At 42.3% G+C, this 43192-nt stretch carries 33 protein-coding genes and 1 pseudogene; 18 read left to right on the top strand and 16 right to left on the bottom strand.

Annotation, left to right across the window (positions count from 1 at the left end; all coding sequences use genetic code 11):
• Positions 1 to 554: 554 nt before the first annotated feature.
• On the bottom strand, positions 555 to 1379 hold the full coding sequence (locus HWQ42_RS32845; protein ID WP_292819609.1) for an alpha/beta hydrolase: 825 nt from the start codon (positions 1377 to 1379) through the stop codon (positions 555 to 557).
• 203 nt (positions 1380 to 1582) lie between these two features.
• Between HWQ42_RS32845 and HWQ42_RS32840 the strand changes: the two genes are divergently transcribed.
• Complete coding sequence (locus HWQ42_RS32840) at positions 1583 to 1744, top strand: hypothetical protein (protein WP_292819606.1); 162 nt, start codon at positions 1583 to 1585, stop codon at positions 1742 to 1744.
• 154 nt (positions 1745 to 1898) lie between these two features.
• Here HWQ42_RS32840 and HWQ42_RS32835 read toward each other — a convergent pair whose 3' ends face one another.
• Positions 1899 to 2066: a hypothetical protein gene (locus tag HWQ42_RS32835; protein ID WP_292733204.1), complete on the bottom strand. Its 168-nt coding sequence runs from the start codon at positions 2064 to 2066 to the stop codon at positions 1899 to 1901.
• 468 nt (positions 2067 to 2534) lie between these two features.
• On the opposite strand from HWQ42_RS32835, the pseudogene HWQ42_RS32830 reads away from it, so the two are divergent.
• Positions 2535 to 2787: pseudogene (locus HWQ42_RS32830) on the top strand (IS4 family transposase); the annotation flags it as partial.
• A 260-nt stretch (positions 2788 to 3047) separates the two neighbouring features.
• Here the strand turns inward: HWQ42_RS32830 and HWQ42_RS32825 are convergent.
• The gene (locus HWQ42_RS32825) at positions 3048 to 3869 is read right to left on the bottom strand and encodes a carbonic anhydrase (protein ID WP_292819603.1); all 822 of its coding nucleotides are present in this window, start codon (positions 3867 to 3869) and stop codon (positions 3048 to 3050) included.
• A gap of 667 nt (positions 3870 to 4536) precedes the next feature.
• Between HWQ42_RS32825 and smc the strand changes: the two genes are divergently transcribed.
• Positions 4537 to 8205 carry a chromosome segregation protein SMC gene (smc, locus tag HWQ42_RS32820; RefSeq protein ID WP_292819600.1) on the top strand — a complete coding sequence of 1223 codons (3669 nt, stop codon included), beginning with the start codon at positions 4537 to 4539 and terminating at the stop codon, positions 8203 to 8205.
• A 199-nt stretch (positions 8206 to 8404) separates the two neighbouring features.
• On the top strand, positions 8405 to 9400 hold the full coding sequence (locus tag HWQ42_RS32815; RefSeq protein ID WP_292733213.1) for a PRC-barrel domain-containing protein: 996 nt from the start codon (positions 8405 to 8407) through the stop codon (positions 9398 to 9400).
• 130 nt (positions 9401 to 9530) lie between these two features.
• Here HWQ42_RS32815 and HWQ42_RS32810 read toward each other — a convergent pair whose 3' ends face one another.
• Genes HWQ42_RS32810 through HWQ42_RS32800 form a run of 3 tightly spaced genes read right to left on the bottom strand, consistent with a single transcriptional unit; the run spans position 9531 to position 10231 of the window.
• Positions 9531 to 9725, bottom strand: coding sequence for a hypothetical protein (locus tag HWQ42_RS32810; protein WP_292733215.1), 195 nt, complete (start codon positions 9723 to 9725; stop codon positions 9531 to 9533).
• 24 nt (positions 9726 to 9749) lie between these two features.
• Positions 9750 to 9896: a hypothetical protein gene (locus HWQ42_RS32805; protein WP_292819597.1), complete on the bottom strand. Its 147-nt coding sequence runs from the start codon at positions 9894 to 9896 to the stop codon at positions 9750 to 9752.
• Positions 9896 to 10231 (bottom strand): DUF433 domain-containing protein, encoded by a 336-nt coding sequence (locus tag HWQ42_RS32800; protein ID WP_292819595.1) that lies wholly within the window; start codon positions 10229 to 10231, stop codon positions 9896 to 9898. The genes HWQ42_RS32805 and HWQ42_RS32800 overlap by 1 nt, the downstream gene beginning before the upstream one ends.
• A 319-nt stretch (positions 10232 to 10550) precedes the next feature.
• Here HWQ42_RS32800 and HWQ42_RS32795 point away from each other — a divergent pair, with 319 nt between their 5' ends.
• A complete protein-coding gene (locus HWQ42_RS32795) occupies positions 10551 to 12275 on the top strand; it encodes an ABC transporter ATP-binding protein (protein ID WP_292819593.1) in 1725 nt (574 codons plus the stop codon).
• A 92-nt stretch (positions 12276 to 12367) separates the two neighbouring features.
• Here the strand turns inward: HWQ42_RS32795 and HWQ42_RS32790 are convergent, their stop codons facing one another.
• From HWQ42_RS32790 to HWQ42_RS32775, 4 genes are all read right to left on the bottom strand, one after another.
• Entirely contained in the window at positions 12368 to 12898 is a 531-nt protein-coding gene (locus HWQ42_RS32790; RefSeq protein WP_292819590.1) for a pentapeptide repeat-containing protein, read from the bottom strand.
• A gap of 454 nt (positions 12899 to 13352) precedes the next feature.
• The gene (locus HWQ42_RS32785; protein ID WP_292819588.1) at positions 13353 to 14810 is read right to left on the bottom strand and encodes a YdiU family protein; all 1458 of its coding nucleotides are present in this window, start codon (positions 14808 to 14810) and stop codon (positions 13353 to 13355) included.
• 471 nt (positions 14811 to 15281) lie between these two features.
• Positions 15282 to 15737, bottom strand: a complete 456-nt coding sequence (locus tag HWQ42_RS32780; protein WP_292819586.1) for a hypothetical protein — start codon at positions 15735 to 15737, stop codon at positions 15282 to 15284.
• 197 nt (positions 15738 to 15934) lie between these two features.
• Positions 15935 to 16507 carry a GNAT family N-acetyltransferase gene (locus tag HWQ42_RS32775; RefSeq protein ID WP_292819584.1) on the bottom strand — a complete coding sequence of 191 codons (573 nt, stop codon included), beginning with the start codon at positions 16505 to 16507 and terminating at the stop codon, positions 15935 to 15937.
• A 587-nt stretch (positions 16508 to 17094) separates the two neighbouring features.
• On the opposite strand from HWQ42_RS32775, the gene bioB reads away from it, so the two are divergent.
• A complete protein-coding gene (bioB, locus tag HWQ42_RS32770; RefSeq protein ID WP_292733636.1) occupies positions 17095 to 18102 on the top strand; it encodes a biotin synthase BioB in 1008 nt (335 codons plus the stop codon).
• Between the two features lie 73 nt (positions 18103 to 18175).
• Here bioB and HWQ42_RS32765 read toward each other — a convergent pair whose 3' ends face one another.
• Complete coding sequence (locus tag HWQ42_RS32765; RefSeq protein ID WP_292819581.1) at positions 18176 to 19357, bottom strand: class I SAM-dependent methyltransferase; 1182 nt, start codon at positions 19355 to 19357, stop codon at positions 18176 to 18178.
• 217 nt (positions 19358 to 19574) lie between these two features.
• Here HWQ42_RS32765 and HWQ42_RS32760 point away from each other — a divergent pair, with 217 nt between their 5' ends.
• The gene (locus HWQ42_RS32760; protein WP_292819578.1) at positions 19575 to 20234 is read left to right on the top strand and encodes a VWA domain-containing protein; all 660 of its coding nucleotides are present in this window, start codon (positions 19575 to 19577) and stop codon (positions 20232 to 20234) included.
• Positions 20235 to 20241: 7 nt separating this feature from the next.
• Positions 20242 to 21840 (top strand): hypothetical protein, encoded by a 1599-nt coding sequence (locus HWQ42_RS32755; RefSeq protein ID WP_292819614.1) that lies wholly within the window; start codon positions 20242 to 20244, stop codon positions 21838 to 21840.
• 287 nt (positions 21841 to 22127) lie between these two features.
• Here HWQ42_RS32755 and HWQ42_RS32750 read toward each other — a convergent pair whose 3' ends face one another.
• Positions 22128 to 22469 (bottom strand): hypothetical protein, encoded by a 342-nt coding sequence (locus HWQ42_RS32750; RefSeq protein WP_292819574.1) that lies wholly within the window; start codon positions 22467 to 22469, stop codon positions 22128 to 22130.
• A gap of 212 nt (positions 22470 to 22681) precedes the next feature.
• On the opposite strand from HWQ42_RS32750, the gene HWQ42_RS32745 reads away from it, so the two are divergent.
• The 5 genes from HWQ42_RS32745 to HWQ42_RS32725 all read left to right on the top strand — a co-directional run bounded on the left by HWQ42_RS32745 (position 22682) and on the right by HWQ42_RS32725 (position 29268).
• The gene (locus tag HWQ42_RS32745; RefSeq protein WP_292819571.1) at positions 22682 to 23470 is read left to right on the top strand and encodes a 2-phosphosulfolactate phosphatase; all 789 of its coding nucleotides are present in this window, start codon (positions 22682 to 22684) and stop codon (positions 23468 to 23470) included.
• A gap of 641 nt (positions 23471 to 24111) precedes the next feature.
• Complete coding sequence (locus HWQ42_RS32740; protein ID WP_292819568.1) at positions 24112 to 27417, top strand: phycobilisome rod-core linker polypeptide; 3306 nt, start codon at positions 24112 to 24114, stop codon at positions 27415 to 27417.
• A gap of 387 nt (positions 27418 to 27804) precedes the next feature.
• Positions 27805 to 28293 (top strand): allophycocyanin subunit alpha, encoded by a 489-nt coding sequence (apcA, locus tag HWQ42_RS32735; RefSeq protein ID WP_094349823.1) that lies wholly within the window; start codon positions 27805 to 27807, stop codon positions 28291 to 28293.
• Between the two features lie 57 nt (positions 28294 to 28350).
• Positions 28351 to 28839, top strand: a complete 489-nt coding sequence (gene apcB / locus HWQ42_RS32730) for an allophycocyanin subunit beta (RefSeq protein WP_069068902.1) — start codon at positions 28351 to 28353, stop codon at positions 28837 to 28839.
• 222 nt (positions 28840 to 29061) lie between these two features.
• Positions 29062 to 29268 carry a phycobilisome linker polypeptide gene (locus HWQ42_RS32725; RefSeq protein ID WP_094349821.1) on the top strand — a complete coding sequence of 69 codons (207 nt, stop codon included), beginning with the start codon at positions 29062 to 29064 and terminating at the stop codon, positions 29266 to 29268.
• A gap of 80 nt (positions 29269 to 29348) precedes the next feature.
• Here HWQ42_RS32725 and HWQ42_RS32720 read toward each other — a convergent pair whose 3' ends face one another.
• Positions 29349 to 30374 (bottom strand): hypothetical protein, encoded by a 1026-nt coding sequence (locus HWQ42_RS32720; protein WP_292819565.1) that lies wholly within the window; start codon positions 30372 to 30374, stop codon positions 29349 to 29351.
• Positions 30375 to 30865: 491 nt separating this feature from the next.
• Here HWQ42_RS32720 and HWQ42_RS32715 point away from each other — a divergent pair, with 491 nt between their 5' ends.
• The 5 genes from HWQ42_RS32715 to HWQ42_RS32695 all read left to right on the top strand — a co-directional run bounded on the left by HWQ42_RS32715 (position 30866) and on the right by HWQ42_RS32695 (position 36149).
• Positions 30866 to 31636, top strand: coding sequence for a class I SAM-dependent methyltransferase (locus tag HWQ42_RS32715; protein WP_292819562.1), 771 nt, complete (start codon positions 30866 to 30868; stop codon positions 31634 to 31636).
• A complete protein-coding gene (locus HWQ42_RS32710; RefSeq protein WP_292819560.1) occupies positions 31633 to 32367 on the top strand; it encodes an iron-containing redox enzyme family protein in 735 nt (244 codons plus the stop codon). The genes HWQ42_RS32715 and HWQ42_RS32710 overlap by 4 nt, the downstream gene beginning before the upstream one ends.
• Positions 32368 to 32692: 325 nt before the next feature.
• The gene (locus HWQ42_RS32705; protein ID WP_292819557.1) at positions 32693 to 33244 is read left to right on the top strand and encodes a heme NO-binding domain-containing protein; all 552 of its coding nucleotides are present in this window, start codon (positions 32693 to 32695) and stop codon (positions 33242 to 33244) included.
• Between the two features lie 10 nt (positions 33245 to 33254).
• Positions 33255 to 34703 carry an ATP-binding protein gene (locus HWQ42_RS32700; RefSeq protein WP_292819554.1) on the top strand — a complete coding sequence of 483 codons (1449 nt, stop codon included), beginning with the start codon at positions 33255 to 33257 and terminating at the stop codon, positions 34701 to 34703.
• Between the two features lie 243 nt (positions 34704 to 34946).
• Positions 34947 to 36149 (top strand): FtsW/RodA/SpoVE family cell cycle protein, encoded by a 1203-nt coding sequence (locus HWQ42_RS32695; protein WP_292819551.1) that lies wholly within the window; start codon positions 34947 to 34949, stop codon positions 36147 to 36149.
• Positions 36150 to 36169: 20 nt separating this feature from the next.
• Here the strand turns inward: HWQ42_RS32695 and HWQ42_RS32690 are convergent, their stop codons facing one another.
• The 3 genes from HWQ42_RS32690 to HWQ42_RS32680 form a co-directional block, all read right to left on the bottom strand.
• Positions 36170 to 38476: a hypothetical protein gene (locus tag HWQ42_RS32690; RefSeq protein WP_292819548.1), complete on the bottom strand. Its 2307-nt coding sequence runs from the start codon at positions 38474 to 38476 to the stop codon at positions 36170 to 36172.
• 13 nt (positions 38477 to 38489) lie between these two features.
• A complete protein-coding gene (locus HWQ42_RS32685; protein ID WP_292819545.1) occupies positions 38490 to 40724 on the bottom strand; it encodes a hypothetical protein in 2235 nt (744 codons plus the stop codon).
• Between the two features lie 291 nt (positions 40725 to 41015).
• On the bottom strand, positions 41016 to 43091 hold the full coding sequence (locus tag HWQ42_RS32680) for an outer membrane protein assembly factor (RefSeq protein ID WP_292819611.1): 2076 nt from the start codon (positions 43089 to 43091) through the stop codon (positions 41016 to 41018).
• Between the last annotated feature and the right edge of the window lie 101 nt (positions 43092 to 43192).

Here is a 43192-nt window from a genome sequence, read left to right as displayed (position 1 = left end):
CGAGCTTCATCTCCTCCAAACCGAATTTGCCTGACCGACTTTTGCAAGAGGTCTAGTGAATATCACATTCTAAGGCAAAGATTCTGCGTATTGATTTATAAAAGGCTCTAAAAGCATAGAAAACATTAGTTTTCAGCTAAACTTTTGGAAAAAATGCTGAATTAGAACAAGTTGACATTGACACCGTGCTAGCCAAACAAATTGAAAAGTCTCAACGCAACCAACGACTCATCAAGAATGATTAACCAAGCCTTAAAAACCTCACATTTTAAAGGTGTGAGGTTTTTTGTTTGATTTCATCCATATAAGTAAGTGTACAGAATTAATTACAGTCATTGCGTTCGCGGAGCGTCTCGTAGAGAAGCAATCCCGGCTAACGAGACACAAACAAGATCGGCAACTGCGCCCAAGAGCGCGCATGGCTGCAAGGTGGATGAACATCACTATACTAAAACCACGCATTGGAGCGAGCGGGGCGCGGTTCGCTGCATCGCCTGGTTAGACGCTTTAGGGCGGCAGTATGGAGACTTTTCTGAGAACCGAGTGGTTTGCGTTTACGACTGAATGAATTCGAGGAGATCGGCATTGATCTGGTCTGCATTTGTCGTCGGCATACCGTGCGGGAAACCCTTGTAGGTTTTCAATACCGCCCCCTTGACCAACTTAGCGCTCAGTGGGGCGGAGTCGGCATAGGGGACTATCTGGTCATCATCACCGTGCATTACCAAAGTAGGCACAGAGAACTTCTTAAGATCCTCGGTAAAGTCGGTCTGGGAGAAGGCCACGATGCCATCGTACTGCGCCTTGATACCGCCCATCATGCCCTGGCGCCACCAATTCTCAATCACGCCTTGCAACGCTTTCGCGCCTGGCCGGTTGTAACCGTAAAAGGGCCCGCTCGGCACATCCCAATAAAATTGCGCCCGGTTGGTGGCAACCTGCGCCTGAAAGTCGTCAAATACCTCTTTAGGTAGACCGCCGGGATTCGCTGAGGTCTTCACCATCAGTGGTGGCACGGCGCTAATGAGAACGGCCTTGGCGACGCGGCTTTCGCCGTGGCGCGCAATGTAGCGTGTCACCTCACCGCCGCCAGTCGAGTGTCCAACGTGGATGGCGTTCTTTAAGTCGAGATGCGCGGTAAGCGCAGCGAGGTCATCGGCGTAATGATCCATATTGTGTCCGTCGCCACCTTGGCTTGATCGTCCATGCCCTCGTCGATCGTGCGCGATGACGCGATAGCCGTGATTTAAGAAGAACATCATTTGGTTGTCCCAGTCGTCGGCCGATAGAGGCCAACCATGCGAGAAAACGATGGGCTGACCGCTGCCCCAATCCTTGTAGTAAATCTCTATACCGTCTTTCACTACGATCGTGTTCATGTGCTTTTCTCCAGTAGGCTGACTCACATTCCGCAGGTAAGTGAAGAGATTGATGGTATTTTTGATAAATGACATCATCAGCATCAGAAATAAGAGTACAAGATATTGACCACTACGGGATAGTGATAGGCATAATATTTCAGTGGAAAAAGATAGTAATGGGCGGACTGTTGCTGAGGTGATGACTACTGACAAAGATAGTATTGAGGTCAGTTATTCAAGAAGAGATGCTCAAAAGCGGCATGGCTTATTATCGTCAGTCTGCGGCGTGTCCAAATTATCTGTCTTTTGAAAATGCTGAGAAGTTGGCGATGGCGGAAGCGCCCACCGTAGGCGATCGCATCCAAGGCGGGAGTGTGGAGTAGTCAGCCAACATTAGAAAAGCCCGATCGGTGATTGATTTTCAGTTTTCCACATCATAAAGGAGTAAGAATTTTTAGAGTATGGATATGCAGTTTTTGCCGCTACACGAGGAAAATGAACACTTATACTTTATTCCTACTGGAGGATTTCATTGAATTAACTTGCGTGTTCCCAGTCACTAAGTAATTCGTGTTTTTGTACTATTTTATGGCATTTACGGAAGGGTACTTTAGGAGTACCAATACTCGTACCAGGAAAAGACTGTTTTTTCGTCTTACTAGATATATTTTCTAGGGTTGTTGAACTCAACTGTTGGGTTTTCATTGGTAAATAAATCTCTGATTAAAACCTGAGCACCAATTTATAACATCAATTTGCAAACGGCAAATTTCTGAAGAAAATTGAAGAAGTCAGAATTCAGGAGCGGAGCCGGAGACTCCGAAAGCTCCGGTCAAAATCAAGACGCTATACGCAGCTTGCTTCTGTGTTCGCGCCGTGTCCCGCACACAATTCAGAATGAATTCTGTTTCGATCAAAAATACATATTTAATTTGTCAAGGAAAGAAGAGAATAGAACTTACACATTGACAAAGACAGCCAACTGTGAATTCCTCTCGTTACAAGGCTCTGCCTTTGTAATGCTCTTATGGAAGGCTCTGCCTAGGCTGTTGACTCTGTGCCTTAGCCTATTGGTGACAACTTAAGAAAAAAGTAATGTCAACAGGTGCATCAAGGGAAAAAACGATGGCAAATCCAAGAGTCGCAAACCCAGATCACAAGCGGGATAGAAACATGCCAGCGCCAGAAAACGAAGTAATCGCCGCGTGGATGGAAGAGCTATTAACACCACTGGTATACAATCAACTGTCCTATTACCAGCAGTTGGGGCTACGCGACCGGATTCTGGGTTTACCTCTAATGGTGGCAGCACTATTAACACTACTGTGGCGACAAGTACCATCGGTGCGCGAGTTACATCGGTTATTAAATCGAGAAGACAAATTGATTGTGCAAAGCGGCTTGCGTATCGCAACAAGCATTGTCTAACGTTGTTAAATATCAACTCAAATCTCAACAGCGAGACACTTTGGACTTATCTCCACACCCCACTTGACATTTTGGCGATCGCTTTAAGTTGTCACCAATAGGCACAGCCTGGGAACGAGACAATATGTAAAAGCTGGTTCTAGGCTGGCTTTCACGTTAAGTTGACACCAATGAAGGCCTTGCGCCCCTAAAATAGGATATTTTTTTAACTGCAAGTCCCTTAGCTATGGCTTATTTATAATTCTATCTTCTCATCTTTCAACTTCCATTATTTGAACCTCGATAAATTCGCTCCATCTGCTCTGGAGAAAGGCGTTTCATTGGAAACCACTCAAATGCAGAAATAGACACTTTCTCATAAGATTGACCATCATCGTGCTGGGTTTGAGGGGAATTCACTGCTACATTGGTATTTGGAAGCTGAACCCTGAAGGACTCATCTATTTCTGATTCTGGAAGCTGAGTTTGAGGCAAAACATAAGCGTGTTTTTGGGGATCGTATGCGAAAACTTCTCCTGTCTCAATGTGATAAATCCAAGCATAAATGCTGAGTTCTCCCTGATAAAGCTTAGAATGAATCACTGGATATGTCCGCAAATTTTCAATTTGAGTAAGAACATTTTCGGCAATCATAATCTCTAGCAGTTCTTCGCCGTCGTAGTGACTGTAGTGGTCTAGAACTAGCCTTCGAGTTGCCTCTGTATATTTAAGCCAATCATGTACTAGCGGCATTTCATCGCTGAGATTGTGTAACTTCATTAATCCTTTCATTGCACCGCAATGAGAGTGACCGCAAATAATAATTTGGCGAATATCTAAAGCTTGAATAGCATATTCAATTGTCGCACCTTCACCGCCATTACTTGCCCCATACGGTGGAATGATGTTACCTGCATTGCGAATGACAAATAATTCACCAACTTGGGCTTGTGTAATTAGATTTGGATCGAGACGCGAATCAGAACAGGTAATAAATAATACTCTGGGCTTTTGACCCTGTGAAAGTTGCTCAAATAATTGTTGATGTGTCGAAAAATAACTAGATTTAAATTCGCGCAGACCTTTAATTAATCTCTTCATTACTAAGTTCTACAAATATTTGAGGGTTAATAACCAAATTACAGACAGCAGATTAAGGTAGTAAAGAGGGCTTTCTTTCTACGTTTTGACAATTGTAAAGATTACTATATTATAAATTCATTTAGTGCTTTTAATACCCTCTACCATTGGGGTGAGTTGCTTTTTTCACTTCCTCCCCCCTGTTACTTAGCAACTCACATTACTGTGTCAGAATGCCTTGATACTATTTCAAACTAGTTATATGCTGAGATAAAAATGCGACGCTTTGTTGTCACGCTCAACTGAGGACGACAGATACAGAACAGATGATTTAAACTATACCAACTGGTTTACCTTGAAACTTAAAATCTTCTTAGTTAGTGTCCGTTTAAATACTTGTAATTAGGGCTGACGCAAAGACACAAAGATATGCAAACGCAGAAATTTTTGAATTACAAGTAATTAGTCGGACATGATATTATCTGCTCTGGGAAAATTTGATGGTCAGTTTGCGGCATCAAAATTTTCGCTGTAGACTGAGCGATCGCCTGCGGTAAGCCTTTTGAGTGAAGCTTGCAGACTCACTGCAACGGGTCTACTTATAATTTCCAATTCTCCCCCTTACCCTCTTGCGAATTCTTAATTAGTTGATACACTTGTTCTTCATTAGCCCAGGGAACCAGCGCCTATGGTGCACATCAAGCGCGTGGAACTTACGAACTTCAAATCCTTCGGTGGCACTACTTCTGTCCCTTTGCTACCGGGGTGTACTGTCATATCTGGGCCAAATGGTTCGGGTAAGTCGAATATCTTAGATGCACTGCTCTTTTGCCTGGGACTCTCCAGTTCTAAGGGAATGCGAGCCGAACGCTTACCAGATTTGGTAAATAACACTCAAACGGCAAAAGGACGTGCTTCGATTGAGGCTAGCGTCACGGTGACATTTGATTTGTCGGATGAAATTTCACACAAAGACACAAAGGCACAAAGGCAGGAAGTAGAGGAGGCAGAGGAGGCAGGGGATGCAGAGGAGGCAGGGGAGGCAGAGGAAGTAGAGGAAGAAAATCCAAAATCCAAAATCCAAAATCCAAAATTGGATGAGTGGAGTGTTACTAGAAGGCTACGAGTCACTCACCAAGGGACTTACACATCGAATTACTATATTAATGGTGTACCTTGCACGTTAACAGAGTTGCATGGGGAACTAAGTAATCTACGGGTTTATCCTGAAGGCTACAATGTGGTGCTTCAAGGGGATGTCACCAGCATTATCTCGATGAATGCGCGGGAACGGCGGGAAATTATTGATGAATTAGCTGGGGTGGCGGCGTTCGATCGCAAAATTGTCCAAGCCAAATCAACTTTAGATGAGGTGAAGGAAAAGGAAGATAGCTGTCGGATTATTGAAACGGAATTAACTGCACAGCGCGATCGCCTTTCCCAAGATCGGGCGAAAGCTGAGAAATATCAAAAACTCCGCACGGAATTTCTGGCGAAACAATCCTGGGAAGCTGTTTTATCATGGCGATCGCTACAAACACAACAAGAAAAATTAGTTCACGAAATTCAAACGGGCGATCGCAATTTTACCGAACTCACTACCCAACTCACAAACCTCAATTCCCAAATTGTTGAAAAAACTGCGGAACTGGAACAACTCAATGCCCATGTGAAAGCCTTGGGAGAAGAGGAACTTTTGGCAGTACAATCTACCCTCGCTACCCAAGAAGCAGAACGTAAACAACTCCAGCGTCAGCTAACCGAATTACAAACAGCTTCCCAAGAAACTGCCAAACGTCTAGCTCAAACTCAGCAAGAGATTCAAAAACACCGTCATTCCCTAGAAGAAATTGCCGAAACACACATTGTAGAGACGCGATTCATCGCGTCTTCCCAGCAACAAAGGGATGAAGCACAGCAATCTCTAGAAACCTCCCGCGAAGCAGCAGCAGAAATCGCCTCGGCTTCGGAAGCCTGGGTGCAGCAACAAACAGCATTCAATCGTCAAATTGAAGCTTTGCTGCATACTCTAGAACCGCAACGCACCGAACAAGCACAACTCAGGGAACGCAATAATCAGTTACAACAGCTGATCCAAGAGCAAACCCAGTTAATTGAACGCGACGAACCGCTATTAGCAGAAAAACAAACTCAGTGTAGTGGAGTTGAAACGGAATTTAACACCTCTAGCGAACCCATCCAAAACTTAGCCCAAAATCTCTCAGCCACAGAACAAGAACTGCAAATCCAACAGGAAACTCAAAAACGGTTACTTTCTGAACAACGAGAAAAACAACGCCAGTTGGATAAAATCGAGGCGCAAGCGCAAGCACAGCAAGAAGTCCAAGGAACCCAAGCCAGTAAAGTCATTTTACAATCGGGAATGCCTGGACTTTGTGGTTTAGTTGTGCAGTTAGCAAAGGTGGAACCCCGCCATCAGTTAGCTTTAGAAATGGCTGCTGGTGGACGCTTGGGACATATTGTGGTGGAAGATGACAGCATCGCCGCAGCGGGTATTGAACTGCTCAAACAGAAACGTGCAGGGAGAGCAACTTTTTTACCGCTAAATAAAATTCACGCTCCCAAATTTACTCAAGATGCAACGCTGCGTTTTGCTAGCGGCTTCGTTAACTATGCTGTTAACTTAGTCGATTGCGATCGCCGTTACAAAGATGTTTTCAGCTATGTTTTCGGGAACACGGTGGTATTCGCCAACCTGGAAGCGGCGCGAAAAAATTTAGGGCTGTATCGCATCGTCACCTTAGACGGGGAACTTCTGGAAACTAGCGGTGCAATGACTGGTGGTAGTAACACCCAGCGTTCGTCCTTGCGGTTTGGCAATGCGGAAGCGGCAGAATCTGATGAAGCGATCGCTTTAAAAACTCGCTTAGTGGATATTGAACGAGTTTTAGAGCGTTGTACTGAAGCGATCGCAACTTTGTCAGCCAAAACCAAAAAACTCACCCAGGAACTCACCGAAGCGCGTCAGGCGCGGCGCGAACAGCAGTTGCAATTGGAGCAGTTGCAAAAAGACATTAAGAGTTTAACAGCGCAATTAGAGGGGACGCGATCGCAACTCGCCCAAAACAGCGAAAAGTTAGCCACTGCGCAATCCAGATTAGAAATTTTAGAGCGGGAATTACCTGGGCAAGAAAATGAATTGCAACAATTGCGACACGCCTTAGCAGAGTTAGAAGCATCCCAAACCCCTAGTGAATGGCAACAAATCCAGGCAACCATTAAAATTCAAGAGCAACAATTGCAACAACGCGAAACAGCATTACGGGAAGCTGAACAAAGATTAAAAAATTTAGAAAATCAGCAACAACGTTTGCAAGAAAAAATCCAAGAAGGTGAAACGCGAATCACCGAATACGAAACCCAACAAATATCTTGTAGAGATGCGATTCATCGCGTCTCCACACAAATCACAACGATAGACGACCAAATCACCCAAACCCGTTTATCGTTGAGTCAAATGGAGCAGAATTTGGGAGAAGAAAAACAAAAACGCGACGCTACAGAACTGGAAGTGCGATCGCATCTTTTACGCCAACAACAATTGGAATGGGAAATCCAAAAACTCCAAGAAACCCAAGAGAAGCGGCGCGAGGAACTAATTGCACTACAAACTCAATTGCGGGATGTGGGAGCAGAATTACCAAATCCGTTGCCGGAAGTTCCAGATCAGGTAGATTTGGAAGAATTGCAGAAAGAATTGCGATCGCTTACCAAACGCTTACAGGCAATGGAACCTGTAAATATGCTGGCGTTGGAAGAATACGAACGCACTCAAAACCGTCTCCAAGAACTCACGCAAAAATTAGAGACACTAGAAGGAGAACGCACCGAACTACTTTTACGGATTGAAAACTTTACCACATTGCGGCAACTTGCCTTTAAAGAAGCTTTCGATGCCGTTAATGAAAACTTTCAATCAATTTTTGCTATTCTTTCCGACGGCGACGGCTTCTTGCAACTTGAAAATCCCGAAGATCCCTTTAGCAGTGGACTGAATTTAGTCGCGCACCCCAAAGGTAAACCGGTACAGCGCCTAGCTTCCATGTCTGGGGGAGAAAAATCACTCACAGCCTTGAGCTTTATCTTTGCCCTGCAACGCTACCGTCCATCGCCATTTTACGCCTTTGACGAAGTAGATATGTTCCTAGATGGGGCAAACGTAGAACGATTAGCTAGAATGATTAAACAACAGTCACAACAAGCGCAATTTATAGTTGTGAGTTTGCGTCGTCCGATGATAGAATCAGCCGAACGCACAATTGGCGTTACTCAAGCACGAGGAGCTTACACTCAAGTTTTGGGGATTAAGTTACAATCATCCAATACATCTGCTTGAGTTTTTGTTAATAATAGTGTATAGATAAACCACGTAATGTCCGACTTTCTCTCAAACCTAACCCCCAACCCCTTCCCTACCAGCGAAAGAGAGCAAAAATCAAAGCCTCTCGTCCACTGTGAGAGAGGTTTGGAGAGGGGTTCCAAGAATAAGTCGCACATCGCGTTAAACCGGATTCGAGATCAGGACTCGGTATAGAATGACCTCCGAACAGATAATTAGGCGTTCCGACATATTAAATACCCAGGTGATTACCCGCGACAACGGCAAGCGGCTAGGCATCATCAGTCAAGTCTGGGTTGATATCGATCAAAGAGAGGTTGTGGCTCTTGGTTTGCGAGACAGCCTGATCTCCATTTCGGGCATACCACGCTATATGTACCTCAACAACATCAGCCAGATTGGTGATGTCATCCTGGTTGATAACGAAGATGTCATTGAAGATATCGAAGTTGAATCTCTCAGTAATTTGATTAACTGGGAAGTAATTACAGAAACAGGTGAAGTCTTAGGCAAAGTTCGGGGCTTCAAGTTCAACGGTGAAAATGGGAAGCTTGAATCTATAGTCATTGCTTCTTTAGGATTGCCCCAAATTCCCGATCAATTTCTGAGTACTTACGAGTTCTCAGTAGATGAAATTGTCAGCACTGGCCCCAATCGGTTGATTGTGTTTGAGGGAGCCGAAGAACGAGTAAACCAGTTGACAGTTGGTTTACTAGAGCGCCTGGGTATCGGCAAAGCACCGTGGGAGCGAGATATAGAAGAAGAATACGGCTATACTCCACCACGCCAAGTTGCACCAGGTAATCAACTGCCTAGCGGAGTGCCATTGCAGCCACCCAGGCAAAAAGTTCGCGCTCCCGAACCCGTAGCGCGGGAAGAAGAATGGAATGAAGACTATGTGGAAGAGGAAAGGCCACAGCGTCAGGTAATGAAGGCGCGGCAGTATGAATCTATTCAATACGAAGAAGATGAGGAAGAAGATAACTGGAGCGAAGCAACGGGCAACGACAGGTATCAACAACCGCAGCCGCTAAAGTATGAAGCCCAGCCCTATAGTAAGCCATACGTTGACGAATACGATGATTATGACGACGTAGACGGCGATGCTTGGGAAGATGCACCGAAGCCTGTGAACATTCCCAAGAAAGTCAAGGAAAGACAGCCAGAATACGAAGAAGAAGGCGGATATTAATTAATTCGTAATTCGTAATTCGTAATTTTCGGCTTAAATTACAAATATATTTCTCTGATAAATTCAGCCCTCTCTTTGCAGGTAAGGAGGGGGCTAATTTTTGAGGATAAGTGAGGGAGTGGAGAATGTGCTATCGGCTCAGGGGTAGATATTCAATTCGATCCTGGTATTCATCCTCAAACGAAGCTTCCGCAATGATGATTAATTCTTCAACAGTTTGTCCGATGCTTTGGTTTGCATCGATGGTAAATATTCCAGGGATATGGCGACCTGAAGCTAAATGGTCAGCTAAATGTCCGGGCATCGACTTACGGTTATTCGTCACCAAAATAAATCCATTGGTTTCGCACTAAATCAAAATCTCTGGGTCTGGAGTGCCCTTGGGTGGCACATCTAAATCCCCAATAATTCGCACGACCAATTCAGGGTTGCGCCGCACAAGTTGGGAGCGATATGTAGGATTCAGATGTTCATCCAACAGATACCGGATTGCCATTAGCTTTCCTGTAACTGCTTTGGAGCTTTTTCTTCCTGCATCCGCCGAAACCTCATCCTGGCAGGAGACGGATTTTGCTGTTGTTCTTCGCGCATGGTTCGGGAAATTTCCAACCAATCTAACAGATACGCATCAACCTCTGAACGATGATGCAAGTAATACAAAATCGTGGCGTAAACCTGTTCTAACGTCACTGTATGAAATTGTTCGGCAATTTCTTCTGGTGTTTTAGAGCGATAGATATACTCGTAAAGAATGCTCTCAATCCCAATACGGGTTCCTTTGAGTCGGATGTCATCTGGTGCAAGGGCGTTGAAATACTCTTCCAGTTTCATAAAGCAAGATTGCTCGAATGAACATTTCACTTCAATCATAGAAGAACACCGGGAAACTCTATGATGAATGCTAAAACAGTTTGTAACTAATTAGTGAACGTGAGTTCGACAAGTCTTATTTGACCTCTCCCCCAGCCCCTCTCCGACGCGGAGAGGGGAGCAAAAAGCGGAATTATTTCTTGCTCCTCCCTTTCCGTTTCGGAGAGAAAGGCTGGGAGGGAGAGGTTCATCGAACTCACGTTAATTAGTTAAGTGTTCAGAAACTCACTAAAAACTGCTAGCGTCAAACAAAGTAAAATATCGCTGTGGACTTTCGAGCTTGAAAACGCGTTCTAATTACTGGCAACTGCTGCCTTATATCCGACTCCAGTGGCAAACCATCGCCAGGGGACTGATTGGGATCTTGGGATACGTGCTGGCGACTTTAGTATTAATTAATCTCGCCGGGAAATTGGCAACTCCCTTTGCCCAAGGTAATGTAGTAGCGATCGCTCAAATAACTGGTAGTTGTGCTTTAGTATTTCTTGTCAGAGGCTTATTTCAGTCTATACAAGATATGTACATGGCGAAAGCTGCTTTGCGAGTTGCTTTTCATCTCCGCCAGCAAGTCTACGCACATCTTCAAAAGCTAAATCTCAGCTATTTTGAAACTGCAAAAGCTGGTGATTTATCTTACCGCCTCACGGAAGATGTTGACCGAGTTGGTGAAGTGGTAAATAAAGTATTTCACGACTTTATCCCCTGTATTTTGCAGTTGCTAGTAATTCCGATTTACATGATTTACCTAAATTGGCAACTGACATTCGCAACGGTGATTGTTGCGCCACTGATGGGTATTTTAGTTGGCTGGTTTGGCGAACGGTTGGGCAAGTATTCCTTAAAAAGTCAAAATCGGGTGTCAGGTTTATCAGCCATTCTTGCGGAAGTTTTCAACGGGATTCGTTTGGTACAAGCTTTTGCTGCCGAAAATTACGAAATCGCCCGCTTTGGCCATGAAGCAGAACGCAGTCTCAAAGCTAAATACTCAGCCGAACGCCTGAAAGCGATTCAGATTCCCATCATCGGATTTTTGGAAGCCTTAAGTGCCTTATCGTTACTGATTGTGGGAGCGTGGCAAATTTCCCAAAATAACTTGACAGTGGCGAATTTTTTCAGCTATCTGGCGGCGGCGGCGCTGTTAATTGATCCCATTGGTCACACTACTAACAACTACAACGAATTTAAGCAGGGTGAAGCATCTGTTGACCGGGTTTTTGAATTGATGGCAATTCAGCCGACGGTGATTGAAAAGAGCAATGCGATCGCTCTCCCCCCAGTCAACGGCAAAGTAGAATATCGTCATATTTCCTTCGCCTATAAACCAGGTGAACCTGTATTAAAAGATATCAGTCTATTGGTATCACCAGGTGAAGTGATCGCACTTGTGGGTGCTTCTAGTGCTGGTAAAACCACATTTGTCAATCTCCTCCCGCGTTTTTACGACCCCGAAGTTGGTCAAATATTCATTGACGATGTTGATATTCGGGATGTGAAGTTGCATAGTCTGCGGCGACAAATTGGGATTGTTCCTCAAGAAACCATCATCTTTTCGGGGACGATTGCTCAAAATATCGCTTTTGGACAATATATTTTTGACATAAAAGCAGTTATAGAGGCGGCGAAAATTGCTAATGCCCATCAATTTATTAGCCAACTACCAGAAGGTTATAAGACTTGGGTAGGCGAACGTGGGGTAAACTTATCAGGTGGACAAAGACAAAGAATTGCGATCGCTCGTGCGGTTTTGCTCAATCCCCAAATCTTGATTCTCGATGAAGCGACATCAGCATTAGATTCTGAGTCAGAAGCGTTGGTACAAGAAGCGCTGGAAAGATTGATGGAAAAACGGACAGTATTTATTATTGCTCACCGTTTATCGACAGTTAGACGGTGCGATCATATTTTAGTTCTCGAACAGGGACAAATTGTGGAATCGGGAACCCATGAAGAATTATTAGCCCTAGAGCGTCGCTATGCGCGGTTTTATGCTCAACAGTTTAGTTAGAGGTAGGGGAAGTTTGAGGTTTTGAAACAACCGAATTAGTTTTTGAGTTCATAAAATCGGTTTTTAAGCTAGAAGAATGAGTATCTATCTAGTCAATACCCAATACTGTCGTACCAAATACTTCCATCTTCCATAATGGTATTACTGAAAATAGCCTTACGAATGTTATAGAAGCCCTCAACCGAACGCAAATCGGCATTGGTGAAGTTAGCACCATCGAAAGAGGAGTGGTTCACGAAAGCATCCCTGAGAATAGCATGGCTGAAATTAGCGCCATCAAAAATACATTGGTACATTTCGGCTCTGCTCAGGTTGGCGTTGACAAAGGAAGTATCGTTGAAGTTGGCTCCACCACCTCTAGCCTCGCTCAAATTAGCGCCGTTAAGGATGGCTTCATTCAACTGCGTTCCTTCCATATAAGCTCCCCTGAGATTAGCCCCAGTGAGATTGGTATTGTCCAGGTGAGCAGCTTCCAAAAAGGCTCCTTCCAAGTTGCTCCCACTCAGGTCAGCCCCACTCAGATCGACCGCTATCATGAATAAACCAGTTCTGCTGCAATTAACACTCCAAGCAAAGTTTCTTTCTCCCGCTTCATACCTATCCAACATTTCTTCAATATCCATAAGGGACTTCCAAGAAATAAATTATCCATCTTGTGGAGTGGGCATCTTGCCCGCCCTAATTATGCAAATTAAAGGTGGAACAGCTTACTACTGACCAAGCACAAAAAGTCATAATATAGCGGTTCTCAATTGTATGAAATACAGACCTAACCCCCAGCCCCTTCCCTGCTAGCGTTGGGGAGTAAGTCTCAAAGCCTCTCTCCTAAAAGGCTACGGTGTACACACAAGTCTGGAGTAGTTTAAGAAGCTGGTTTTTACCCCACCCTAACCCTCCCCTTGTAAAGGGGAGGGAACTAGATTTCCGGCTTCCCCCCTTTCCAAGGGGGGATTGAGGGGGGTAATTCGACTTGTGTGTACACCGTAGCCTAAAAGGAGAGAGGAATGGAAGTGAGGTCAGAGTGTATTGCATACAAATGAGAAGTACTATCTTAAAAAGAAAGTAGCTGGAAATTGACTACCTTCTAGACTGAATTGCCTTGATTAACTCATAAAAAGGTTGCCAATTATCTTCCTGAGCAATTGCTTCCCAAATAGATTCAATTACAGGTCTTAATAATACCGTTTTGGGATTATTAACAGCTAGAGTTTGGGCAATTACATCAATGCGATCGCTATCAAAATCGTTCAAAATTTGATGGTATAGTATGCACCAATCATCAAACATTCCAGATGCACCGGGTACTGGCACAATATCTGAATTATTCATCACAAAACCTGGTTCATCTCGCCATTTGGATGAAAAAGTACGAGCCATCTCATAAAAAAACTGGTGATAACCAACTTGGCTATCTTTCAAAAATTCAATCGTTAGATTCAACAGTTCCGCAGCTTGTGGATGTGGCAACTCTGAAAAACCTAACTTTTTCAACATCAAAGAACTGTATTCAGCTTGATAATATTCATCAAACCTAGCTAAACTAGTCTCCATATCGCCTTTATTAATAATCGCCTTTAAAGGTTCCTGGAGCATTTCTAAATTCAGCTTGCAAATAATTGGTTGATTACTGTAACAGTAGCGTCCAGAATAGTCAAAATATGCAGCTATAAAGTATGGGTCATAAGTAGGGATAAATGCATAAGGCCCATAATCAAAGCTTTCTCCCGTAATCGACATATTGTCAGTATTCAGGACTGCATGACAAAAGCCAGCCGTCATCCACTGTGCTACTAGTTCTGCAACTCGTTTAACTAATTCGGCGTAAAACAGAGCATATTTATCTTCTTCAGCATTTAAGTGTCGATAATATTGCTCAATTACGTGGTCTAACAGCTTCTTAGTTAAATCTGGACGCTGGAAATAGTGCAGTCGCTCAAAAGTGCCAAACCGAATATGAGAACTGCTCATTCTAATCATCACAGATGAACGGGTAGGCGAAGGTTCATCGCCCCGCCAGAGTGGTAAACCTGTTTCAATCATGCTCAGACAGCGCGAAGTACGTACACCCAAGTAGTGCAATGCTTCCGCAGCCAGCACTTCCCGCACCCCGCCTTTGAGCGTGAGCATACCATCGCCACCACGGGAGTAGGGCGTTCTCCCAGAACCTTTAGTGCCAAAATCGTATAATTTGCCATCATTGGCGCGTACTTGCCCGTAGAGAAAGCCTCTACCATCACCCAACTGTCCGTTATATTCACCAAATTGATAGCCGTGGTAACGCAGAGCTAACAAGGGTTTGCGTCCCTGAAATTGGCCAAAGGCTGCGATGAAATCTTCGTCTTTGACTACTTGGGGGTCTAGACCGAAACGGGGTAATAGTTCATCGTTACGCCAACGCAGGATGTGTTGGGGAAATTCCGCCGCTGCAACCTCATCATAGTAGTCATCGCCTAGAGATTCTAAAGCGCTTTCGTAGTTGAGGGTGAGAAAAGGATTGCTAGAATTCTTGTAGTTTGGGGTTTCAGCCAGAGTCATTACGAGCAAAGCTTAATTCATTCTTCCTTTAATACTACCTCTGGCTTCAGCATCATCAGCATAGACGCAAAAAGCGACCCATATATAAAATATGGTAGCGCCGCCATCAAAATCTGGAACGCTTCAGGAGGCAGGAGTAACCCACGTTTAAAAGCGTGGAATTAGAAGCAAGTACGAAGCCCTTCGGACATCTTACGACAAGCATCTTCCCTTCTCCCAAAAGGAGAGGCTAGCGCTAAAGAAGAAGACTGCACTGACTCTTTTGTATCTTATGACACTTTCAGGTCGAGACAATTCTTGTTTTAAAGCGAATGATTCAAAACTAAAGTTTTCATTTATAATCCTTTGCTCTTGCCTTATTTTAGAATAAATAAAGTTTTGCAATAAAAAAAATAAGACTGGCTCAACCGAAGTTTGGATAAAATCCGCCAGTCTTCCGAAACTTAATCTTAATTAAATAAAGCTGATTTTTTATTTTTTAATTGGTTCTGATGGTGGTGCAGCAATTCCTACTGGCTTTGATGTTGTTTGTGATGCCTGTGAAGCTAGAATTTTTTTCACTTGCAGGTTATAAGCTTGCAAAATTGATTGAACCTGTTTCTGTTGATCTTGATTCAGATCCAAAGATTTTAACACTATTCTGATTCTCTGACGGGATTGGAGTGCCGCCTTAAATTTAGTATCTTGGGACGGGTTTAATAGAGCCTCAATATCTTTATCTCTTTGCTGGCGAGCGACTTGGATTTGTAGCCGCTGTTGCTGTGTGAGTTTGATTGGCTGGTGTGATGCAGCACTAGTCTGAGTTTTTAAGACTGTTGTAGTGGTAGGATTTGGGCCTGGTGCTGCCAAGACAACTCCGTTTAAGATGGTAGCAAAAGCAAAGATAGTAGAAAAGACAGATAAGCGCTTTATAGAATTAATGAGCATTTTAAAAAACTCCTCAACTATTTAATAAAATTGAACACATCGGCTAAAGCTAACCTTAATAACTGAGCCTAGTAGTGAACAAATATTACTATTGCATTTGCTTGTGGAGTTGTTGTGTAGTTATTATGAATTTACTATGAATGTGTAGATATTCACAATTGATATATAAAATTAATTTTTATATAGATATTAGAGTATTAATTAGGTGCTTTCCAATGAGGATTTGTCAGACTTGTCAAAATATGATCTTCCCATTGGCCATTAATTAACAAATAGTCTCTAGCGTATCCTTCAACGACAAAACCGAGTCTTTTGAGGACATTACCACTGCGCCGATTGTGAGGCATATAATTAGCCATAACTCGGTGAAAATTTAACTCTTCAAATAGATATTGAGTTGCAGATTTTAACCCCTCTGTCATATAGCCTTTACCTTGTTTATTTTCAGCAAGGCTATATCCCACATAGCAAAAATGAGCTACTCCTCGGACAAAATTACTAAAATTGACTGTTCCAATAACTACAGTGGGATTTTTTTTGGTAAAAATAAATAGTTTTAACGATTGACCATTAATAAATTCCAGAAAACTATTCTCTATCTGATATTGCCAATATTCTTCAGTGAAAAAACCATCAGCCCAAAGAGGATAGAATGGAGTGAGATAAGTTTTGTTATCAATGAAGTATTTGATGATTTGAGGTATATCTTCATGGATCGCTGCTCGTAATAATAGGCGATCGCTTGCAATTATTGGCAGTTCTGATATCATAAATTGCTAAATCGGCGGGATTCTTGCCAAAACATTCTTTAAATTTTATAAATTCTCTCATAACCTGTGGTTTAGCAGCTAGGGGGAATAGAATTTGCACGCCAGTTAGATAAGTCTTGCTAATGTTTAATACAACTATTGGAGAGGCTGCATTTCTCTACGAGACGCTGCGCGAACGATAAAGCTTTCTTACCACACCAACGGCAAAGCTCAGTACAAGTACTTAATGCCCAATGCAATACTTCTCGGTTAGGCATTTTTAATTCGGAATCGGGTTTTGGTAAAAGGTTACTGGGTTTGGGTTAAAGGTTTTTTCTTTTCCCTTTTCCCAAAATCCGAGAAGTATTGAATGCCCAATGCCCTTTACAACAGATAGAGTGAGTATTTTTGCTCTTAATCTGCCATTCAACCAAAATCTTGATAAGCTGATGTCTAATACCTAGAGCGGAAGGATTGAGAGCCAATGGATGATAAAGCACAGTGCGCGGCATAACTTCGATAAAATCGCTTTGCCTAAACGCTGTACCGCAGCAGATTCAAGCAAAAAACAGCTCTTGATTAACCCAGTCTACAAGAAGGATAGTGATGTGGTGGGAATACGCTACGATTGGCAGGAATTAGAGATTCGGGCGATATACAATACGCCATTGCTAGAGCTTATTTATCAAGCTGCTAGCGTGCATCGCCAATATCATGACCCAACAAAAATACAAGTTTGCAAGCTCATATCTATCAAAACGGGAGGTTGTCCAGAAGATTGTAGCTACTGCGCCCAATCTTCTCGCTATAAAACAGAGGTAAAGGCGCAAGCACTCCTAGAAAAAGAAACGGTAGTTAACATCGCCCAGAAAGCTAAAGAAACTGGTGTTAGTCGCATTTGTATGGGTGCTGCTTGGCGCGAAGTGCGGGATAACTCACAATTTGAGGAAGTCCTGGAAATGGTCAAGGATGTGACTGCAATGGGTTTGGAAGTGTGCTGCACTCTGGGTATGTTGACGGCAAATCAAGCCAGAAAATTGTCAGAAGCGGGACTTTATGCCTACAACCATAACTTAGATACCTCGCAGGAATATTACAGCACAATTATTACCACAAGGACATATAGCGATCGCTTGAACACAATTGAGAATGTCCGTCAGACAAATGTCACTGTCTGTTCCGGCGGTATCCTGGGTTTGGGCGAAACAGTCGATGACCGGGTTGGCATGTTACAAACTCTGGCAAACTTACATCCCCATCCAGAGTCTGTGCCAATTAATATTCTCTCACAAGTACCGGGTACACCCTTAGAAAATCAGCCTGATGTCCCCATTTGGGATATCGTGCGGATGATTGCCACAGCCAGAATTTTAATGCCAGCTTCCGATGTGCGTCTTAGTGCCGGTAGGGCGAGACTTTCTCAAGTTGAGCAAGCTTTCTGCTTTATGGCAGGAGCTAATTCTATCTTTTCCAGCGACGACAACAAGATGTTGACGGTGACAACTCCCTGTCCAGATTACGATACTGACCGAGAAATGCTGAATTTACTTGGTTTGGGAATGCGTCCGCCTTCCCAAAGACAAGAGAAGGTAGCAAGTTCGGCTGTTGTAGGATAGATAAATATCTGATTGTGGGATGGACCTTTCGGCTGTCCCACAATAAATAATTGGATATTTTTACTTGAATTCCCTAAGCAGGTGTCAATAAAATCAACTGCTGTTGGAGGAGGGTTCTTACTCCATCTAATCCCAGTTCTACATTTGTCAATATCTCTGCAACTGTGGAATTACCATCACATCTTTGCATAAACTCAAACTCTGCTACAGATAAATTAACTATCTGGTAATCGTAATTAAAGAAACATTGACTGGGAAATCCCTCAAGACAAGGATTAAGTTCGGGAATCGCTGCTAGGAGGACATTATCCTCTGACCAGTCAGCTTTGATTAAAGGAGGACGACCGAGGAAAAACTCGTAATGAGTTACTTCTGGGTCTAATAATTCTATCAGGCGATAAAGCTGGCGATCGCTCAATTCTTTTGCCCGTTCTACTAACTCTGGTGCTTTACCCAAAAGTCTCTCTAAATCCCAGAAACTCGGATTTGAGAAACCAATAAATTCCAATCCCGAAGCATCTATTAATTCAAACAGCGTTTCAATGTTGTAGTCAATTTCTTGAGGATGAACGTACATATCAGCAAAGTATTCATCCTTGTTGTTTTCTAGCGACCAACGTTGTTTATCATATTTGACAATTCGGTTATTTTCTGGTAGAGAAGCGAATATTTGTCGCCCAACTTGGACACCATCGCGGTAGTCGCCTTTTTTGTCACCTTGAATAAGTGCGATCGCTTTTTGCATGAGTTGAATTTCCCAGCGTCCCAATTCCCCATACACAAAAATGTGCATCAAGCCGCCTGGGGCTAACTTCTTCGCCAAAGCTTGAATCCCGCGAATGGGATCGGGAGTATGATGCAAAACGCCAACACAGTTAATTAAATCAAACTCACCCGGTAACTGTTCCACATCAAACAAACTGAGGTGATGAAATTCAACACGGTTAGCACCAGAACGTTGACAACGTTCTTTAGCTACCGCTAAAGCGCCTGTACTGAGGTCAATTCCCACAACAGAAGCTTGAGGATTGAGGTGAACTAGGTACTCTGTACCCACACCAGTACCGCAACCTGCATCTAAAATCCGAATATCTTGCCTTTGGGGTTTTTGACCTGTGCAGAAGTTATGAGCAGCTAGCCAGTTCCAGCGCCAGTTGTAGCCTGGAGGTGGTTCATCCAATAAAGCTTCTGGCGGAAAGGGATAAGTATTGTAGAGTTTGGCAACAGCAGCACTAACAGTTTGGGAATCGGACATGATGAGGAATAACGCAGCATTTCTGAGTTTAGCGAATCCTGGACACTTCAGGTAGACAAATAATTGCGTAGGCGCAGCCCGTCGTAGACATCGCCATCAGCCCATATATTTTAAGTATATAAATTGTTTCAGTAATAACACTACTGTTTAAGTATCTCTTGGCTAATAAAATTTAATTGTAATTTTGTATAAAAATTTACTTATCAAGGAGCATTAAATGGCTGTAGGAATGCCGGAATTCGTTGAAAATCCAGAAAATCGTTGCCCTGTGATTCTTTTACTCGATACTTCTGGCTCTATGTCAGGTCAGCCTATCCAAGAATTAAATCGAGGACTTGCTGCTTTCAAAGCAGATGTACTCAAAGATTCCCAAGCATCGCTGAGTGTGGAAGTAGCTATGATTACATTTGGCCCTATAGTTAAACTCACGCAAGACTTTGTGACGATTGACCAATTTACACCGCCTACATTGGAAGTAGGTGGTGTTACGCCAATGGGTGCGGCGATTGAGTATGCTTTGGATTTTATAGAAAATCGGAAACAGACTTATAAAGACAACGGTATTCTCTATTATCGCCCTTGGGTGTTTTTGATTACAGATGGAGCGCCAACTGACTCCTGGAATTCAGCCGCGCAAAGATTGAGACAAGCAGAAGCACAAAGCCGACTGTCATTTTTTGCAGTTGGTGTAAAGGATGCTGATATGAACATCCTCAAACAAATTTCTCCACCTGAACGTCCACCAGTTACGCTAAATGGCTTAGATTTTCGTGAGATGTTTGTCTGGCTTTCTGCTTCAATGAAACGGGTTTCTAGTGGCAAAGTGGGGCAAGCTGTAGCTTTACCGGCTATGGGATGGGGTCAAATTACCAGTTAGGCAATCAATTATTCTGCTGGGTGAACCTAAAATTAGTGGTGAAGCGAAGGTTTGGCAAACAAATCGCAATGGTTACTTAGCAAAAATTTATCACAACCAAACTCCTGAGCATGTGCAAAAGTTGGCGGTGATGATAGCGCACCGACCCAAAGAGCCAAACTTTCACCTCAATCATATTTCTTTTGCTTGGCCTAAGTCGGTACTGAAAGATGCTCAGGGTAATTGTGTGGGCTTTTTGATGCGGGAAATTAAGGAAGGAAAAGAACTTATTGATATATACAACCCCAAGCGTCGTAAGGATTTGAAACTTGAGGTTGATTGGCGTTTTCTCCAGACAACGGCGCTGAATATCGCCTCAATTATTGAAGCAATTCACATTTCTGGCTATGTTTTGGGTGACATCAAGCCGCAAAATATTCTTGTAAACGATCGCGCCTTACCTTCTATTATTGATACTGACTCCTTTCAGGTTCGGAATCCAAAAAATAATAAGATTTATCGTTGTCCAGTTGGTTCACCAGACTATACACCACCAGAACTGATTGATAAAGATTTTTCTAGCATCGATCAAACGGAAGTACACGATCGCTTCCGGTTAGCAGTGATTATCTATCAGTTGTTGTTTGGTGGTCAAACTCCTTTTGCGGGAAAGTGGATAGGTACGGGGGACACTCCAGAAACTAATGAACTTATCCGTCAGGGTTTATGGCTGTATGCACCAAACCGTTTGATGCAACCTGTAGAGAGGACAATCCCTCTTGAGATTATTCACCCAGAGGTTCAGCGATGTTTTCTCAGATGCTTTAACGATGGTTATAAAAATTCTGACTTGCGCCCAACTGCTGGGGATTGGGTAAAGGCGCTGAGACTTGCTGTTAACGAGTTAACTATCTGTGGAAAGAGAGACAGCCACTACTACAGCCGAACTTATGGTAAGTGTTATTGGTGCGATCGCTCTACAAAACTTGGTGTTGATATTTTTCCTGGGTTTGTTAAAGCAAAAGCATCTGCTGTTGTGAAATCAACACCACAACCGCGAGTTATTAATCATCACGTAATAGGAAACCTCCTGCAAACCCTCACTGGTCATTCTTCCGGGGTTTTTTCTGTAGCCTTCAGTCCCGATGGACAAACCTTGGCTAGTGGCAGTAGCGACAACACTATCAAACTGTGGGATGTGAGGAAGGGAAATCTATTGCAAACCCTCACGGGCCATTCTAACTCGGTTCATTCTGTAGCCTTCAGTCCCGATGGACAAACCTTGGCTAGTGGCAGTAGCGACAACACTATCAAACTGTGGGATGTGAGGAAGGGAAATCTATTGCAAACCCTCACGGGCCATTCTAGCTGGGTTCCTTGTGTAGCCTTTAGTCCCGATGGTCAAACCTTGGCTAGTGGCAGTGGGGACAAGACCATTAAACTTTGGCAGGTTAAATCTGAATCATCTATCACTACAACTAATTCAAACTCTAATAACAAAGGTTTGATTATTTGTATTGCTATGAGTGGGTTATTTATATGGATTTGTTTTGGAGTAGATGCTTTCGCTTTATTTATTTCTGTGTTTATTTTTGTTTTAGTTTTATGTATTATTTTTAGTCAGTAAAGCGTGGCATCTAAATACAAAAAAATAATATTTATTAAGTGAAACAGTCCCATAATTGATAGAGGTATTAACCTATACTAGATTTTGTAAAATCCAAGCTAAGAATATGCAACCAGTCTGGTTAGTATATTTGTTGATAACATTCAGCCATCCTTTAACTTTCTCCTCAAATGTAATCACTGTTATGGCTAAATTTTCAGGATTCTGCTGTCTTATGCGTTGTGTGACTAGTGAATGACTATTTTGAAATAACGACAGATGGTCTGTATCTAATATCCACATAATACTTACTTTGTCTCATTCTCCAAGTCAATTTGACTCCGTTCAGCTTCTATGTATTCCAGAACCTCAGTAAAAAGAGGATTATCTTTGTGCATTCCCGCAAATTTCATCCACGGATGTTCGGTTTGGGGAGGTTCAATTTCCAAAGTCACTATTTCTGGTTTTCGCTCTTGTAAAAGTTGAATTAGTTTTTCTAGCGCTTCTTCTTTAGTCACACCAGAGCCTTTAAAATCTGGCAAGCCTAACACTGTCGCAATAACCCCACCATCTTGTTGATTTTCAATCAGCACATCATAATTTAACTTGGGTGCAGTATTGTTAGGATAAGTTTTTACAGTTAAACTCATAATATTTTCAAGCTGGAAGTTTTATATTGATTATAACTGCTGACCTACTTACTACTAATCTTTAGTTTGTACGTGTTAGCGTAGCGTTTCCTAGAGAGGCTCAAACTCTCAAGTTAGCACGTTTTATGCTGACTACAAACCTTTAGGAATTTACACTGACTTACTTAATATATGCTTTGATTTTTATCATATACTCTTTTGCGATCGCACCAATGATTTACAACCAATCAGAGTTTAATTTACGCTGTGAATGGGGACCACAAGGTGTTGCTCAACTCGCTCCCATCAGTGATGTAATTGTAATAGTTGACGTTCTCTCTTTTTCTACTTGCGTGGAAATTGCCACCAACAGCGGCGCGATAATTTTTCCCTACTCATATAAAGATGAATCAGCCATAGATTATGCCAAATCAGTGCGAGCAGAGTTAGCAAGTCATAGACAACGTTGGACAATAAGTGGATATTCTCTCTCGCCAAAATCGGTGACTCAGATTCCTGCTGGAACTAGACTAGTTTTACCTTCACCTAATGGTTCTTTTTTGACTTTACATACAGGGAATACCCCAACTTTGGCTGGTTGCTTGCGAAATTGCCAAGCTGTAGCGCAGTTTGCTCAAAGGTATGGTGATAAAATCGCTGTGATTCCTGCCGGTGAAAGGTGGAAGGATGATGGTAGCCTCCGCCCTGCATTTGAAGATTTAATTGGTGCTGGGGCAATTCTCAGTTATTTACATGGCAGTTTATCACCAGAAGCCGAAGTTGCTGTGGCAACATTTCAAGCTTTCCGACAGGATTTACTGGGGTACATGAAAAAATGCAGTTCGGGTAAAGAGTTGATTGAAAAAGGTTTTGAGTCCGATGTTGAACTGTCCGCAGCTTATAACGTAAGTGATTGTGTGCCTTTATTTACTGATAATGCTTATGTAAAACAGACAGTTGATGTTTTGGTCTGGAAGCGCATTTGCCGGAGTGACAGCCAAAATAACTGCGATCGCAGATAGGGTAACATTGAATAAATAGTTAAATTTACAACTTTTGTTTATAGTATTTCCCCTGTATGTAAATACTGACTCTTTGCAGATTAAACCACTACAAATTAAGAATTACTTCCCGTGCGGTGTCAGTTGTGAATATGAGCTTGTCAGTAGCAAAAACAACTTAAAATCGACTAATAACTACTATCCCATAACTAAGTATAATATTTTATTTCTTCGTAGCAAGTTATCTGCGTGCTTCTGGGCTGATCTCTGCGCCCTTACCCTGCAAGAAGGCGTACCACTTCGTGGAAGCAAGCTACGCGTACCGTCTCGTAGAGAAGCGCATCTGCCTTGAAATCAAAAAGAAATCAGTAGACAGTTCCCAACCTACTACTTAGTTACAAAACTTAGACTTAATCTCAGACAAACTGGAGTATGCACTTTTAAGACTGGAGACATTTAAGATACAGGTTCTACATACTTCTTAATAAATCCGCCTTCAGAACGCAAAACGTTCTAATCTAAAAGCTAACTGGGTTAATTTACTGGCAGTTTTGCAGGCAACACTCTCAAGCTCATAAAGCATAGACACACCGATGTGTCAAGCCTCAAAACAATCCAGACTTAACAATATAAACGCTTATGATGGGAGTTTTACAAATCCGATGAGTGTTAAGGCGAGTGGTGGAAGCTCGGTTGCGCGTCCGCAACTATATCAAACTCTAACTGTAGCCACAATTATCCAAGCAGAGCAGCAAGACCGCTTCTTGGGAAATGGTGAACTAAATGAACTGGCAAGCTATTTTGCATCTGGTGCAAAGCGTCTAGAAATTTCTCAGACGCTGACGGACAATGCCGAGATTATTGTGTCTCGGGCTGCCAACCGGATTTTTGTCGGTGGTTCGCCAATGGCTTTTTTAGAAAAGCCCAGAGAAGCAGAACTAGTAACCGCTGGTGGTGGTAAAGATGCTAGAGAAGACCTCAGACTAGGAACCGTAACCTACGTTGAAAGTCGTGGTGGGTTCCTAGAAAATTTACGCTCAATATTTAACTCATCACCTAGCGGCCCGACACCCGCAGGTTTCAGACCAATTAACATTGCTCGATATGGCCCAAGCAACATGGCCAAGAGCTTGCGGGATTTATCCTGGTTCTTGCGCTACGCTACTTATGCGATCGTTGCTGGCGACCCCAACATCATAGCGGTGAATACAAGGGGTTTGCGGGAAATCATTGAAAATGCCTGTTCTGGTGAAGCAACGCTAGTAGCTTTGCAGGAAATCAAAGCCGGGGCACTTTCATTTTTCCGCAACGATGCTGAGGCTACAGAAATTGTGTCTCAGTACATGGATGTTTTGTTAACAGAATTCAAAGCAGCCACACCTTCAAACAAAGTTCGTCAACGCCCTTCTAGCGACCAGCAAGGGTTGCAGCTGCCGCAAATTTACTTTAATGCAGCAGAACGGCGGCCCAAGTTTGTGATGAAGACTGGGTTATCAGCTAGCGAGAAAAATGAGGTAATCAAGGCTGCATATCGGCAAATCTTTGAGCGCGACATTACCCGTGCTTATAGCTTATCCATATCTGACCTGGAATCCAAGGTTAAAAATGGCGACATCTCTGTAAAAGAGTTTGTCCGTCGTTTAGCTAAATCTCCCCTTTACCAAAAACAGTTTTACCAGCCTTTTATTAACAGCCGAGTCATCGAACTAGCTTTCCGCCACATTTTAGGACGGGGGCCAAGTAGCCGAGAAGAAGTACAGAAATACTTCTCGATTATTTCTAACGGTGGTCTACCAGCCATAGTAGATGCCTTAGTAGATTCTGCTGAATACAGCGACTATTTTGGTGAAGAAACAGTACCCTATCTGCGGGGTCTGGGTCAAGAAGCACAAGAATGTCGCAACTGGGGGCCGCAGCAAGACCTGTTTAACTACAGTGCGCCTTTCCGCAAGATACCTCAGTTCATCACCACATTTGCAGCTTACGAGCAACCGCTACCAGATCAACATCCCTACGGTTCTGGTAACGACCCCTTGGAAATTCAGTTTGGGGCGATTTTCCCGAAAGAAACTCGCAACCCCAGTACCAGTCCGGCTCCTTTTAGCAAGGATACCAAACGCATCCTGATTCACCAAGGTGCAGGGATTAATAACCAAAATAGTAATCCCAGAGCGCGAGGTGAAGCTCCTGGTACCCTTGGACCCAAGGTGTTCAAGTTAGACCAGCTGCCTGGCACTAGAGGTAAAAAGGCTGCCAAAAATTCTAGCGTCAGATTCTCCGAAAGCTCCACGCAAGCATTGATTAAAGCTGCTTACCTGCAAGTTTTCGGTCGCGATCTTTACGAAGGCCAGCGCCCGAAGGTATTGGAAATCAAGCTGGAAAACGGCGACATCTCGGTGCGCGAATTTATCCGTGCTTTGGCTAAGTCGGATGTATTCCGCAATCTGTACTGGTCATCGCTGTATGTTTGTAAAGCGATCGAGTATATTCACCGCCGCTTGTTGGGTCGTCCGACTTATGGTCGTCAAGAAATCAACAAGTACTTTGACATTGCTGCTAAACAGGGCTTTTACGCCGTTGTTGATGCCATTATTAACAGCGTAGAATACAGTGAAGCCTTTGGTGAAGATACAATTCCTTACGAACGGTATTTGACTCCTGGCGGTGTATCCGGGCGGCAATTGCGCGTTGGTAGCATTCGTGAAGATGTTGCAGCCAAAGTTCAGAAGCAAGTAATACCAAGCTTTGTGACACTGGGTACAGTGACAGAAAAGCGGTCAGAACCAGATATTCAGTTCCGCATTAACCAAGGTGTCAGCAAGCAACGGGAACAGACCAAAATCTTCAAGCTGGTGGCTAATACCAGTGACAAAGTTGCAGTCAAAACTTTGATTAGCGCTGCGTATCGTCAGATATTTGAGCGGGATATTGCACCCTACATCGCCAAAAACGAATTTACCAAATGGGAAAGCAAGCTGGGTAATGGCGAAATTAGTGTGAAGGAATTTATTGAAGGTTTAGGTTACTCTAACCTCTACCTGAAAGAGTTCTACACACCTTACCCCAACACCAAAGTGATTGAGTTAGGAACCAAACACTTCTTAGGACGTGCGCCACTAGACCAAGCAGAAATCCGCAAGTATAACCAGATTTTGGCTACTCAAGGTATTCGTGCCTTTATTGGTGCTTTGGTAGATAGTGTGGAATATAACCAGGTGTTTGGTGAAGATACGGTGCCTTACCGTCGCTTCCCGACCCTCCCGGCGGCAAACTTCCCGAATACGGAGAAGCTGTACAACCAGCTGACCAAGCAAAACGATGACGTGGTTGTACCAAGCTTTAAGCCAGTACAAGCCCGTGTCGGGGTTAGTAACGATACACCGCTTTTGGTACAGGCGATCGCAGATATCGCAGCCCAAACAAATGGTAAACCATCCTTTGCTGAACTAGGTCGTTCCTACAACGATGCTAGCGGACAAACCGTGGATATGGGTGTGCGTAAACATGCACGCATTTACCGTCTAACAGAAAACACCAACCAAGGCGAAAAACAACAGGCAATCAACGCCATTTATCGTCAAGTATTGGATGTATTTAGCGGTGAAGTGCCTGAGGATTTCCGTCGCACTGACCTAGATAGCAAACTCCAAAATGGTGAAATTTCCGTGCGGGAGTTTGTGCGTGAACTAGCTAGTTCCCAAATCTATCGTCAGCGCTTCTTATCACCTTATCCTCATGCCAAGGTCATTGAGTTCCTCTTCCGCCATCTGTTGGGGCGTACACCCGCAACTCAGGAAGAAATTGGCCAGTACAACAAGCTGCTAGCCGATAGTGGTTTGTCAGCTGCTGTAGAAGCAATAGTCGACAGTCCAGAATATAGCCGCTACTTCGGTGAAGATGTTGTACCTTACAACCGCTTCCCATCTTTGCCAGTAGGTAACTACCTCGGCAGTGTAGCGGTTGATTAAGAAGTAGGGAGTCGGGGGAATAGGGAATAGGGTACAGATTATTTACTGTTCCCTATCCCCTGTAACCTTTCCCCTGTCCCCTTCTTAACCTTTCGTAATACCGCTCTCAGATTGCAATTAGAACAGTAAATTCTGAAAAGCAATATTACAAAGTATTAAGAGCAGTCATAAATGCTCAACAGAATGCCGGAAAATGTTTTGCGGAAGGTAACTGAGTTTGAAAGCTTGTGTACTAATGTTGACTCAAGCAAACTCGTAATTTTTTAGCCATAGCAGTTGTGAAACTGTTGTGTCTAAAAGGACGAGAAAACAAACTCAGTAAACCAAACTCAAAGTCGCACCAGTTTAATCAAATCCTGGTTTCATTCGTATTGGAGGAATCCATTAATGAGTATTGTCACGAAAGCTATCGTGAATGCTGATGCAGAAGCCCGCTACCTCAGCCCTGGTGAGTTAGATCGGATCAAGTCATTTGTTGCAAGTGGTGAGCGCCGTGTGCGGATTGCTCAAGTTTTGTCAGAAAATCGCGAACGGCTCGTTAAGCAAGCTGGCGATCAACTGTTCCAAAAGCGTCCTGATGTTGTGTCTCCTGGTGGTAACGCTTACGGTCAAGAATTGACTGCTACTTGTCTGCGTGACCTAGATTATTACCTCCGCCTCGTTACCTACGGTATCGTTGCTGGTGATGTCACCCCCATCGAAGAAATTGGTGTTATTGGTGCCCGTGAACTGTACAAGTCCTTGGGAACTCCTATCGATGGTGTTGCTGAAGGTATCCGTGGGCTGAAGAATGGAGCTTCGACATTGCTCTCTGGTGATGACGCTAGTGAAGCTAGTGGCTACTTCGACTACCTAGTTGGCGCCCTTCTAGGATAGGGTGAAGCTGTTTACCTACTGATATTGCAATACGGTTGGAAATAAGGAATTAACAACATGGCTCAAGACGCAATTACCGCTGTCATTAACTCCGCAGACGTTCAAGGTAAATACCTTGACTCTTCTGCTTTAGAAAAGCTAAAAGGCTACTTCGCTACAGGCGAACTACGGGTACGTGCTGCTAGCACCATCAGCGCTAACGCTGCTGCGATCGTCAAAGAAGCTGTAGCAAAATCTTTGCTATACTCTGACATCACCCGTCCGGGCGGCAACATGTACACCACCCGCCGCTATGCTGCTTGCATCCGTGATTTGGACTATTACCTCCGCTATGCTACCTACGCTATGTTGGCTGGCGATCCTTCCATCCTAGATGAGCGTGTGCTCAATGGCTTGAAGGAAACCTATAACTCCTTGGGCGTTCCCGTCGGTGCTACCGTACAAGCTATCCAAGCCATCAAAGAAGTAACCGCCAGTTTGGTAGGTTCTGATGCTGGTAAGGAAATGGGCGTTTACTTAGACTATATCTCCTCTGGCTTAAGCTAAGAACTAGTTTGCGCTTAAGAATTTAGGTGCGGCTTTATTAAGGTCTGGAAATCAACCGTGAGTGCTAGAACGTTATATTGCTTATCTTGGTAAATTATCAGTGATGAGTGTTGGTGGTCTAGTATTGATGTTTGATTTCCAGCCTTTGAATGATTAAAAGATTTGCACTCAAGATTTTGAGATAAAAAAGTTTTCACAAGGTATAAAGGAGATTTTCAAAATATGTCCCGTTTGTTTAAAATTACTGCTCTAGTTCCAAGCCAAACCCGAATTCGTACCCAACGCGAACTGCAAAATACTTACTTTACTAAGTTAGTTCCTTATGAGAACTGGTTCCGCGAACAGCAACGTATTCAAAAAGCAGGTGGCACAATTATCAAGGTGGAACTGGCAACTGGTAAGCAAGGCGCTAATACTGGCTTGTCTTAATTCTGTAAATAGAATATTATTTTAGGGAATTGGTAAGAGGTCGAGAAAGACCTCTTTTTTATGGCTTAGATTTTTGCAAATCAAAAGTTAAACATATTTAAAAGGCGATACCCGCGAGTATAAAGTGGAACTGGACCATCAGGATTCTGTCTATTCTTAGTGTGTTCAACAGTTTCATCAAACACAATTAGCGTTTCTTTCCCAACCTTCAGCCAGTCTTGATATGGCACGCTCATATCTTCTTCAATACCACCAATATTATGTGCGACCATTGCCCGGTAAGCTTCATTGAATTTCCTGCGGAACCGGAAATCTACTGAAATTCTTAGACCTTCAGTTTTCCTTCTTACTGTTTGATGCAATCCACGGGCATCATTAAAGTACATTGTGCCGTGTTGTAGTTGTGCTTCTGTGTAGGAGACAACCATCGGAATATCCCGACCTTCGTCAAAGTCTGACATCACTTGCATAGACTGTAGTTCCATTTCGCGGGGCATTTCACCTGCTTCGATAGTGATATTATCGATGTCGCCAAATAATGGTAGAACCACTACAGTTGCATCAGCAGCAACACCTGCCCAGACATCACTGTGGCATTTTGAGCTAGCAAAGGGCAAACCCAACTTCTTCGCGTCAGTCTTACCATAGACCATGCGGAGATTTACTGGTAAATCCACTGCATCAATCAGGTCATTCGCTCCTAGTTGGTAGAAAGCCTCTGCGACGCTTTTTTGAAAGAGGTTAAATGCCAGAGTATGTTCTCGCTTGGGCATCAAAAGACCAGTGCCGGTGTAGTTAGGCAAAGTACTTCTTGCTTCCAGTAGTCGTTCAAGCATTTCAGCTTCCGAAAGAATGATGGGACTATTCAGACACACTGAAATATAACCCGCAGCAGCAATTCTGATTTGCTGGAATAACTCAGGCTTTAATGTGTGTTCAAACAGTAGTCGGTACTGTCGCCTTGTAGCAATTTTATCGGCAAGCTCATCAAAGAGCCGATCACCAAGCTCAGAAAATGCGTAGGCGTAGCCCGTCGTAGACATCGCACGCTCATATTGTAAGCGATCGCGCACTGGTAATTCTGCTAACAGTTCTTCTAACATCATTTCTTCCAACGTTATTCTAAATCGGCTAAATAACTCATACATTCAAAGCCATTCCGTTTTGAAAACGAATCTGACTATTACAAATTAACAATCTTATTCTCTTTATACTTCGTAAAATATACTGTTTTATTGTGATTAATTATCTTAATTAAAAGAATTAATTTTAACTTTATTAGTAAAGCCTAGATGAAGTTAGAGGCTAAAAAAATAAATCTATATATATGAAGTTGCTATTAACTAAGTAATAATTCAAGTTTATGAAGTTAAATCTAATTTAGCTGCTTATATTTAAAGAAACTAACAAGCTAATAATGATGAGGAGAGTTTTTCCTTGGAAAATAATAGTTTTTAAACAAAAAATATAAAACTAGTAAAATCAACATTCTCAGACAAACATATTAATTGTTAAAACATATACATCAAATATTTCAGTTTTGCCAGACTAAATCGATCAAGATAAGTCTAACTTGAGTATAAATAAATAATTAAAAATGTCAAATGTGAATCACAAAAACTCAACTAAAAACTTATATAATCGCACAGCATCAGAATGGATTAGAGGAGAACCTACTTCTTTATCAGACTTTACAGCCCGCCCTTTTGTATTAGACCTTTGTCAGTCTGTTGCTAGGTTGCGAGTACTTGATATAGGTTGTGGAGAAGGTTATTGCAGTCGAGAACTAAGGCGACGTGGCGCTGCATGGGTACATGGAATAGACCTTTCCCAAGGCATGATTGCAGCAGCACAATTGCAAGAAGTAGAAGATGGATTGGGTATTAGCTATGAAGTAGGTTGTGCTACCAATCTCAAGCAGTTTGATGATGGCGAAATTGACTTAGTTGTTGCAGTATTTTTATTTAACTATTTGACAATTGCTCAGACTCAAGAATGCATGGCAGAAGTTGCGCGCATTCTTCGTCCGGGTGGTCGATTTGTATTTAGCGTTCCTCATCCATCTTTTCCATATATGCGGGAGGCAGCATATCCGTTTTATTTTCAAATTGAAGGTACAGGCTATTTCAGCAAGCGAGATCGGCAGTTTCCTGGTCGTATTTGGAAACGAGATGGCTCCTGGCTAAATGTGCAATTGATTCATAAAACTCTTGAGGATTACTTTAATGCTCTTAAATTTGCTGGCTTCAATACGATGCCAACCTTACAAGAATTGCGTGTAACTCCAGAACATATCGCAATAGATGAATCATTTTTTAGCCCGTTACTTGACCAACCCCTTCATCTAGCCCTACAAATATTACGATGACACAGACATCTTCTTTAGTTAGAAATTCCTTCCGTGAAATAACGATTAATCATCCTCTATGGAATCATGAGTTTCTAATGCGCTGTCAGACTGGAAATTTATTTTTACCAGACGTACAGGTACTAGCTGTCCAGATGTACAAATTCTCTAAAGAATTTAATCGTATTTTGGCTAGCATCTTGTCTTGCTGCCAAGATGAAACTAGTCAGTTAGTCATCTTGGAAAACCTATTTGACGAAATGGGACAGGGAGATATAACTCAGTCCCACCCAGAATTGTTTCGTAAATTTACCCGTGCACTTGGTATTCACGACGAAACTCTGGCATCACTACCCACTGCACCTGAAACTCGTGCCCTTATTGAAACCTACTTGCAGATGCCACATAAGTACGGCTATTTAGCTGCACTCGGTGCCGTTTGTTATGCTTCCGAAGGGATTGTTAGTTCACTGTACACGCAACTATACAAAGGAATTGTTGGCGCTACTCCTTTACCCAAAGAATCGCTGATCTTTTTTGAAGTCCATATTGATGTGGATGATAGTCATGCAGCGAAGCTAGCGGCAGTGATTGAACCTCAGATTACCATGAATGAAGAAGATATTAAGATAAAGCTAGCTATTTCCGAAGCTATGGATGCCCGCCTTCAATTTTTTAACGGTATTCAGCGTCAAATCTCTAAATATAGCTTGTATCCTGATTCATGGCTGCCTTTTGATGAATCCCTGTAGTTAATCTGTCAAGCTTAAATTAATGGATGAGTAAGTTTGTAGTAAGGACTTTAGTCCTTATTTTTTAAGCACAAAGTCTTTACTATAAACCCTCAAAGCCTGCTTGGTAAAACGAATAAGTGAAAATACGGTTGTAACAATTAGTATTTGTAGCATTAAAATACAAACAGTTTTCCCTATTTTTTCGGTTTTTAAGGCTGTAATAAAAAATTTTAAGGTTTGATTGTAGAAAATCTTCTCATTTAAACAAGCCTTTTAAGGAATTAATTGTCGAGTTTTGCGCAAATTCACAAAGTAAAATTAGGTGCAGCAAGAGGAGGCTTCCATGTACGGATTAGTGAACAAGGCGATTCAAGACATGGTGTGCAGTCGCTTTGGCGAAGATACTTGGAAAACAATCAAGCACAAAGCAGAGGTGGATGTAGATGTTTTCCTCAGTATGGAAGGCTATCCTGATGACATCACCCACAAGCTGGTAAAAGCTGCTAGTGTCATTCTCGGTTTATCTTCCTCAGAGATTATGCAAGCCTTTGGGGAATTTTGGGTTCAGTACACTGCTCAAGAAGGCTATGGCGAATTGATGGATATGAGTGGAGATGAACTCCCTGAGTTTTTAGAAAACCTTGATAATCTTCATGCTCGTGTAGGAGTTAGTTTTCCTAAACTCCAACCCCCATCATTTGAGTGTACTGATATAGAAGAAAATTCTCTGAGCTTACATTATCGCTCTGATAGAGAAGGGTTAACGCCAATGATTCTTGGACTAGTCAAGGGATTGGGAAGCAGGTTTGATACAAAAGTTCATATTACCCAAACCCAAAATCGAGATGAAGGTGCTGAACATGATGAATTTTTAGTGATTTATAAACCAAATTGAGTGCAGTAGCATGGCTCCTCCTCACCTTACACTTTCGCCAGAGTTGCTGGCGAAAGCTTTTCCTTTCCACTTTGCCTTTAACTGTAATCGGGAAATTGTACAAGCTGGTGATGTCTACGGGCGCATTTGTCCTGAACCATTAGTTGGTAAATTGATTGAGCAGCATTTCCAAATCAATCGTCCAAAAATTTTGGTCGATTTTGATGTTATCAGTAAACAGTCTCGTGCCCTGTTTATATTAGAGTTTCTCCACAATGGAATGCATCTCAAGGGTCAGATGATGTATCAACCAGAGGAGGAGGTGATATTTTTTTTAGGTTCTCCCTGGATTACAGATACAACTAGCCTCGCTCCTCTGGGTATTAAACTCAAAGACTTTGCAATTCACGATCCTATTGTTGATTTCCTGTTTCTGCTACAAGCTCAGAATACTGCTTTGGCTGATGCCAAAAAGTTAACAAGTGAACTGAAACAGCAAAGGGCACAACTACGGAGTGCGCTACAAATCAAGGAGAATTTGGCAGAAATTGCTGAGGCTCAGTCTAAAAAATTGGAAAAATCCCTCCGGGAGCTACAACAAACTCAAGCTCAATTAGTCCAAGCTGAGAAAATGTCCAGTTTAGGGCAGTTAGTTGCAGGAGTTGCTCACGAAATTAACAACCCGGTTAATTTTATTTATGGTAATTTGAAATATGCAAAAGATTATACACAGTGTTTGCTGAACCTTGTGCATCTTTACCAGCAATTTTATGACAATCCTGTGTCAGATATTCAAAAATACATTAAGGAAATTGAGTTAGATTTTTTACTAGATGATTTGCCCAAAATCCTAAATTCGATGGAAGTAGGAGCCGAACGAATCTCTGAAATTGTCTTATCTCTGCGGAATTTCTCTCGTCTCGATGAGGCGGAGAAGAAAAGAGTTGATATTCATCAGGGACTGGATAGTACTTTGCTGATTTTACAAAGTCGCTTCAAAGATAGTGTCGATCATCCTGGGATCAAAGTAGTGAAAAATTATGGAGATTTACCTTTAGTAGATTGCTACGCTGGCCAACTCAATCAAGTATTCATGAATATTATCAGTAATGCAATCGATGCGCTCGATAATTATGATAGTAGACGCGCGATCGCAGAAATTCATGCTAATCCTAATATAATTACAATTACTACGGAAATCATCGAAACGAACTGTGTAATCCGAATTGCCGATAATGGTTCAGGAATAACAGAAGCAGTTAAGGAACGACTGTTTGATCCATTTTTCACAACTAAGCCAGTCGGTAAGGGTACAGGATTAGGTTTATCAATTAGCTATCAGATTGTAGTTGAAAAACATGGGGGAACACTACGATGCGTATCAGAACCTGGGCAAGGAACTGAATTCTGGATTGAAATTCCCCTATCTATGAACAAACAATCACTTAATTGCATCAAATCATTAAGTTTAATAAAATAAATACTTTAAGTAAGTCAATTTTCGAGCGATCGCTCTTAACTATAGCAATTCTAGTTTTTAGTATAAAATGCTACTTTTTTTTACAGAGTAGAGATTGCAATTTGTCAGAAATATTGAACTAGTGGTGTATTGAAGTTAACAACTCTAAGATTTATGGTTGCAAAGCCTACTTATGAGTTATAAGTTATGATTTATGAGTTTTATTTTTAACTCCTAATTTCTAACTTTTTACCTGTACCGATCGTGAATCTACGCCGCCTGATTCCAATTTTTGATAGTTCAGTCTCTAACTGGGCATTAGAAGCGCGGTTGTTGCGCTGGTTAACGTTGATTTGGCTGTTCGTCGGCTTGATCATGCTATTTTCAGCATCATATCCTGTCGCTGATGCCCGTCAGAATGATGGGTTGTACTACTTTAAGCGTCAACTGCTTTGGGTCTTAGTTTCCTTAATCGGATTCAATATTATTGTTAATTCGCCATTGCAGAAAATTTTAGGACTATCCCATTGGTTTTTGTTGCTGTTTTTGGGGTTAATTTTTGTCACACTGATCCCAGGATTGGGAAAAAAGGCTTTTGATGCAGCACGTTGGATTGCGATCGGGCCAATTCCGATTCAACCTTCAGAACTAATTAAACCCTTTTTGGTGTTGCAAAGTGCGCGGCTTTTTGGTCAGTGGGAACGAATTAGTTGGCGGGTTCGCTTCGCGTGGTTGGGTGTTTTTGGTCTGGTACTTTTAGGAATTCTTGCCCAGCCTAACTTGAGTACAACCGCACTTTGCGGCATGACTATCTGGCTAATTGCTCTAGCAGCTGGCTTACCTTACAAGTACCTGGGAGGAACAGCAATTGGTGGAGTAATGTTGGCACTACTCAGTATTAGTATTAAAGAGTATCAGCGTAAGCGGGTGATGTCATTCCTCAATCCTTGGGCGGATGCTACAGGAGATGGCTACCAGTTGGTGCAAAGTCTACTAGCTGTGGGTTCTGGTAAAACTTGGGGAGCTGGATATGGGCTTTCTCAACAAAAGCTGTTTTATTTACCAATTCAAGATACCGATTTTATTTTTGCGGTGTTCGCTGAAGAGTTTGGCTTTGTTGGCAGTATGGTGTTGTTGGTACTTTTAGCTACATTCGCTACTCTCGGATTAGTTGTGGCACTAAAGGCTAAAAATATAGTAAATAGATTAGTCGCGATCGGCGTGACAAGTTTGATGGTAGGACAATCATTGCTCCACATCGGTGTTGCTACAGGTTCTCTTCCGACTACTGGCTTACCTTTGCCCATGTTTAGTTATGGTGGTAATTCTATGATTGCCAGCTTAATAGCTGCTGGGTTGTTGATTCGGGTAGCACGTGAGAGTAGTGAAGCTGAGGTAGTACCGTTGCGAAAACCTCAGCTTGAAAATGGGCGCAGACGCAGAGCTTTTCATAAAACCAGGAATTGAGCTAGCAAATGCCCAAAAAGTTACCTCAGAGGTAAAGGAGTCTTAAATGGGCTATTGCTTGGTGGCAGAGTAGGTGGAATTGGGTTAATGCCAGGTATAGGAGTAGGCTCTACTTTTTTGAGGACTGTAATTGCAAATCCTCTTTGCTGGGATTGTTGCTTACCAGATATATCATTTACTAGAAGTCCGATTTGAGGGGGGAAGGCTTGATTGACTGGAAGCTTCATTGAACCAACTGCTGGAACGTCATTGCCGTATGGTAGAAGTTTAACCTGAATATTTTCTCCCTCTACTCTCCAACTCAGGGTAGCAGATTCACCTTCCTTGAGAACCAGATTTGGTTGTTCGCTACCGTTGATTCTAAAAGAGACAATTTTAAATGGTTTTGGTAATATTCCAATTTTCGATTCAGTCTTTTTAAAACTAGTTTTTTGGCTTCCATTATTAGGAAAGGCTTTGATTTGAAATACAAAATTTCCGGCTTTAGTTGCTAAAAGAGGAATATTTGTACATCGCAATTGTTGATTCTGTTGTGTACATAGCTTTTGAAGTTTCGGGTCGGTAATATTACCTTGATTAAATTTATAAGTAATTGCCTCGCTATATAATGTACCATCATCTGCGCTGCCAGCGATTTGAATTTGCGCTAACAATAATGGACGGGCAATTGCCCAGCTTAAAAGAATATTTTGACCTTTTGTATACACTGGTTTATCTGGTTGAAAACTAAGTACTTCAGCAATTTGTTTTTCAGCTATTTCTACTTGGGTGGTTTGGCTAGCTAATTTGTTATTAGGAGAAAATATTTGTATACCATTGCGATAAAAAGCTTGTAACTCAAAAGTGTAATTCCCTTTTGTTTTAACTCCAGTTTTAACGTTGCTACAAATTAGCTCTTGTTTATCTTGCACCTGACAAGGAGGTATTTGATTAGCGCTTGCTTTACCCAGTGTTTCAGGAATGCCATTGCTAAAGTCATAAATAATAGGCTGAATAGGCTGGGAACCTTTAGCCGTCAAAACTAACTTTTTTAACTGTTTATAGTGGTGAATTTCCCAGTTTAAAGCTACTTCATCACCTTCAGTTATTTGAGAGTCATTTGCACTAAAACTTTCTAATCTTAAAGGATCGGGGTTTAAAATTCGCCAAATTATAAATCCTATCCCTCCTAATAACCCCAACATTGCCAAAATTAATAGAAGAAATTGCCACCAAGGACGAGGTTTCCATACCAAAGTTCCTTGAGGCAATGTGTTAGGTAGTGGTAAACTTTGTTTATCTTTGATGTCGAGTTGAAAGTTGACCACTAGCCCTGCACCAAACCACGGTCGTCGCCACCAAGGTTTAGGTTTGAGCGTCAAATCGGCTACAGCACTTCTATTAGGTAATAATCTTACTTCCGTGGGATCAAATTTGTAAGTATATAGTTCTTCTTCGTCTCGACTTTTTAGGTTTAATATCAGTTCGCGGACAATATTTCCCTGGTTCGCTAGTGATAATTCGTACTTGCCAAGACTCCGGCTAACTTGTCCCAAGATGGTATTAAGTTCTATCTCTAAGCGATAATTTGTCGGAATTTGGATATACACCAAATCCAGCAGTACTAAGTCTGGAGAGTTTTCTGAATACAAGCGGATTGTCGGCGAATAGCTTCCCGCAAGAGTATCCCCAGGTGGGTGAAATTTCAATAATATTTGACCTTGAGTACCAGGATTGAGTTCTAGTGCAGTCACGTCAGACACTAATCCTGGCCCCTCAAATCCAGTTGCAGGATAATTAATTGTGAACCAGTCATCGTCTAAATCTGGGCAACTCAAGCAGAATCTGTCTACGAGAGAAGAGCGGTTGTCAACTATTACCTCCACTTGCAGAGGTTCACTAGGATTGAAAATTAACGGTTTATTGGGGTTGGTGTTAGGTCTAATGGAAAATGTCGGGTCGTTCACCCGAATTGCGGTCTGTTCTTTTAGCAGAACCTTAATTTGGTTTGCGAAAGTTATGGGAGTATCTTGGGGATAATGTAGAGGGGAATCTACGACTAGGGTATAGTCATAGGTTCCTGGGAGAGCATTTGCAGCAATTTGAAACTCAAATCTTACTTCGTCGCTATTTTGACCTGGAGCTAATGCTAAACTTTCTCTAGGAGAACTAGACCAGCCAGTTAAATTTTGAAATACTTCGTCAAAAACAAAATATAAGTCAATAACCGCACTCTGATCTCCCTGATTGATTACAACAATATAGAGTTCAATCGTATCTCCTGGCATCCCAAATTGAATTCCAGGTGGGTTGATAATAACTTGCAGTGGATTGAATTTAGCTTGCATGTCATTGATTCCCTTATTTGATGCGGTGTAATTTGACCTGAAAATCTTCATCACCACTCACAATCATGGTTCCTTGATTAGTTTTCAAATCGATACTATTGATTTTTTTAGAGCTTTTGTAAATTTGTTTACCTTCTGCTGCTTTTGTTTTGTCGAGCTTGTGTTCGGGAGTTAAGTACCAAACTAAGACTCGTCCATCATCGCCACCACTTACTAAGAGACTACCATCGTCACTAAATGCTAGAGTCCGCACAGATGTTTTTGATGCTGACCAACGGTCTAGTTGTGAACAATTAAGTTCATTTACTTTTTCTAGCGGATTCAGATTTTTGATAGTTTGACACTGATTTAAATCCCAAATCGTAATAAATCCCGCAGAATCAGAAGTTGCGAGGATTCTTCCTGTTGAGTTAGGAACAAAAGCTAATCCCCAAATAAAGTCTTCAGGTCCAACTAATGGGTCTAGTTTTTCTAGATTTTGTACTGATAAACTTGAGGATTGTTTATCAGATTGAGTTTGATTCCATTGCCACAATATAAAACGCTTAAAGTTTCCAGCAATTACTAGAGTTTGTGCATCTGGGCTGAGATTTAATGCCCGGACTTGGAAACCTGAGAGTTTCAATCTACTTTGTACGTCAATAACTTGCGGTTCTGGCAAAAAATCGCTGTTAGGTGCTGGTCTTGACCACACCCTAACTTTACCACTGCCATACCCACTGAATAAGTTAAGTGAGTTTGAGGTAAAAGCTAGGTCAAAAACGCGATCGCCTTTTGCTTTAGGATCTTTAAGGTCTTGAAGTTGGCTAATCTTGGCACCTGAAGGGACATCTCTAAGTTCAATTACACCATTATCTAAACCAACAGCAACACGATTATTTTGTAACGGCATGAAGCGCAAGACTTGTACAGCGTCATCGGTAATGGCCATCAAGCCTTTGGGCTGTTGCGGTTGATCGCAAGCAAGGGGCTGTCCAGCGTATGTCACCGTATCATCAGGGTTTAAGCTATCAGCACCAATTCTCCAAAGCCTTAAGGTGCAATCATCTGAGCCACTGACCACAGATAAACCAATGCCACTAAAACGCACTGAGTTGACAGAACGTGTATGCATTACACCTCTTGGTTGCAAGATTAATGCGAGGAGTGCGGCTAATAGTGCGATCGCAGCTAATTGTAGCCATAAAGGTATAATTGGCAGAGTCTTTACTTCTAATGTCTGCGTGGCTGGGTCTGTACTTCCTAAACGTTGGTCGGATAATTCCGATTTAGCCTCCAGCAACAAAGTTTTACCGATTCCAATCCAAGGACGTTTTGTTTTAACATCGAGAATGACTTTACTTGTCTCTCCTAGATGAAGATTGGCAGTTTCAGGAAGCTTTTTAAAACTACATTTTCGCCAGTCTCTACCCTGCACCTGCACATTAATTTGTTGATTGAGGTTGCTAGCATTTTTAAATAGTAATTCAAAGGAAGCTGTATCAGATTTCCAGTCAGGCAACCATGCCGATTTACTGGGAATTTTTAGGTATTTTTCTGTGGTAGTAAAGTCTATAAAACCCACTGGCAAAACTTCAATATTGCCTTCAGCATTAGTTGGATAACCATTATTGCTAACAGCTTCAATAGTAAAAGGATAATTTTGACTGGGCGCTTGCACTACAGAAGGAGGTTGGCATTGGAATGTAGCTTCTGCTAAACCACCCGGATCTAAGGGTAATCGGCGTTCTGCACTGCCAGCCAGCCAAGACGAATCGACGCCTGTAAAACGCAGCATTACCTCAGTTGGTTGTTGTCCCAAGTTCCGCACCCGTACTGGTATATCGACAGAATTGCGGGGATAAACTTGGAACTCTCGTACAGGCAGTTCTACACTTAAATGTGTGGGTCTGTTGTCTCGCTCGATTTTCAGGCGTAGCACAAGTCTAGACTGTTGTGCTAATTGCGGTGAAAAAATATTTACCATCAGGTTGACAGTACCAACAAATCCCGGAATGGGTGTATTGAAGACGAAAACTTGGAAGATGGTACTACTGCCTGGTGGCTTGGCTGCCGCTACCTCTGGTTCGAGTCTATACCAGCGATATCCTGTGTTGCGGATTTCTCCGGCTGCGGTAATTTCTATCTGAAAATTGACAAAGCGATCGCTGTCATTATTGACAGTTACCTCAAATGATACAGGAGTATCACCTGGACGAAAGGTTAGGTTCTGAGTAGAAAGGCTGGCATTAATAACACTTTTTTCCATGCTATTACTTATAATATTTTTTTATATTCTGCATGACTAGCGCTATTAAAAAATTAATGTCTCGTGAAAACGTGACAATAGCTTTTTTCCTTTGATTATTGAAATTTATATACTATTAAATATTGTGTAATAAATTGGCCAATTTATAAAAGTCATTTTCAAAGGCGATCGCTAATAGAGATATGAGTGAAAAAAATGTAGAGACATAGCACTGCTATGTCTCTACAAGGGTTCTGGATAACGCATATTTAATTTCTGGATATGACCTTCTCAGCAACGCTTTAACTCAAATTAAAATCGCTGCCCAATTCCTAGATGCACTTTGCTTTCTCCCTGGTCGTTAATGCCATAGTCAGCCCGAATTAAGCCTAGTGGTGAATTTAATCGCACTCCCGCCCCATAACCAAAACCATAACCTGGTTTATCTCGTACACCTGCCGGATCTCCTAATACAGTATCACCAGAACCTAAATCTGAGGCGAAGTCGGCAAACAATACACCGCCGACGATTGGTAAGACGGGAAAACGATATTCTGCGGAAGCTAATACATAACTGCGACCACTGCCAACTTCTCCAGAATCGTAGCCGCGCACTGAGTTGGAACCACCCAAGTTAAAACTTTCGTAGGGCGGTAAATTCCCAAGGACGGTACCGGCTTGAACATTCACCGCAAATACTTGTGGCTGTTTACTGTTAAATAGCTGTACTGGTAAATATTGGCTGTAATTAGCTTTGAGGCGATTGAGGGAAATATTACCTTCACCGATGGGTACAGATTGTTCTGTACTCAGACTCAAAACGGAACCTTGAGTTGGATTGAGGGGATTATCTCGTTGGTCTTTGGTGGCGGTGAACGATACGGTAGTTAGGTCATCAATACCAGTTCCACTCGCAGACAAAGAATTGCCCTGAACGTCAGTTGGGGTAATATTACCTTGGCGATCGCGAATACTAGTTCGGGTATAGTTTAATCCTAATGAGGTATTCCAGTCATCAATTGGTCGCTGCAAGCTGACACCACCGCCAATTTGACCTTCTCGCACTTTGTCGCCGTTAGCTAGCTTAATCTTGTCATCAAAGGTTTCCGAAAGTTCCTGACTACGAAAACCATTTACAGTGTAGCCGAAGCGATCGGGGTTAGTTGTCCGATAAGGACTGGTAAATTTGGTATTAAACTGCAAGTCTCGACTACTTACCCCAACATTCACACCGAAAGTATCATTCACACCGCCGACATTCTGATCTTGATAGTTGATTGTACCTACCAATCCTTGATCGGCATTGTAGCTACCACCCAAGTTAACACCACGTGCCCCAGTTTCTTTGAGTTGGTAGACTAAATCAAGTTTTGTCGCATCTCCTTCTAAGGCAACATTGACAGTTTCAAATAAACCAGTACGATATAGCTGTTGAATGTCTTGTTTAACGACATTTTCTTGGAAAATTTGACCGGGTTTCAACTTGAGTTGTTGTTGTAAGAAATCTGCTTTGGTGCGTCCTCCAACGGGATTACCCTTGCTATCTACGGTTTTACCTTCATCGTTGACAAAGCGAAACTTGATATCACTTACCAAACCTTCAGCAACATTCACAGTGAGAATGCCTTGAGAACTAGGTTTAATTGATAACACCCGTGCTAAGTTATAACCATTGTCGGCGTACCACTTGTTAATTTGTGCTACTGCTTGTTGCAGTCCGCTGGGACTAATAGTGGTTCCAATCTGAGATTGCAAACGTTGTTGGGCGACTTGATAGGTAAGTACTTTAGCACCAGATAATTGCAGCGATCGCACAATCATCGGTTGAACTTGGTATACTACATTCAATCCAGCCTGTGTGCTAAAGCTATTCACACTCACAGTACTAAATAAACCTGTATTTAAAATTGCTGTTACATCTCTTTGTAGCTGGCTTTGACTGGTTTCTCCACCCACCTGAGTTTTAATTACCTGGCGAATGATTTGCTGTAATTCTTGATTGGCTCCCACCACCTGTACATCTGTAGCTGTGACAACTAAATTGCTTTCAGTAGCACGAGCTTTGGGGGATGAAGGTGAAAAAGAGGGAGTGGGAGGGAGTGTTACTGATGAATTTCCCTTGTCTGCTGATTTTAAGACTACTGGGGAATTTTTGTTTGCACCTGTTTGCACGGCGACGGGATTTTGGGAAAATTGCTGTGCAACTATAGTTTCTGGGGAAGCAATTGTCTCTACCCGTGCGGGAGTGTCTTCAATTATCGGTACCACCAAGTTATCAGCTTTTGCAGTTGGAGTAACGTTTTTAGCAGGTGCAGCCGTTGCTTGCTGAGTAACATTGCCAGCAGCTAAAGTAGCTAAAGTAAAAATAGCAGTAGTAGAAACTCGCATAATATTTAACCTAATTAACTGGGAGTTAGTTGTAGAGACGCTAGCGAATAGACTCATCCTTAATATAAATAACATGGGATAATAAAAAGCTGGAGTAAAAA

Origin of the sequence: Nostoc sp. JL23 (genome assembly GCF_017115065.1) — a bacterium.
Lineage (GTDB): Bacteria > Cyanobacteriota > Cyanobacteriia > Cyanobacteriales > Nostocaceae > Nostoc > Nostoc punctiforme_A.
Note: the sequence above shows the minus strand (reverse complement) of the source record. Positions and strands in the feature narration are given on the sequence as shown.

Bases quoted from the DNA above. Each gene is read 5' to 3' on its own strand.
- HWQ42_RS32835 (WP_292733204.1), bottom strand. From the start codon at position 2,066: ATGAAAACCCAACAGTTGAGTTCAACAACCCTAGAAAATATATCTAGT.
- HWQ42_RS32845 (WP_292819609.1), bottom strand. From the start codon at position 1,379: ATGAACACGATCGTAGTGAAAGACGGTATAGAGATTTACTACAAGGAT.
- HWQ42_RS32685 (WP_292819545.1), bottom strand. From the start codon at position 40,724: ATGGAAAAAAGTGTTATTAATGCCAGCCTTTCTACTCAGAACCTAACC.
- HWQ42_RS32690 (WP_292819548.1), bottom strand. From the start codon at position 38,476: ATGCAAGCTAAATTCAATCCACTGCAAGTTATTATCAACCCACCTGGA.
- apcA (WP_094349823.1), top strand. From the start codon at position 27,805: ATGAGTATTGTCACGAAAGCTATCGTGAATGCTGATGCAGAAGCCCGC.
- HWQ42_RS32785 (WP_292819588.1), bottom strand. From the start codon at position 14,810: ATGACTCTGGCTGAAACCCCAAACTACAAGAATTCTAGCAATCCTTTT.
- apcB (WP_069068902.1), top strand. From the start codon at position 28,351: ATGGCTCAAGACGCAATTACCGCTGTCATTAACTCCGCAGACGTTCAA.
- HWQ42_RS32815 (WP_292733213.1), top strand. From the start codon at position 8,405: ATGACCTCCGAACAGATAATTAGGCGTTCCGACATATTAAATACCCAG.
- HWQ42_RS32725 (WP_094349821.1), top strand. From the start codon at position 29,062: ATGTCCCGTTTGTTTAAAATTACTGCTCTAGTTCCAAGCCAAACCCGA.
- HWQ42_RS32710 (WP_292819560.1), top strand. From the start codon at position 31,633: ATGACACAGACATCTTCTTTAGTTAGAAATTCCTTCCGTGAAATAACG.
- HWQ42_RS32680 (WP_292819611.1), bottom strand. From the start codon at position 43,091: ATGCGAGTTTCTACTACTGCTATTTTTACTTTAGCTACTTTAGCTGCT.
- HWQ42_RS32705 (WP_292819557.1), top strand. From the start codon at position 32,693: ATGTACGGATTAGTGAACAAGGCGATTCAAGACATGGTGTGCAGTCGC.
- HWQ42_RS32740 (WP_292819568.1), top strand. From the start codon at position 24,112: ATGAGTGTTAAGGCGAGTGGTGGAAGCTCGGTTGCGCGTCCGCAACTA.
- HWQ42_RS32765 (WP_292819581.1), bottom strand. From the start codon at position 19,357: ATGTCCGATTCCCAAACTGTTAGTGCTGCTGTTGCCAAACTCTACAAT.
- HWQ42_RS32720 (WP_292819565.1), bottom strand. From the start codon at position 30,374: ATGATGTTAGAAGAACTGTTAGCAGAATTACCAGTGCGCGATCGCTTA.
- HWQ42_RS32745 (WP_292819571.1), top strand. From the start codon at position 22,682: ATGATTTACAACCAATCAGAGTTTAATTTACGCTGTGAATGGGGACCA.
- HWQ42_RS32800 (WP_292819595.1), bottom strand. From the start codon at position 10,231: ATGAAACTGGAAGAGTATTTCAACGCCCTTGCACCAGATGACATCCGA.
- HWQ42_RS32715 (WP_292819562.1), top strand. From the start codon at position 30,866: ATGTCAAATGTGAATCACAAAAACTCAACTAAAAACTTATATAATCGC.
- HWQ42_RS32780 (WP_292819586.1), bottom strand. From the start codon at position 15,737: ATGCTCATTAATTCTATAAAGCGCTTATCTGTCTTTTCTACTATCTTT.
- HWQ42_RS32750 (WP_292819574.1), bottom strand. From the start codon at position 22,469: ATGAGTTTAACTGTAAAAACTTATCCTAACAATACTGCACCCAAGTTA.
- HWQ42_RS32790 (WP_292819590.1), bottom strand. From the start codon at position 12,898: ATGGATATTGAAGAAATGTTGGATAGGTATGAAGCGGGAGAAAGAAAC.
- HWQ42_RS32700 (WP_292819554.1), top strand. From the start codon at position 33,255: ATGGCTCCTCCTCACCTTACACTTTCGCCAGAGTTGCTGGCGAAAGCT.
- smc (WP_292819600.1), top strand. From the start codon at position 4,537: ATGGTGCACATCAAGCGCGTGGAACTTACGAACTTCAAATCCTTCGGT.
- HWQ42_RS32825 (WP_292819603.1), bottom strand. From the start codon at position 3,869: ATGAAGAGATTAATTAAAGGTCTGCGCGAATTTAAATCTAGTTATTTT.
- HWQ42_RS32775 (WP_292819584.1), bottom strand. From the start codon at position 16,507: ATGATATCAGAACTGCCAATAATTGCAAGCGATCGCCTATTATTACGA.
- HWQ42_RS32760 (WP_292819578.1), top strand. From the start codon at position 19,575: ATGGCTGTAGGAATGCCGGAATTCGTTGAAAATCCAGAAAATCGTTGC.
- HWQ42_RS32805 (WP_292819597.1), bottom strand. From the start codon at position 9,896: ATGGCAATCCGGTATCTGTTGGATGAACATCTGAATCCTACATATCGC.